Source organism: Nocardioides silvaticus (assembly GCF_003160695.1).
Classification (GTDB): domain Bacteria; phylum Actinomycetota; class Actinomycetes; order Propionibacteriales; family Nocardioidaceae; genus Nocardioides; species Nocardioides silvaticus.
The window spans coordinates 219,483-276,387 of sequence record NZ_QGDD01000006.1 but is presented as its reverse complement, the minus strand read 5'-3'; the positions used below and the strand labels follow the sequence as shown (position 1 = coordinate 276,387).

General features: G+C 71.7%; 54 protein-coding genes (2 of these 54 only partly in view). 15 read left to right on the top strand and 39 right to left on the bottom strand.

Going from position 1 to position 56,905, the window contains the following annotated elements; all coding sequences use genetic code 11:
* The 11 genes from DJ010_RS14805 to mfd all read right to left on the bottom strand — a co-directional run.
* A protein-coding gene (locus tag DJ010_RS14805) for a type II secretion system F family protein (RefSeq protein ID WP_109695068.1) crosses the window boundary here: on the bottom strand, positions 1-306 show its 5' portion. Its footprint begins 549 nt before the window's first position; the window shows 306 of its 855 coding nt (coding positions 1-306); the start codon lies at positions 304-306; its stop codon lies beyond the left edge, outside the window.
* 1 nt (position 307) lies between these two features.
* The gene (locus tag DJ010_RS14800; protein WP_245927576.1) at positions 308-1,549 is read right to left on the bottom strand and encodes a TadA family conjugal transfer-associated ATPase; all 1,242 of its coding nucleotides are present in this window, start codon (positions 1,547-1,549) and stop codon (positions 308-310) included.
* 102 nt (positions 1,550-1,651) lie between these two features.
* On the bottom strand, positions 1,652-3,907 hold the full coding sequence (locus DJ010_RS14795) for a putative bifunctional diguanylate cyclase/phosphodiesterase (RefSeq protein WP_109695064.1): 2,256 nt from the start codon (positions 3,905-3,907) through the stop codon (positions 1,652-1,654).
* Positions 3,908-3,998: 91 nt separating this feature from the next.
* Entirely contained in the window at positions 3,999-4,610 is a 612-nt protein-coding gene (locus DJ010_RS14790; RefSeq protein WP_109695062.1) for a response regulator, read from the bottom strand.
* Positions 4,607-5,887 (bottom strand): sensor histidine kinase, encoded by a 1,281-nt coding sequence (locus DJ010_RS14785; protein WP_109695061.1) that lies wholly within the window; start codon positions 5,885-5,887, stop codon positions 4,607-4,609. The genes DJ010_RS14790 and DJ010_RS14785 overlap by 4 nt, the downstream gene beginning before the upstream one ends.
* Before the next feature lie 18 nt (positions 5,888-5,905).
* A complete protein-coding gene (locus DJ010_RS14780) occupies positions 5,906-6,295 on the bottom strand; it encodes a hypothetical protein (RefSeq protein WP_109695059.1) in 390 nt (129 codons plus the stop codon).
* A 95-nt stretch (positions 6,296-6,390) separates the two neighbouring features.
* Positions 6,391-6,813 carry a hypothetical protein gene (locus tag DJ010_RS14775; RefSeq protein ID WP_109695057.1) on the bottom strand — a complete coding sequence of 141 codons (423 nt, stop codon included), beginning with the start codon at positions 6,811-6,813 and terminating at the stop codon, positions 6,391-6,393.
* Positions 6,814-6,986: 173 nt separating this feature from the next.
* Positions 6,987-7,592, bottom strand: coding sequence for a TetR/AcrR family transcriptional regulator (locus DJ010_RS14770; protein ID WP_109695055.1), 606 nt, complete (start codon positions 7,590-7,592; stop codon positions 6,987-6,989).
* Positions 7,593-7,653: 61 nt separating this feature from the next.
* A complete protein-coding gene (locus DJ010_RS14765; protein ID WP_109695053.1) occupies positions 7,654-8,277 on the bottom strand; it encodes a nucleoside triphosphate pyrophosphohydrolase in 624 nt (207 codons plus the stop codon).
* Positions 8,278-8,295: 18 nt separating this feature from the next.
* Positions 8,296-8,958 carry a hypothetical protein gene (locus tag DJ010_RS14760; RefSeq protein ID WP_109695050.1) on the bottom strand — a complete coding sequence of 221 codons (663 nt, stop codon included), beginning with the start codon at positions 8,956-8,958 and terminating at the stop codon, positions 8,296-8,298.
* Positions 8,959-8,960: 2 nt separating this feature from the next.
* Positions 8,961-12,551: a transcription-repair coupling factor gene (gene mfd, locus DJ010_RS14755; RefSeq protein ID WP_109695048.1), complete on the bottom strand. Its 3,591-nt coding sequence runs from the start codon at positions 12,549-12,551 to the stop codon at positions 8,961-8,963.
* A gap of 148 nt (positions 12,552-12,699) precedes the next feature.
* Here mfd and DJ010_RS14750 point away from each other — a divergent pair, with 148 nt between their 5' ends.
* Both DJ010_RS14750 and DJ010_RS14745 read left to right on the top strand, forming a co-directional pair.
* The gene (locus DJ010_RS14750) at positions 12,700-16,518 is read left to right on the top strand and encodes a choice-of-anchor D domain-containing protein (RefSeq protein ID WP_109695046.1); all 3,819 of its coding nucleotides are present in this window, start codon (positions 12,700-12,702) and stop codon (positions 16,516-16,518) included.
* Between the two features lie 192 nt (positions 16,519-16,710).
* Positions 16,711-19,575: a M36 family metallopeptidase gene (locus DJ010_RS14745; protein ID WP_146207362.1), complete on the top strand. Its 2,865-nt coding sequence runs from the start codon at positions 16,711-16,713 to the stop codon at positions 19,573-19,575.
* Positions 19,576-19,592: 17 nt separating this feature from the next.
* Here DJ010_RS14745 and DJ010_RS14740 read toward each other — a convergent pair whose 3' ends face one another.
* Both DJ010_RS14740 and DJ010_RS14735 read right to left on the bottom strand, forming a co-directional pair.
* Positions 19,593-20,357: a siderophore-interacting protein gene (locus DJ010_RS14740; RefSeq protein WP_109695042.1), complete on the bottom strand. Its 765-nt coding sequence runs from the start codon at positions 20,355-20,357 to the stop codon at positions 19,593-19,595.
* Between the two features lie 24 nt (positions 20,358-20,381).
* On the bottom strand, positions 20,382-21,155 hold the full coding sequence (locus tag DJ010_RS14735; RefSeq protein ID WP_109695040.1) for an isoprenyl transferase: 774 nt from the start codon (positions 21,153-21,155) through the stop codon (positions 20,382-20,384).
* A 122-nt stretch (positions 21,156-21,277) separates the two neighbouring features.
* On the opposite strand from DJ010_RS14735, the gene DJ010_RS14730 reads away from it, so the two are divergent.
* Both DJ010_RS14730 and trhA read left to right on the top strand, forming a co-directional pair.
* The gene (locus DJ010_RS14730; protein WP_109695038.1) at positions 21,278-22,498 is read left to right on the top strand and encodes an AIM24 family protein; all 1,221 of its coding nucleotides are present in this window, start codon (positions 21,278-21,280) and stop codon (positions 22,496-22,498) included.
* 83 nt (positions 22,499-22,581) lie between these two features.
* Positions 22,582-23,322 carry a PAQR family membrane homeostasis protein TrhA gene (gene trhA, locus DJ010_RS14725; RefSeq protein ID WP_109695036.1) on the top strand — a complete coding sequence of 247 codons (741 nt, stop codon included), beginning with the start codon at positions 22,582-22,584 and terminating at the stop codon, positions 23,320-23,322.
* Here trhA and DJ010_RS14720 read toward each other — a convergent pair.
* From DJ010_RS14720 to DJ010_RS14700, 5 genes are all read right to left on the bottom strand, one after another.
* The gene (locus DJ010_RS14720; protein WP_109695034.1) at positions 23,307-23,582 is read right to left on the bottom strand and encodes a hypothetical protein; all 276 of its coding nucleotides are present in this window, start codon (positions 23,580-23,582) and stop codon (positions 23,307-23,309) included. The genes trhA and DJ010_RS14720 overlap by 16 nt on opposite strands.
* A gap of 31 nt (positions 23,583-23,613) precedes the next feature.
* A complete protein-coding gene (locus DJ010_RS14715) occupies positions 23,614-24,144 on the bottom strand; it encodes a GNAT family N-acetyltransferase (protein ID WP_109695032.1) in 531 nt (176 codons plus the stop codon).
* A gap of 104 nt (positions 24,145-24,248) precedes the next feature.
* Positions 24,249-25,628: an HNH endonuclease gene (locus DJ010_RS14710; RefSeq protein ID WP_109695031.1), complete on the bottom strand. Its 1,380-nt coding sequence runs from the start codon at positions 25,626-25,628 to the stop codon at positions 24,249-24,251.
* Positions 25,629-26,219: 591 nt separating this feature from the next.
* Positions 26,220-27,392: a methyltransferase domain-containing protein gene (locus DJ010_RS14705; protein ID WP_211318806.1), complete on the bottom strand. Its 1,173-nt coding sequence runs from the start codon at positions 27,390-27,392 to the stop codon at positions 26,220-26,222.
* Positions 27,393-27,415: 23 nt separating this feature from the next.
* Positions 27,416-28,060 carry a UdgX family uracil-DNA binding protein gene (locus tag DJ010_RS14700; RefSeq protein ID WP_109695029.1) on the bottom strand — a complete coding sequence of 215 codons (645 nt, stop codon included), beginning with the start codon at positions 28,058-28,060 and terminating at the stop codon, positions 27,416-27,418.
* 58 nt (positions 28,061-28,118) lie between these two features.
* Between DJ010_RS14700 and DJ010_RS14695 the strand changes: the two genes are divergently transcribed.
* Positions 28,119-28,841, top strand: coding sequence for a hypothetical protein (locus DJ010_RS14695; RefSeq protein WP_109695177.1), 723 nt, complete (start codon positions 28,119-28,121; stop codon positions 28,839-28,841).
* 3 nt (positions 28,842-28,844) lie between these two features.
* On the opposite strand, the gene DJ010_RS14690 is transcribed toward DJ010_RS14695, so the two are convergent.
* A complete protein-coding gene (locus tag DJ010_RS14690; RefSeq protein WP_109695027.1) occupies positions 28,845-30,347 on the bottom strand; it encodes an aldehyde dehydrogenase family protein in 1,503 nt (500 codons plus the stop codon).
* 76 nt (positions 30,348-30,423) lie between these two features.
* Here DJ010_RS14690 and DJ010_RS22745 point away from each other — a divergent pair, with 76 nt between their 5' ends.
* The gene (locus DJ010_RS22745; protein ID WP_109695025.1) at positions 30,424-31,413 is read left to right on the top strand and encodes a GGDEF domain-containing protein; all 990 of its coding nucleotides are present in this window, start codon (positions 30,424-30,426) and stop codon (positions 31,411-31,413) included.
* A gap of 3 nt (positions 31,414-31,416) precedes the next feature.
* Here the strand turns inward: DJ010_RS22745 and DJ010_RS14680 are convergent, their stop codons facing one another.
* From DJ010_RS14680 to DJ010_RS22740, 3 genes are read right to left on the bottom strand one after another with little or no spacing between them, the layout of a single operon-like run.
* Complete coding sequence (locus tag DJ010_RS14680; protein ID WP_109695023.1) at positions 31,417-32,307, bottom strand: DUF1353 domain-containing protein; 891 nt, start codon at positions 32,305-32,307, stop codon at positions 31,417-31,419.
* A gap of 35 nt (positions 32,308-32,342) precedes the next feature.
* Entirely contained in the window at positions 32,343-33,110 is a 768-nt protein-coding gene (locus DJ010_RS14675; protein WP_109695022.1) for a matrixin family metalloprotease, read from the bottom strand.
* 7 nt (positions 33,111-33,117) lie between these two features.
* Positions 33,118-35,244, bottom strand: a complete 2,127-nt coding sequence (locus tag DJ010_RS22740; protein WP_245927574.1) for a thioredoxin domain-containing protein — start codon at positions 35,242-35,244, stop codon at positions 33,118-33,120.
* Between the two features lie 82 nt (positions 35,245-35,326).
* Here DJ010_RS22740 and DJ010_RS14660 point away from each other — a divergent pair, with 82 nt between their 5' ends.
* Positions 35,327-36,454 (top strand): DUF7802 domain-containing protein, encoded by a 1,128-nt coding sequence (locus DJ010_RS14660; RefSeq protein ID WP_109695175.1) that lies wholly within the window; start codon positions 35,327-35,329, stop codon positions 36,452-36,454.
* A gap of 6 nt (positions 36,455-36,460) precedes the next feature.
* Here DJ010_RS14660 and fadD1 read toward each other — a convergent pair whose 3' ends face one another.
* Genes fadD1 through DJ010_RS14640 form a run of 4 tightly spaced genes read right to left on the bottom strand, consistent with a single transcriptional unit; the run spans position 36,461 to position 40,926 of the window.
* A complete protein-coding gene (fadD1, locus tag DJ010_RS14655) occupies positions 36,461-38,041 on the bottom strand; it encodes a fatty-acid--CoA ligase FadD1 (RefSeq protein WP_109695020.1) in 1,581 nt (526 codons plus the stop codon).
* Complete coding sequence (locus DJ010_RS14650; protein ID WP_211318804.1) at positions 38,034-38,957, bottom strand: alpha/beta hydrolase; 924 nt, start codon at positions 38,955-38,957, stop codon at positions 38,034-38,036. Before DJ010_RS14650 ends, fadD1 begins: the two co-directional genes overlap by 8 nt.
* Entirely contained in the window at positions 38,954-39,586 is a 633-nt protein-coding gene (locus tag DJ010_RS14645) for a TetR/AcrR family transcriptional regulator (protein WP_109695018.1), read from the bottom strand. Before DJ010_RS14645 ends, DJ010_RS14650 begins: the two co-directional genes overlap by 4 nt.
* A complete protein-coding gene (locus DJ010_RS14640; protein ID WP_109695016.1) occupies positions 39,583-40,926 on the bottom strand; it encodes a flavin-containing monooxygenase in 1,344 nt (447 codons plus the stop codon). Before DJ010_RS14640 ends, DJ010_RS14645 begins: the two co-directional genes overlap by 4 nt.
* Positions 40,927-40,956: 30 nt before the next feature.
* On the opposite strand from DJ010_RS14640, the gene DJ010_RS14635 reads away from it, so the two are divergent.
* Positions 40,957-41,712 carry an SDR family NAD(P)-dependent oxidoreductase gene (locus tag DJ010_RS14635; protein ID WP_245927573.1) on the top strand — a complete coding sequence of 252 codons (756 nt, stop codon included), beginning with the start codon at positions 40,957-40,959 and terminating at the stop codon, positions 41,710-41,712.
* Positions 41,709-42,536, top strand: coding sequence for an SDR family oxidoreductase (locus tag DJ010_RS14630; protein WP_211318803.1), 828 nt, complete (start codon positions 41,709-41,711; stop codon positions 42,534-42,536). Before DJ010_RS14635 ends, DJ010_RS14630 begins: the two co-directional genes overlap by 4 nt.
* Here DJ010_RS14630 and DJ010_RS14625 read toward each other — a convergent pair.
* The 8 genes from DJ010_RS14625 to paaA form a co-directional block, all read right to left on the bottom strand.
* Entirely contained in the window at positions 42,533-43,291 is a 759-nt protein-coding gene (locus DJ010_RS14625) for a hypothetical protein (RefSeq protein WP_109695014.1), read from the bottom strand. The genes DJ010_RS14630 and DJ010_RS14625 overlap by 4 nt on opposite strands.
* A gap of 112 nt (positions 43,292-43,403) precedes the next feature.
* The gene (locus DJ010_RS14620; RefSeq protein WP_146207361.1) at positions 43,404-43,832 is read right to left on the bottom strand and encodes a hypothetical protein; all 429 of its coding nucleotides are present in this window, start codon (positions 43,830-43,832) and stop codon (positions 43,404-43,406) included.
* 46 nt (positions 43,833-43,878) lie between these two features.
* Positions 43,879-44,721, bottom strand: coding sequence for an enoyl-CoA hydratase/isomerase family protein (locus tag DJ010_RS14615; protein WP_109695010.1), 843 nt, complete (start codon positions 44,719-44,721; stop codon positions 43,879-43,881).
* Between the two features lie 10 nt (positions 44,722-44,731).
* Complete coding sequence (gene paaE, locus DJ010_RS14610; protein ID WP_109695008.1) at positions 44,732-45,778, bottom strand: 1,2-phenylacetyl-CoA epoxidase subunit PaaE; 1,047 nt, start codon at positions 45,776-45,778, stop codon at positions 44,732-44,734.
* Between the two features lies 1 nt (position 45,779).
* Entirely contained in the window at positions 45,780-46,274 is a 495-nt protein-coding gene (gene paaD, locus DJ010_RS14605) for a 1,2-phenylacetyl-CoA epoxidase subunit PaaD (protein ID WP_245927572.1), read from the bottom strand.
* Positions 46,271-47,122 carry a 1,2-phenylacetyl-CoA epoxidase subunit PaaC gene (paaC, locus tag DJ010_RS14600; RefSeq protein WP_109695004.1) on the bottom strand — a complete coding sequence of 284 codons (852 nt, stop codon included), beginning with the start codon at positions 47,120-47,122 and terminating at the stop codon, positions 46,271-46,273. The genes paaD and paaC overlap by 4 nt, the downstream gene beginning before the upstream one ends.
* Before the next feature lie 29 nt (positions 47,123-47,151).
* Positions 47,152-47,445 carry a 1,2-phenylacetyl-CoA epoxidase subunit PaaB gene (gene paaB, locus DJ010_RS14595; protein WP_109695002.1) on the bottom strand — a complete coding sequence of 98 codons (294 nt, stop codon included), beginning with the start codon at positions 47,443-47,445 and terminating at the stop codon, positions 47,152-47,154.
* Positions 47,442-48,380, bottom strand: coding sequence for a 1,2-phenylacetyl-CoA epoxidase subunit PaaA (gene paaA, locus DJ010_RS14590; protein WP_109695000.1), 939 nt, complete (start codon positions 48,378-48,380; stop codon positions 47,442-47,444). The genes paaB and paaA overlap by 4 nt, the downstream gene beginning before the upstream one ends.
* A 62-nt stretch (positions 48,381-48,442) precedes the next feature.
* On the opposite strand from paaA, the gene paaZ reads away from it, so the two are divergent.
* From paaZ to DJ010_RS14575, 3 genes are read left to right on the top strand one after another with little or no spacing between them, the layout of a single operon-like run.
* Positions 48,443-50,497, top strand: a complete 2,055-nt coding sequence (gene paaZ / locus DJ010_RS14585; protein ID WP_109694998.1) for a phenylacetic acid degradation bifunctional protein PaaZ — start codon at positions 48,443-48,445, stop codon at positions 50,495-50,497.
* On the top strand, positions 50,494-51,108 hold the full coding sequence (locus DJ010_RS14580; RefSeq protein ID WP_109694996.1) for a TetR/AcrR family transcriptional regulator: 615 nt from the start codon (positions 50,494-50,496) through the stop codon (positions 51,106-51,108). The genes paaZ and DJ010_RS14580 overlap by 4 nt, the downstream gene beginning before the upstream one ends.
* A 31-nt stretch (positions 51,109-51,139) precedes the next feature.
* Complete coding sequence (locus DJ010_RS14575) at positions 51,140-51,985, top strand: 3-hydroxybutyryl-CoA dehydrogenase (protein WP_109694994.1); 846 nt, start codon at positions 51,140-51,142, stop codon at positions 51,983-51,985.
* A 13-nt stretch (positions 51,986-51,998) separates the two neighbouring features.
* Here the strand turns inward: DJ010_RS14575 and DJ010_RS14570 are convergent, their stop codons facing one another.
* Together DJ010_RS14570 and DJ010_RS14565 are read right to left on the bottom strand one after the other, a co-directional pair.
* A complete protein-coding gene (locus DJ010_RS14570; protein WP_211318801.1) occupies positions 51,999-52,370 on the bottom strand; it encodes an MmcQ/YjbR family DNA-binding protein in 372 nt (123 codons plus the stop codon).
* A 9-nt stretch (positions 52,371-52,379) separates the two neighbouring features.
* On the bottom strand, positions 52,380-53,639 hold the full coding sequence (locus DJ010_RS14565) for an oxygenase MpaB family protein (RefSeq protein ID WP_109694990.1): 1,260 nt from the start codon (positions 53,637-53,639) through the stop codon (positions 52,380-52,382).
* 44 nt (positions 53,640-53,683) lie between these two features.
* Between DJ010_RS14565 and DJ010_RS14560 the strand changes: the two genes are divergently transcribed.
* A complete protein-coding gene (locus DJ010_RS14560) occupies positions 53,684-54,271 on the top strand; it encodes a TetR/AcrR family transcriptional regulator (protein WP_211318800.1) in 588 nt (195 codons plus the stop codon).
* Here the strand turns inward: DJ010_RS14560 and DJ010_RS14555 are convergent.
* Genes DJ010_RS14555 through mca form a run of 3 tightly spaced genes read right to left on the bottom strand, consistent with a single transcriptional unit; the run spans position 54,256 to position 56,002 of the window.
* Positions 54,256-54,897 carry a LysE family translocator gene (locus DJ010_RS14555; RefSeq protein WP_109694986.1) on the bottom strand — a complete coding sequence of 214 codons (642 nt, stop codon included), beginning with the start codon at positions 54,895-54,897 and terminating at the stop codon, positions 54,256-54,258. The genes DJ010_RS14560 and DJ010_RS14555 overlap by 16 nt on opposite strands.
* 6 nt (positions 54,898-54,903) lie before the next feature.
* Positions 54,904-55,140 (bottom strand): hypothetical protein, encoded by a 237-nt coding sequence (locus tag DJ010_RS14550; RefSeq protein WP_146207360.1) that lies wholly within the window; start codon positions 55,138-55,140, stop codon positions 54,904-54,906.
* A gap of 16 nt (positions 55,141-55,156) precedes the next feature.
* Entirely contained in the window at positions 55,157-56,002 is an 846-nt protein-coding gene (gene mca / locus DJ010_RS14545; protein WP_245927571.1) for a mycothiol conjugate amidase Mca, read from the bottom strand.
* Positions 56,003-56,097: 95 nt separating this feature from the next.
* On the opposite strand from mca, the gene DJ010_RS14540 reads away from it, so the two are divergent.
* The gene (locus DJ010_RS14540) at positions 56,098-56,508 is read left to right on the top strand and encodes a DUF4307 domain-containing protein (RefSeq protein WP_109694980.1); all 411 of its coding nucleotides are present in this window, start codon (positions 56,098-56,100) and stop codon (positions 56,506-56,508) included.
* A 197-nt stretch (positions 56,509-56,705) separates the two neighbouring features.
* Positions 56,706-56,905 carry the 5' portion of a transcription elongation factor GreA gene (gene greA / locus DJ010_RS14535; RefSeq protein WP_109694979.1) on the top strand. It continues 298 nt past the right edge of the window, so 200 of the gene's 498 nt are visible here — the first part of the coding sequence; its start codon is at positions 56,706-56,708; its stop codon lies off the right edge, out of view.

Genomic DNA, 56,905 nt, shown 5'->3' with positions numbered 1-56,905 from the left:
CCGGTGCCTGCGGCGCGCCCGCCCCGACACCACCGCCACCGGGAGGTAGGCCGTGAGCGCACCGACCACGATCGCGAGCGGTGCCGTCCGCGACATCGCCAGCACCACCAGCGCCACGACCAGCCCGGTCGCGACGCAGAGCAGCACCATCGAGCGCGGCGTGACGCCGGCCATCCCGGCCTCGGCCAGCAGCCGCTCGATCCGGCCGGACCTCGGTTGCTCGGGCCGAGGCGGGCGGGGGGTCGCGAACGCCGACCAGATCAGCAGGACACCGAGCCCGAACCCCAAGCCGACGAGCGCGCCCATGTCACTCGGCTTCGTGGAGGAGACGTCGTACGTCGACGCCGATCCGCTCGTAGTTCCCGACCCGCGGCGGCATCCCGAGACTCCGGCGCAGCCGGCCTTCACGCAGCTCGAAGAGCGGCTCGGTCTCGATGATGTCCTGCTCGATCCGACCCGGCACGCCGACGATCTCGGTGACGCGACGGGTCCCGCGGTGGTCGACCTCGAGGTGCACGACGAGGTCGACCGCCGACGCGACCGTCGGCACCACGAAGCGGGCCGAGATGTTCTCGCCCGCCAGCAGCGGCAACGTGCAGGCCTTGGTCAGCGCCTCGCGAGCACTGTTGGCGTGGATCGTGCACAGGCCCGGCAGCCCGCTGTTGAGGGCGAGCAGCAGGTCGAGCGCCTCCTCTGCCCGCACCTCGCCGACGATGATCCGGCTCGGTCGCATCCGCAGCGACTCCTTGATGAGGTCGCGAAGCCGGATCTCGCCGGTCCCCTCGAGCCCTTCCTGCCGGGTCTGGAGGGCGACCCAGTCGGGGTGCGGGAAGCGGATCTCGAAGACCTCCTCGACCGAGATCACCCGCTCCCCGCCGGGGATCGCTGCCGCCAAGCAGTTCAACATCGTCGTCTTCCCTGCCTGCGTCCCGCCGCTGACCAGGATGTTGAGGCCGGCCCGGACCGAGGCTTCCAGGAAGAGCGCCGCGGACGGGGTGAGGCTCTGCAGGCCGACCAGCTCGGAGAGTCGCGAGGCACGCACGACGAACTTGCGGATGTTCACCGCGGAGAAGCCCCGGCTGATCCCCTGCAGGACCACGTGCAGCCGGTGCCCCTGCGGGAGCATGGCGTCGACGAACGGCCGACTGAGGTCGACCCGTCGCCCGGTGGTCTTGAGCATCCGCTCGACCAGCTCCGACACCTGCGCCTCGTCGAGCACCAGGTTGGTCAGCTCGTGGCGACCGTTCCTCGCGACGAACACCCGGTCGGGGCTGTTGATCCAGACCTCCTCGACCGTCGGGTCGTCCAGCATCGGCTGGAGCGGACCGAAGCCCGCCACCCGCGCTACCAGTTCCGCCACTACCCCGTCGGGATCGGCCACGGGCTCGACCATCCCGGTCAGGCTGCGGTCGTCGTGGTCGCGCACCAGCGTCTGCGCGATCCGCCGGACCGCGGCCACCTCTCGCTGCGGGTCGAGCCCGTCGCGTCGTACGGCGGCGCGCAGTGCCTCGTCGAGGACACCGACGACGGCGGCCTGGGTCACGGTCACACGACCCCCCGAGATAGGAATCTGTTCCGCTTCCGAACAGTAGGGGAACCGGCGCCGACTGGCGAGAGGCAGTTCTCCAGCCCTGTGGAGAAGCGTCGGACGTCAGCGGGCGGCGTGCAGCGCTTCGTCCAGCGCCACCGGCCAGGTCCACAGATATCCCTGGCCTGACTCGCACCCGAGCTCCCGCAGCGCTTCGAGCTGGTCGGGCGTCTCGATGCCCTCCGCGACCGTCCGCAGGTCCAGCCGGTTCGCGATCTCGATGACGCCGCGCACGATCGCCCGGTCCTCCTCGCTGTGCTCGACGTTGCGCACGAACGTGCGGTCGATCTTGAGGATGTCCACGGGCAGGCTGCGCACGTGCGTCAAGGGCGAGTAGCCGGTGCCGAAGTCGTCGAGGGCGATCCGGACCCCCAGCTCCTTCAGCTCTCCGAGGCGTGCGACCGCGTTGTCGAGGTCGGCCACGATCGCGGTCTCGGTGACCTCGAGGACCAGACGCTCGGCCGGCAGCCCCGAGGCGTCGAGGGCGTCGGCGACCATCGCCGCGAGACCGCGGAGACCCAGCTGGCGACCGGAGATGTTGACGCTCGTGTAGGTGTCCGGTGCCAACCGCGCGGTGGCGTCGCACGCGGACCTCAGCGCCCACTCCCCGATCGGCAGGATCTGGCCGCTGACCTCGGCCGGGCCGATGAAGTCCGCCGGGTTGAGCAGACCGCGAGCGGGATGCATCCAGCGGATCAGAGCCTCCACGCCGAGCCGCTGCTCGGAGGCCAGGTCGACGATCGGCTGGTAGACGAGCCAGAACTGTTGCTGGTCCAGAGCGGCGTCGAGGTCCTCGACGAGCCGTGCGGGCGGTGCGCCGGGCGCAGAGACCGGGACCCCGGCGGTCTCCGGCTGGTCGTCCGCGCGCGACTTCGAGGCGTACATCGCCTCGTCCGCCCGGCGCAGCAGCGTGTCGGGCGAGCCGGCGCGGTCGGCCGTGGCGAAGCCGACGCTGGCGCTCACGCGCACCCGCTGACCGTCGATCACGGCGACGTAGCTCAGCTCCTCCTCGATCCGCGCCGCCGTCTCGGCCACTGCGTCCAGGTCGGTCGCCTCGCAGAGGACCGCGAACTCGTCACCTCCGAGGCGCGCGATCGTGTCGCCCTGTCGGACCGAGCTGCGGAGCCGTCGTGCGACGTCCGTGAGCACCGCGTCGCCCGCGGCGTGGCCGTGGGTGTCGTTGACGACCTTGAAGCCGTCGAGGTCGATGAAGAGCACCGCGCACACCCGGCCGGCGCTGCTGGCGCGGACCACCGCCTCGTCGAGCCGGTCGGAGAAGACCCGCCGGTTGGCGAGCCCGGTCAGCGGGTCCTCCAACGCCATCCGGGTGATCGCATCCTCCAGCTTCTTGCGGTCGGTCACGTCGTGGCAGGTGCCGCGCATGCCGGTGTGGCCCCCGCGGAGGTCCACGGCCACCTCACCCAAGGCGTGGATCGTCCGGATCTCCCCGTCGGGACGCAGCAACCGGCACTCGTAGTCGAGCGAGCCCGATCCGTCCGCCACCTTCCGCAGGAGGCCGGCGACCCGCTCCCGGTCCTCGGGGTGGACGAGCTCGAGGAAGCCCTCGATCGTCGGGGTGAAGAAGTCCGGGTCCACGCCGGCGAGTGCGTAGAGCTGCTCGGACCAGGTCACGGCCTGCGTGACCTGGTCCCACTCCCAGCTCCCGACGCCCGAGAGCGCCTGCGCGTCGGCGAGCTCGCGGTGCGCCGTCTCCGCCTCCACGCGGGCTGCCCGCTCGCGGTCGACGGCCGCCTCGCTGGCGCGCCAGTAGACGAGGCAGGCGGCACTCTCCGCCAGCACGAACGCTCCGTGGATGAGTCCCCACAGCCAGGGGTTGTCCGCTGCTGCCGCGTGGTTGTAGACGGCGTGCGGCGCGATCGTCCCGACGACGCTGTGGTGCGCGACGACGAACGCCAACCCCAGCAGGTAAGGCAGCCATGCCTGGTAGAGCGCGACGACGGCCACCATCACGAAGAAGTGGAAGTGTGCTTCGATCAGGCCACCCGTCAGGTGGACGACGAGTGCGGAGCTCGTCATCAGTCCGAGCGTGGCGGAGGCCGAACGGAGCCGTCTGCCGAACCTCGGCGTCGTCGCAGCAAGGGCCAGCCAGCCCACCGCCGAGGCGTCCGCGGCGCCGTGAGCCAGGGACTGCTGCGACAGCACGGACGCTACTGACAGCACGATCGCATGCAGCCACAGCAGGACGCAGATGCCGCGGTGGCGTGCCCTCCAGGCGCCGTCGCTCAGGACGCCGCCGCGCGGCAGCCACTCGGCGGCGCGCCCACGCCACGCCTGGCGACCGGTCTCCCCTTCCCCCATGAGGACATCCTCGCCCCGCGCCGCTCCGCGCCCGACGGAACGACGAAGCCGATCGGACCGACTTGCATGGCCCGATCTGACTAGTTCGCGCTCAGAGGCCGTGGCGCTGGGCCCAGAGCGCGGCCTGGGTGCGGTCGGTGGCGCCGGTGCGCTGGAAGATCGAGGTGAGGTGGGCCTTGACGGTGCGCTCGCTGATGCCGAGGCGCTGGGCGATCTGCTTGTTGAGCAGGCCCTCGACGACGAGACGGAGCACCTCGATCTCGCGCGGGGACAGCTCGAGGTCGCGCTCGGCGCGGGCGGCGATGAGCTGGCGGGCGGCACGGGGGTCGAGCGGTGACTCGCCGCGGGCGACCGCGCGGATGCCGGCGATGAGGTCGGCGGGCTCGGCGTCCTTGAGGAGGTAGCCGACGGCGCCGGCGTCGATGGCGGCGTGGATGCGGGCCTGGTCGGAGAACGAGGTCAGGACCAGCACCTCGGCGCCGAGCCGTTCGGCGACGATGGCGCGGGTGGCCTCGACGCCGTCGGTGCCGGGCATCTGGAGGTCCATCAGCACCACGTCGGGACGGTGCTCGCGGACCAGCGCGATCGCCTCGCCGCCGTCGGCGGCTACCCCGACGACGGTGAGGCCGTCGGCGTCGTCGAGCAGGCCGGTGAGGCCCTGGCGGACGACCGCGTGGTCGTCGGCCACCACGATCCGGATCATGCCGGCACCTCGAGTCGCACCGTCGTACCGACGCCCACCGTCGACTCGACCTCCAGCCGGGCACCGGCGTCACGCGCCAGGCTCCGCAGGCCGCGCAGGCCGAACCCGCCGCCCGCGCGGGCAGAAGTGGTGTCGAAGCCGCGGCCGTCGTCGATGACCTCGAGCACCAGCAACCGCTCCTCGCGGTGGACGGTGACCGACATCCGCTGCGCGCCCGCGTGCGCGGCGACGTTGCGGACCGCCTCCTGCGCCACCCGCCACACCAGCGCCACCGCGTCGTCGCTCGACCCCGACTCCCCCGTGACGTCGACGTCGACGCTGACGCCGGCCGCGGCCAGCGGTGCGGTCAGGTCGTGGAGCGCCGCGGCAAGGCCCTCGACGTGCAGGTCCGGCGGGTAGATCTCGACCAGCAGCGAGCGCAGCGACCGCATGCTCGTGCGCAGGGTCCGGCTCACCTCCTCCAGCTCGCCGGCGACCTCGGGCTCGTCGTCGAGACGGCCGACCAGCGTCGAGATGGAGTACGACGAACCCGCCAGGTCCTGCACGACACCGTCATGCAGGTCGCGGGCGATGCGCACCCGCTCGGCGTCCGAGGCGCGCACGGCGGCGCGGAGCAGCCGCTCGCGCTCGCGGCCGTCCTTCGCGGCGCGGCGGGTGAGCAGCAGGATCAGCGGCGTGGCGACGACGGTCAGCGCGACCAGGGCGCCGATGCTGATCGGGAGGAAGCGCTGGAGCACCTCTTCGCGCCGGTCGGCGACCTGGTCGGCGGAGAAGTACGCCTCGAACAGCAGCGGCTGGCCCTCGGGCGAGGTGATCCGCGTGTAGACCTCGAGCAGGTCGCCGCCGAGGTCGCGCTCGAAGCGGTTCTGCGGACGGTCGAGGTCCGCGTGCTCGGCGTCGGCGCCGCCGTCCTCGAGGACGGCCCGCTCGTCGTCGTCGAGGGTGTAGACGCTGCCGATGAGGTCGGTCTTGTCGCTGTAGAGCACGGTGCCGTCGGCCGCCCAGATCTTGATCCTCAGCACGTCACCGACGAGCAGCCGGTCGAGGACCTGCCGATCGAGCTTGTCGATCGCGGCCGCGTCACCCTTGACCAGTCCCTTGGGCACGGCCGGCTCGGCGACCGAGCGGGCCAGCACCACGGTCAACGTCTGCGCCTCCTCGATCGCCTCGTCGTCGGCGGCTCCCGCGCTCAGGGCGCTGGTGGCGACGAGCACGACGACCAGTGTCACGAACCCGGCGGCCAGGAACTGCACCACGGGGTTCGTGTACCAGCGCATCCCGACCTCCTGTGAAGGTCAGTAGTTCACCACACCCCGACAGACCTGTCCGGCGTGCTTCGCGCGGAACAGGAGGTCGTCGATGCCTTGGATGTCGACCACCCGCCGGGTCACCCGGAACGTGCCGTTGGGCGGCACGGTCTTCTTGGTGCCGCGGGCGCTCACCGACCCGTTGTGCTTCATCACCCAGCGCCAGCGCTGGCCCCGCCGGTTGCTGTCGACGAAACCCTCGACCTCCAGCCGCTTGTCGACGAGCTGGACCCGCAACCTCCAGTCGGCACCGTCGCTGCAGGCGCCGCGTTGGATGATCGAGTCGGCGCCGCGGTCGGTCGCCGGTGCTGCCGCCCGGGCCGGGGTGACGGCGGTCAGGCTGAGGGCAACCACCGCGACGGTCACGCAGCGCTTCATGGGCCCATGCTCCTCTTCTCGCCGAACAGCGTCGCCGGTCGCGCCGGTGCCCGCGACCTGTCCGATGGTGCTAGTACCCCCAGGATGCCGCTCGTTCAGCGAACCAGGGCGGCCTGCCACTGCTCCGGGCTGTCGACCGTCACGCCGACCTCGCCGCGGTCGGTCGCGAGGACGAGCACCGGCCGCCCGTTCCAGTGGCCGCGGAAGGACCGGTCGACGCGGGTGGCGGTGATGTCCGTGAGCGGCAGCGTGATCGCGCTGCCCAGCAGCGGGCGTACGACGACGCTGGTCGGCGTCAGGACGATCCAACCGGTGTTCCGGGTGCGGGGAAACGAGCCGGTGCCCCCGCGGTACTGGCCGAGCTCGGGGCCGAGCTCAGCGTCCGGGTAGGACTGCCGCAGCTCCGCGCCGCGGTCGCGGGCGGCGCGGCGCAGGACGACGATCAGCACCACGATCGCCGAGCCCAGGACCGCGAGGGCCACGAGCACGATCAGGACGGCCACGCCGACGTCGCTCACCGGCGCATCATTGCAGCATCAGCCCGGGTCACACAGGATCGAGGGAGGGGCCACGCGTCTGTGGGGGAAGCGCGACCCCTCCCAGCTCTGGGGCCCGAGGCTTGCCTGAATCGTCCATGCCCCGCACGGGCGGCGCAGGCAATTGCAAGTTCCTCTGGGAAAACTTTCAGGAACTAGGCCACCGGCGCGGGCTCTGCCTGCGCGAGCAGGTGCCGCATGCCGAGCTCCAACGCCGCCCAGGCCGTCTCGGCGTCGCCCTCGTTGAGGTAGAGCAGCGTCATCCCGTCGATCATCGCGGCCATCGATCGCGCCAGCACCGGCACCGGCGCCGACCAGGCGATGCCCGTGCTCGCCGCGACGGTGTCGAGGATCGTCGTGTTCGCCTCGAGGTAGATCTCGTACTGCTTGCGGGCGACGTCGGCGAGGTCCGGCTCGCGGACGGCGTACTGGGTGAGCTCGTAGGTGACCCGGTGCTCCTCGGGGTACTTCACGACGTGGTCCCAGTAGCCACGCAGCCCGCCGAGCAGCCGCTCCTCGAGGGTGCCGTCCTTCCCCAGCGCCACCAGCGCCGGCTCGAGGGTGTGGGTCGTGATCGCCCGGATCACCTGCTCGAGCAGCTCGGCCTTCGAGCGGAAGCAGTAGTGGAAGGCGCCGAGCCGCATGTCGGCCTCACCGACGATCGCGCGCGTCGTCGTCCGCGCCACACCGTCCCGGGCCATCACCCGGATCGCAGCCTCGATCAGCAGCTCGCGTCGTACGTCCGCGGACACCCTCGCCATGTCGACCTCCCGCCGCTCAGGATAAGTATCGTCCAAGACGCCCGACCCAGAACCGGGAAGTTCAGGGCAGCCGGCGTACGGCGTCGCGCAGCGCCTGCTCCGGGTCGATGCCCGTCCGGCGGCCCTCGGCGACGAGGGCGAGCAGCCGGTCGCCGAGGTCGTCGCCCGCGGTCGGCGGTGCTGCGCCTGCTCGCTCCAGCCGATTCAGCACCTTGTCCGCGTAGAGCAGGGCCGGCAGCGTCGGCGGGAGGTCGAGGACGGCATCGGGGTGGTCGCGCCTGCCGCGACCCTTCTCGGTGGCCTTGATCGACTCCCAGACCTCGGTGACGGTCGCGGCGTCGGGGGCGTCGGCCGACCCGGCCGCTCCCCCGTCCGGGCCGTAGACGTGGGGGTTGCGGCGGATCATCTTGGCGGTGATGTCGCGGGCGACGTCGTCGAGGTCGAACTCCCCCGCCTGCTCCGCGATCACCGCGTGGAAGACGACCTGGAGCAGCAGGTCGCCGAGCTCCTCGCGCAGGTGCGCGACGTCGCCGGTGTCGATCGCCTCGAGGGTCTCGTGGGTCTCCTCGAGCAGGTAGCGCGCCAGCGACCGGTGGGTCTGCTCCTTCTTCCACGGACACTCCGCCCGCAGCCGGCGCATGACCGCGACGAACTCCGCGAGCGGGTCCTCGGTCGTCGGCTCCATCGCGGGACCCAGGACGGCTCAGCCCAGCGGGATCGCCGGCGCCTCCGGCTCCGGCGCGGGACGCTTGCCGCAGAGCTCCTCCTCGGGGAGCTCCTGGAGCTGCTCAGGGGTCGGGGCCGCGTTGTCGATCTCGGCGTCCTCGCTCACCGGCACCGACAGCTGTGTGCCCGCGGGCACGAAGGCGCCCTCCTCGAGCTTCACGTCGAAGCGCGGGTTGATCGAGACGTCGTAGCCGCTGAGGTCGGGGAGCTCCTCGGCCTCCTGCTGGATCGCGGAGGAGAGGACGAACGCGTCGACGTAGGAGCGCAGCGACTCGGCGTCGTCCTCGTCGACGTCGTCCCACCCGGGCGAGAGCTCGAGGCCGGAGTCGGGCGCCGAGACCTCGATGCCCTCGTCCTCGGCGTACTCGATGGCGACCAGCGCACCGACCCATGCCTGGAGGACCTGCGCCTGGGCGTAGGCGCGGCTGGTGGTGGCGGCCGAGGGGTCGGCCTCCTGGAGCGTGCAGAGACCGTCGACGACCTCGGTCAGCTCGTCGAGCGAGATCTCGGTGCTCTCGACCTGCGCCGCGACGCCGGGCTGCGGGCCGTCGGCGCCGATGACGTTGCTCGAGCAGCCCGTGACGACCAGGGCCAGTCCGACCGTCGCCGCGGACGCCAGGGTCCGTCCGACCTTCTTCACGCTCAACTCCCCACTTTCGCTTCAGCCGGGTCGATCACCGTGTCGATGACAACGCGGGCCCATTCAAGCAGGGCGATCCCCTCGAGCGGGCGGCCGGTCGCCCCCGGCGTGCCCGGGCGCGGCACCAGCACCGACTCGACCTGCGCCTTGACGATCGACTTCGGATACATCCGCTGCAGCCGTACGACGCGCGAGTCCGGCAGCACCACGGGAGCGAACCGCAGGTTCTTGCCCATCACGGTGATCTCCCGGAGCCCCGCCTGGCGCGCCCGCGCCCGGAACCGCGCGACCAGCATCAGCGCCACGACCGGGGTCGGCGGCTCGCCGTACCGGTCGTCGAGCTCCTCGGCGATCTCGTCGACGTCGGCGTCGGAGCGGACCTCGGCCAGCCGCTTGTACATCTCCAGCCGCAGCCGCTCGCTCGGGATGTAGTCGTGCGGCAGGTGGGCGTCGACCGGAAGCTCGATGCGGACCTCGTCGAGCTGCTCGGGGGCGTCGTCGCGGAAGTCGCGCACCGCCTCGCCGACCAGCCGGACGTAGAGGTCGAAGCCGACGTCGGCGATGTGGCCGGACTGCTCGCCGCCGAGCAGGTTGCCGGCGCCGCGAATCTCGAGGTCCTTCATCGCGATCGCCATGCCGCCGCCGAGGTCGGAGTGCTGGGCCAGCGTCGCGAGCCGCTCGTGCGCGGTCTCGGTCAGCGGCTTCTCGGTCGGGTAGAGGAAGTAGGCGTAGGCGCGCTCCCGGCTCCGGCCGACCCGTCCGCGCAGCTGGTGCAGCTGGCTGAGGCCGAGGGTGTCCGCCCGCTCGATGATCATCGTGTTGGCGTTCGACACGTCGAGTCCGGACTCCACGATCGTGGTGCAGACGAGCACGTCGAAGCGCTTCTCCCAGAAGTCGAGCATCACCTGCTCGAGCTGGTGCTCTCCCATCTGCCCGTGCGCCGTGGCGACGCGCGCCTCCGGCACCAGCTCCCGCAGCTTGGCGGCGGCCTTCTCGATCGACTGCACCCGGTTGTGGATGTAGAAGACCTGACCGTCGCGCAGCAGCTCACGTCGTACGGCGGCGACGACCTGCCGGTCCTCGTAGCCGCCCACGTAGGTGAGCACCGGGTGCCGCTCCTCCGGCGGCGTGGTGATCGTCGACATCTCCCGGATCCCGGTGATCGCCATCTCCAGCGTCCGCGGGATCGGCGTGGCACTCATGCTCAGCACGTCGACGCTGGTGCGGAGCCGCTTCATCTGCTCCTTGTGCTCCACGCCGAACCGCTGCTCCTCGTCGACGATGATGAGGCCGAGGTCCTTGAACCTCACGTCCGGGTTGAGCAGCCGGTGGGTGCCGACGACGACGTCGACGGTGCCGTCGGCGAGGCCGGCCATCACCTCGGCGGCCTCCTTGTCGGTCTGGAACCGGCTGAGGCCCTTGACCACGACGGGGAAGCCGCTCATTCGCTCGGTGAAGGTCGACAGGTGCTGGCTCACCAGCAGGGTGGTCGGCACCAGTACCGCGACCTGCTTGCCGTCCTGCACCGCCTTGAACGCCGCCCGCACCGCGATCTCGGTCTTGCCGTAGCCGACGTCGCCGCACACCAGGCGGTCCATCGGCATCGTGCGCTCCATGTCGCCCTTCACCTCGTCGACGGTCGTCAGCTGGTCGGGCGTCTCGTGGAACGGGAACGCGTCCTCGAGCTCGCGCTGCCACGGGCTGTCCGGCCCGAACGCATGGCCCTGGGTGGCCTGCCGCGCGGCGTACAGCTTGATCAGCTCGGCCGCGATCTCGCGGACCGCCTTCTTCGCCCGGTTCTTGCGCTTGGTCCAGTCGCCGCCGCCGAGCCGGTCGAGGCTGGGCTGCTCGCCGCCGACGTAGCGGGTGACCTGGTCGAGGCTGTCGGCGGGCACCATCAGCTGGTCCGGCGGGCCGCCGCGCTTGCTGGGGCCGTACTCGAGGATGAGGTACTCGCGGGTCACGCCCTTGACCTCGCGCTGCCGCATCTCCTTGAAGCGGCCGACGCCGTGCTGCTCGTGCACGACGTAGTCGCCGGGCTTCAGCTCGAGCGGGTCGATCTGCCGCTTGCGACGCACCGGCATCGACCGCATGTCGCGGGTGGACGCCTTCTGGCCGACGATGTCCTCACCGGTCAGCACCGCCAGCCGCAGCTGGTCGTCGACGAGGCCGTGGGCGAGGTTGCCGCAGGTCACGGTGACCACGTCGGCGCCGGGCGGGCTGCCGGCCGGGAGGTCCTCCACGAGGCGGGCCGGCAGGTCCCGCTCCCCCAGCGCCTCGACCATCCGCTGCGCGGGCCCGTGCCCGCTGTGCACCACCACGACCGTGTAGCCGCCAGCCCGCCACCCCGCGATGTCGGCGAACGCGCGCTCCATGTCGCCGCGGTAGAGCGGTGCCGGCTCTGCGGATAGTCCCTGACGAAAAGCACCGGGATCCCCGTCCTCGAGGTGCTTTTCGTCAGGGACTATCGCCTCGTCGAGGCCGAACGGGGAGTAGGTCCACCACGACTGGCCGCGACCGAGGGCGTGCTGGCGGACGTCGGCGAGCTCGCGGTACGACGCCGCCTGCAGGTCGATCGGGGCCTGGCCGCCACCAGCCGCAGCTGCCCAGGACGCACCGAGGAACTCCTCGCTCGTCGCCACCAGGTCGTGGGCGCGGGCCCGGGCCCGCTCGGGGTCGAGCACGAGCACCTGGGTGTTCGTGGAGAACAGGTCGACGAGCAGCTCGAGCTCGTCGACGAGCGCCGGGATCAGCGCCTCCATGCCCTCCACGGCGATGCCCTGCGCCAGCTTGTCGGTGAACTCGCGCAGCTCGGGGTGCTCGCGGCCGAGGTCGGCGGCGCGGGCGCGCACCTCGTCGGTCAGCAGCAGCTCGCGACACGGCGGCGCCCACAGGCGCTCCTGGGTGGCGATGGTGCGTTGGTCGGCGACCGCGAACGAACGGATCTCCTCGACCTCGTCGCCCCAGAACTCCACCCGCAGCGGGTGCTCCTCGGTCGGCGGGAACACGTCGACGATGCCGCCGCGGACGGCGAACTCGCCGCGCCGCTCGACCAGGTCGACGCGGGAGTACGCCGCGCCGACCAGTCCGGTGACGACCTCGTCGATCTCCGCGGACTCACCGACGGCGAGCTCGACGGGCGTCAGGTCGCCCAACCCCTTGACCTGCGGCTGCAGGATCGACCGCACCGGCGCGACCACGATCGACAACGGTCCGGTCTGGACCCCGGTGGCCGAGCCTGTCGAGACCCCCGGGTGGCAGAGCCGCCGCAGGATCGCGAGCCGCCGGCCCACGGTGTCACTGCGGGGGCTCAACCGCTCGTGCGGCAGCGTCTCCCAGCTCGGGTAGTAGCCGACGGTCGCGGGGTCGACCAGGTCGCCGAGCTCGCTGACCAGCTGCTCGGCGTCCCGCGTGGTGGCGGTGACCGCGAGCACCGGCCGTCCGGCGCGCGCCAGGCCGGCCACGAGGAAGGGACGCAGCGGCTCGGGGCCGGTGACCTCGTGAGCGGGCAACCGGCCTTCCGCCGCATCGGACAGTGCGGCCGCGAGGGCGGGGTCGGCGAGGACGGCGTCGGCAAGGCCGGCGAGGGTCACAACAGCTCACTTCCCAGGGGTCGAACAGCACGATCGCCCCCGGTGCAGGAAGCACCGGGGGTACGACGTCGAGGCTACCCGCTGCCACCGACGCCCCATTTCCTGCAATCGACCCACCGCGGCCACGACGCTGCCCTACGTTCGGGCCATGCGTGCTCCCGCTGTGCCTGCCCGCCTGCTCTCGCTCCTCCTCGCCGTGGGCGTCCTGGTCCTCGCCCCGACGCCCGCCCGAGCGGCTGCGGAGGTCGAGGTGTCGACCCCGACGCTTTCCTTCGGGCCCGCCACGCCCGGCCCGGGCCAGGAGACCAAGAGCGTCGACGTCACCAACACCGGCACCGAGGACGTGGTCGTCGGCTCGCCGCGGGTCACCGGCGCCGACCGGACCAGCTTCTGGGCGAGCGAGACGTGCGGCGGCGGCGCCGGCGGGTCGGTCGAGCTCAGCCCCGACGAGAACTGCACGATCGAGGTCACCTTCGCCGCGGCCGCGGCCGGCCCGCGGACGGCGACCCTGGTGGTGCCCACCACCGCCGGCCCTGACCTGACCGTCGCGCTCTCGGCGACGACGAGCACTGCCGGCATCGCCCTGAGCGACCCCGGCGCCTTCGGCCCCACGACGGTCGGCGAGCCGACGACCCGCGTGGTCACCGTCACCAGCACCGGCGAGCTGCCGCTCGAGGTCAGCGGCGTCACGTTCTCGGGCACCAACGCCAACCAGTTCTCGCTCGTCGGCAACGACTGCGCGGTCGCCGCCACGACCTCGGGCGGCACCTGCGACATCACCGTACGGTTCCTGCCGACGACCGCCGGCGCCAAGACGGCGACCCTGAACGTCGCGAGCAACGCCGGCTCACCTGCTTCCGTGCAGCTCGCCGGGGCGACCGGCACGCCGACGCTCACCGCGCCCGCCAGCGTCAGCATCCCCAGCACCCCCGTCGGGGCCATCGGTGCCGCCGACGTCGCGGTGTCCAGCTCCGGGGCCGGCGCGCTGGAGTGGAACGGCGCCGCGCTGAGCGGCGCGAACGCCAACCAGTTCGAGCTCCGTGACGGCTGCGCGGTCGCCGAGCTCGTGGGGCCGGAGCCGTGCACCGTCGAGGTCCTCTTCAAGCCCACCAACACCGGCAACAAGACCGCGACGCTGACCCTCAAGACGGTCGGCCAGCCCGACAAGGCGGTGGCGGTGAGCGGCACCGCGGTCGCCGCCACCAGGGTCACGTCCACCTCGCCCGCGTCGCTCTCCTTCGACCCGCAGACGATCGCCACCTCGAGCGCCCCGCAGCCGGTGACGATCACCAACACCGGCAACTCCCAGCTCATCGTCTCGATGGACACCTTCTCGGTCTCCCCCTCCGGCGAGTTCAGCGTCGCCTACGACTGCCCCTCGCCGCTCGCCCCCGGCGAGGAGTGCGCGATCGACGTGCTGTTCCGACCGACGGCCGTCGGCACCCGCAACGCGACCCTGTCCATCGTCAGCAACGGCCTCACCAAGACGGTCCCCCTGACCGGCACCGGCACCGCGGCCTCCCCCATCACCGTCAACCCGGGCGTGCGGCAGTTCGCCCCCACGGCGGTCGGCAACACCACGGGCACCGTCAACCACACCGTGACCAACAACGGGGCCGCCCCGATCTCCCTCGACCCGATCACCCTCGGCGGCCCCGCGGCCGACCAGTTCACGATCCCGTCGACCACCTGCGGGCCGACCCTCAACGCTGGCGCGTCCTGCGCGATCGGGGTCCGTTTCGCCCCGACGTCGATGGGCCTGAAGGCGGCGACCATCGTCGTACCCACCTCTGTGGCCGGCTCCCCTCACTCGGTCGCCCTCACCGGCATCGCGACGCGCGGCTACCCGAACCCGACCCCCTCGTCGGTCGACCTCGGCCCCGCCGGCGTCGGTACGACGACCGCGAGCCGGACCGTCACCGTGACCAACACCGGGAACGGGGCGATGACCGTCAACGCGGTCAGCGTGACCGGAGCCGACGCCGACGACTTCCAGATCGCCGGCAACACCTGCGACGGCGCCGCCCTCGCCAAGGACGCGACCTGCACCGTGGACGTCCGCTTCGCTCCCGACGCCCGCGGCGACGCGTCGGCGAGCCTCTCGATCACCCACAACGCCGGCGTCGCCCGGACCGTCGGGCTCTCCGGCAGCGGGCTGGGCGCCGAGGCGAGCATCGACACCGCGAGCCTGGACTTCGGCTCGGTCCGGGTCAACGCGACGTCCGCGCCGCTGGCCGCGACCGTGACCAACACCGGCGAGACCGCCCTCATCGTCGGCGCGGCCAACCTGTCCGGCGTCGACGCGGGGCAGTTCGCCGTGTCCGCCAACGACTGCTCCGGCGAGGCGCTCGCACCCGGCGCCTCCTGCGTGCTGTCCGTCCGGGTCACGCCGACCTCACGCGAGACCAAGGCGGCCACGCTGACCGTGGCGCACGACGCCGGCGCGTCCGCCATCGTGGACCTGACTGCCACCGGCACCCGGGCGACGGCAGCCGTCAGCCCGGCGTCGAAGAACTTCGGGACCCAGGCGGTCGGCACCCCGTCGTCCGCCCAGCCGCTCACCGTCACCAACACCGGTCCCGACCCGCTCGAGCTGACCGGCTTCGGGCTCGTCGGCGGCGACCCCGGCAGCTTCGACCTGACCGGCAGCACCTGCCACGGCGCGACCCTCCCCACCGGCGCGACCTGCACGCTGTCGGTCCGGTTCAACCCGGGCTCGGCCGGCGCGAAGGCGGCCCTGCTGACGCTGACGCACGACGGCACCGGCACCAGCGCCGTCGCCCTCAGCGGCACCGGCGCCGCTCCGGTCGTGAGCCCGTCGACGACCGAGCTCGCCTTCGGCGAGGTGGGGATGGGCAGCACGAGCGCCCCGAAGACGGTGACCCTGACCAACACCGGCAGCGCCGACCTGGTCGTCGGCGCGACGTCGGTGACCGGAGCCGACGCCGACTCCTTCGAGGTGTCGGCCAACACCTGCACCGGAGTCCCCGTGGCGCCGAACGCGTCCTGCGCCGTCTCGGTCCGGTTCACGGCCGGCGACGCCGGCCCGGCCACGGCGTCGCTCTCGATCGCGCACAACGCCGGCGACACCTCGCCGACCGTCATCGCCCTGACCGGCATCAGCACGACCACCGCCGACATCAAGATCCTCGGCATCGGGTCGGTCTACACCGGTCACGACCACCTGGTGACGCGGACCGTGAAGGCCAGCGGCACGCAGATGAAGTACAAGCTCGGCATCGTCAACGAGGACACCGTCGCCCACGCCTACAAGTTCCGGCTGACGTCCTCGAAGGCCGCCGCCACCGCCCAGGTCTGGGCCACCGGCTTCCCGGCCCAGGTGCTCCCGACCGACGGCGCCGGCAACTTCGTGACCGGCACCGTCGCACCCGGCAAGACCGTGCTGTTCGAGCTCCGCGTGACGCCGACGGCTCCGGGCCAAGTGACCTCGCGGGTCGCTGTGGACCTCCTCTCGTCCGAGGGCGACCTCATCGAGTCGGTGACCACGGAGACCAACACCGCCGCGCCCACCAACGGCACGAGCGGCTACGAGCTGTTCGTCAAGCAGGGCTCGCAGCCGATGACCGGCGGGCCGGTCGACGAGCAGACGGCGACCGCGCCGGCGCTCAAGGTCGGCCAGTCGACGTCGTTCAAGCTGCGGCTGAAGAACAACAGCACCACGTCGACGCAGATCGGTCTGCGCCTGACCCGGACCGACGGCTGCGCCGGCTCGTTCACGGTCACCGTCAAGGCCGGGTCGACCGTGATCACGCTGCCCGCCGCCACCGGGAGCTACCTGACCCCGACGCTCCAGTCCGGCAGGTACAAGGACATCACCGTGAGCATCAAGCGGACGGCAGCAGGCTGCCGGGCGGTGCACCTGCGGGCGCAGTCGCTCGACGACGGGACCGTCGTGCGCACCTCGAACCTGGTCACCAACACCGCGTACGACGCCACCGTCGACTGATCCTTCGAGAGTCTTCCAGGAGATTCTCCGGACCCTCGCCCCTGGGCGCTCCCTGCGCTTAGGGTGCGAGGGTCGGCGTCGCCGACGATCTCGGGCAGAGCCAGAAGAAGGTCGGGAGGACGCACGATGAACTTGTCGGCAACGCGATCCAGATGGCGCCGTACGTGGCTGGCGGCTGGTGCCGTGGTCGCGATGGCGGTCACGTCACTGGGGGTCACGGTCCCCTCGGACGGTGCGCCGTCCGACCTGGCCGGCCGGACCGCCCCGGCCCCGGCCAAGGCGACGGACCACTCCGGAGACCACGACCCGCTCGGCAGCTACGACGTCCGGATGCTCGGCGGCGACCTGCGAGCCAAGGCCGACAGGAAGCAGCTGAAGGCCAACGGCAAGGCGATCACCCGCCTGAGCCGCGCCCTCGGCCCCGACGCCGCCATCGCGATCGACCCGCTGACGGGCACCCCTGACCAGATCGCGTCGAGCAAGCCGTTGACCGGCCCCAGCGGCGCGTCGGCCGCTCGCGTCGCCCTCGGCTACGTGCGCGGCCAGCTCGCGGCGTTCGGCCTCGAGCAGGCCGACCTCGCCACGCTGGTGAAGGTCCGGCAGTACACCGATATCAACGGCATCACCCACGTCTTCTGGGAGCAGGAGGTCGCCGGCCTGCGGGTGTTCGGCAACGGCCTGCGGGCCCACGTGGACAAGGAGGGTCGACTGATCTCGGTGCAGGGCGCCCCGGTCTCCGGCCTCCGCGCCCTCGCCCGGCGGGCGCCGGCCGACAAGGTCGGTCGCACTGCCGCCATCACCAAGGCCGTCGCCGACGTCCGCTCCTCGCGTAGCGAGCTGCGGCCGGGCGCGACCGCCGAACGGGTCTGGTTCCTGACCCCTCGCGGTCTCCGCGCCGGCTGGCTGACCTACACCGAGACCGGCGCCGTGTCGGCGTACGAGCACGTCATCGACGCCGCGAGCGGAGCGACGCTCTACCGCCGGTCCACCGTGAACTTCGACGGCCGCGGCGACGCGTTCGTCCACGAGAACTACCCCGGTGCCAGCGGCAAGTACTCCGGCGGCAAGGCCCACCGCGTCAACCTGATCAAGCGCGGCTACCTGCTGCGCAAGGCGAGCTTCCCGAAGGGCAAGTACGTCACCGCCTGGCCGGACATCAACGACGACAACAAGCGGCAGAAGGCCGAGACCACGCCGATCCCGAAGACGACCAAGCAGGCGCGACGGCTGAAGATCAAGCCGTTCAAGACGGCCCCGGACGAGCTCAAGTGCACCAAGGCCTACATCTGCTCGTGGGACCCCAGTACGCCGCGCTCGTGGCGCAAGAACATGGCGCACGACGCGCTCCAGGGTCTCTACCTCACCAGCCGGTTCGCCGAGTACCTCGAGAAGAAGCCGTTCGGGTTCAACCGGGCCAGCGGCAACTTCACCCGCTCTGACGGCGACCCCGTCGACCTCAACGGCATCGACGGCGCCGGCACCGCGCAGGGGCTGCCCGACGGCGACCACGTCAACAACGCGAACTTCAACACCCCGCCCGACGGCAAGCGTCCTCGGATGCAGATGTACCTGAACTACGCGCCGTACCTCGCCGCGAGCTCGTCGGACGACTTCCCGACCCTCGCTCACGAGTTCACCCACGGGTTGTCGAACCGACTCGTCGTCAACATCAACAACCACTCGACGCTGAACAGCTACCAGGCCGGCGGGATGGGTGAGGGCTGGAGCGACTTCTACGCGCTCGAGTACCTGGTGCACCACGGGTACGTGAAGGACACCTCCGCCCCGGGCGAGCTGACCCTCGACCTCTACCTGGCGAAGAACGCCACCGTCACCCGCACCGAGGCGATCGACTGCGGCGTGGGCGAGACGGCCCCCAAGTGCGTCCAGTGGCAGACCCAGGCCGACGGCGGCTACACCTACGACGACGTGGGTGACGGCCAGATGGGCACCCAGGTGCACGACGTGGGCGAGGTCTGGTCGCAGACGCTGTGGGACATCCGCGAGGAGCTCGGCCACCGGGTGACGATGGGGATCGTGACCGAGGGCATGCGGCTCTCGGCGGACGACCCGTCACTGCTCGACATGCGCGACGCGATCATCCTCGCCGACGCGTCGATGTACGACGGCGAGCACTACAACGAGCTCTGGTCGGCGTTCGCGACCCGCGGCATGGGCTTCTACGCCGGCTCCGACGACGGCGCCGACGCCGCGCCGGCGGCGGACTTCAACGTGCCGCCGCCCCCGGGTACGGCGACCGGCGCGATCTCGGGCACGGTGACCGACACCGAGGGCAACCCGCTCGCGAACGCGGTCGTCCGGATCACCGGTCACAGCGAGTTCTCGGACACGACCGACGCCAACGGCACCTACGAGATCGCCGACGTGCCGTCCGGCACCTGGCCGAAGGTCATCGCGACGGCACCGGGCTACGAGTCCGAGTCGGATGCCGTGACCGTCGCACCCGACGCCACCGCGACGTTCGACGCCGAGCTCCGGCGCGACTGGGCCGCGTCGAGTGGTGGCGCCAGCATCGCCTCGTTCACCGGCCCGGACTACACCGACTTCGGGTGCGGTCCCGGCGCCGCGATCGACCTGTCGGCCGGCAGTGGCTGGGGCAGCTCGACGACCGCCGTCGACGGCGAGCCCGCGGACAGCCTGGACGACATCGACCCGAAGGAGATCGTGATCGATCTCCCCGAGACGATCGCCGTCACCGGCTTCGGGGTGAACCCGTCGAACACCTGCGGTGACCCGGGCAGCTCGTCGACGGGCGGCTACGAGATCTACGTGGCGGCGACGCCCGCGGGACCGTGGGGTGACCCGGTGGAGTCCGGCGTGTTCGACGCGGAGGACCGCAACCAGCTGGTCGACCTGCCGCTGAACGCGCCCATCCCGGACGTCGGCGCGATCAGGTACGTCATGCTCAGCCCGCAGGTGCCCGAGTGCGCCTTCACCGGGACCTGCGACGACGGCAGCAGCTGCCCGTTCGACTACGGCGGCTGCACCTACATGGACACCACAGAGGTGGCCGTCTACAACGACGGCACCGACTGACCAGGGACGGGAGCTCGTCAGCCCGCTTCGGCGGCGGCGAGCTCCCGTTTCCATGCGCGGAACTCCTCGTCGACGAGCCCGCGCTTCCAGTACCCCGAGATCGACGCCGCGCGGCAGTCGACGCCCTGGGCCGCCAGGTAGGGCCGGATCTCCTGCATCACGGTCTGCGCCTCGCCGTGGACGAAGACGTCGACCCGGCCCTCCCGCCACGCCAGGGCCCGTACGGCGTCGGCCAGGCTCGGCGAGTCGTCGTCGCGGTGCAGCCAGTGCACCTCGACCCCGCGCGGCGCCGGGAGCGGCAGCCGCTCGGCCTCGCGGCCGACCTGCACGACGGCGTACCCCTGCGCGTCCGGGGGCAGGGCCGCGAGCGACTGCCGGACGGCCGGCAGCGCGGCGTCGTCGCCGACGAGGAGGTACCAGTCCGCCGTCGGGTCCGGCGTGTAGCCCGACCCGGGCCCCTGGACTGAGATCTCGGCACCCGCCCGGACCTCGCGCGCCCACCGCATCGCGAACCCGCTGCCGTGCAGGGCGAAGTCGATGGCGAAGGTGCCGGCGACGACGTCGAGGTCGAGCACCGTGTAGCTGCGGACCGCGGGCCGCTCCCCGTCCGCCATCCGAGTGAGGTCCGGTGACCCGTCGGGCGTGAACAGCAGCTTCACGTAGCGATCGGTGTCGTCGTAACCCTCGAATGCGGCCAGGTCGCCGGCGAAGGAGACCCGCATCATCGCCGGACCGAGCAGCTCGGCGGCGGTGACGGTCAGCGGCGTGATCGGTTTCGGCACGCGGCCGAGGCTACTGCCCAGCTCCTAGGCCCCGAACCGGCGTTCCCGCAGCGCGTAGGCGCGGATCGCGCGGAGGAAGTCGACCCGCCGGAAGTCGGGCCAGTAGGCCTCGCAGAAGTAGAACTCCGACTTCGCGCTCTGCCAGAGCAGGAACCCGCCGAGCCGCTGCTCGCCGGAGGTCCGGATCACCAGGTCGGGGTCGGGCTGGCCCTTGGTGTAGAGGTGGTCGGCGATGTGCTCGACGTCGATGATCTGGGCCAGCTCCTCGAGCGAGGTGCCCTTGCCGGCGTGCTCGTGGAGCAGGGAGCGCACGGCGTCCGCGATCTCGCGGCGCCCGCCGTACCCGACGGCGACGTTGACGATCATCCCGTCGACGTCCACCGTGCGCTCGGCCGCGGCCTTCAGGCGGGCAGCCGTCCGGTCGGGCAGCAGGTCGAGGGCGCCCACCGGGTTGAGCCGCCAGCGGCGCTGGTCGGCGAGGCTGTCGACGGCGTCCTCGATGATCTCGAGCAGCTGCTGGAGCTCGGCCGGCGGCCGGTTGAGGTTGTCGGTCGACAGCAGCCACAGGGTGACCACCTCGATGCCGATCTCCTCGCACCAGGTGAGGAGCGGCTCGATGTTCGCGGCGCCCGCGCGGTGCCCGTGGGCGGTGTCGCGACCGACGGCCTTGGCCCACCGGCGGTTGCCGTCGAGCATGACGCCGACGTGCTTGGGCAGGTTGTCGGGCATCCTGCGCAGGACGCGGCGCTCGTAAGCGGGGTAGAGCACCCGGCGCAGACCCCGCTTCCAGTCGACCACCCGATGATCGTAACCATTCGACGCATTCCGACGAGGTTCTTCCGGCCGGGTTGCGAGGACTGACACGATGGCCCCCGAGGCCGACCAGAAACTCGCGCCCTGAACTTGGAAGGAACCGACGTATGACCGCCGCAGCCTGGCACCCGGACCCCACCGGCCGACACGAGCTCCGCTACTGGGACGGCTCCCAGTGGACCGAGCACGTCTCCGACGGCGGCGTGCAGTCGGTGTCCCCCCTCACCCCGCCCGAGGAGCCGACGGCGGAGTCCTCACAGGGCGCGCAGACCTACGAGACGTCCGGCACCTCCGGCTCCTCCGAGGTCGACCCGTCGGCCGCCTGGTCCGGCGGCGCCGCGACGGACGACGCCTCGACCGGCATGGACCGACCCGACGGCGCCATGGACCAGTCCCCCACCGAGGACGCGTTCATGATGGAGACCCGGGTCGTCGGCTCGCCGCCGGCCGAGGCCCCCTCGGCCGAGCCTGCTCCCCTGGCAGAGGAGCCCGCCCCCGCTGCTGAGCCGCCGGCTGAGGCGCCGACGCCCCTGGCGGCCGAGCCGGCCCCGATGGCCGCCGAGGCCTACCCGGCCCAGCCCTACGCCGCTGCCCCGGCCGCTGCCCCGGCCGCTGCCCCGGCCCCCGGCGGCCAGCCGGGCTACTCGCAGATGCCCGGCATCAGCGGTGACCTGGTCGACGGCCGCTTCTCGGAGAAGGAGACCAGCGTCGGTCCGTCGCTGCAGAACGGCAAGCTGCTGCGCGTCCGCATCGTCGAGCCGTTCATGGCCCGCCAGGGCTCGATGGTCGCCTTCCAGGGCCAGGTGAACTTCGCCTACCAGGGCGGCGGCGCCGGCAAGTTCCTGAAGAAGGCGCTCACCGGCGAGGGGCTCTCCCTGATGCGGGTCGAGGGACAGGGCGACGTGTTCCTCGCCAACGCCGCCGAGCACGTGCACATCCTCCACCTCAACAACAGCGGGATCTCGATCAACGGTGCCCACGTGCTGGCGTTCTCGGCGAACCTCGACTGGAACGTCGAGCGGGTGAAGGGCGGCAGCATCGCCGCGGGCGGGCTGTTCAACACCACCCTGCGCGGCACCGGCTGGGTTGCGATCACGACCGACGGCGAGCCCGTCGTACTGAATGCCGCCGAGGCGCAGACGTTCGCCGACACCGACGCGATCGTCGCCTGGTCGATCGAGCTGCAGACCTCGATCGTGAAGTCGTTCACCGCCGGCTCGCTGATCGGCCGCGGCTCGGGCGAGGCGTTCCAGGTCGCTTTCGCCGGCCAGGGCTTCGTGATCGTGCAGCCCTCCGAGGGTGCGATCGTCCCGCCGCACACGCACTGATTCGTGACCTGCGCCCGGGGTGTGTCCCGTCTCGCGACGGGTACTCACCCCGGGCGATGCCCCGTCCCGATAACCTCCCCGACATGAACCACGCCCTGCATCACGCCAACGAGCGTGTCCGTGCGGGACTGGACCAGGTCGCCGACAAGGTCGCCGACACGGTCGCCGAGGTCAAGCCGAAGCTGCGGGGCTGGCTGCACGCCGGCTCGACGCCGCTGATCCTGGCGGCCGGCATCGTGCTGATCTGCCTCTCGCCGACTGCCACCACCCGCATCGGCTCCGCGCTCTTCGCCTTCACAGCGCTGCTGCTCTTCGGGACGTCCGCCGTCTACCACCGCGGCACCTGGTCACCGAAGGTGTGGAGGTTCCTCAACCGGTTCGACCACTCCAACATCTTCTTGCTGATCGCCGGCTCCTACACGCCGTTCAGCATCATCCTGCTCGACGGGACCGCGCAGGTGCTGCTGCTGTCGGTGGTGTGGACCGCCGCCGTGCTCGGCATCGCCTTCAAGGTGTTCTGGCCGAACGCGCCGCGATGGCTGTCAGCACCGATCTACATCGCCATGGGCTGGGCCGCCATCTTCTTCATCCCCGCGTTCTACGACGGCGCCCTCGCCCTCGGCCTCGGCATCGGCATCGCCGTGTTCGTGCTCATCGCCGTCGGCGGTGCGCTCTACACGGTCGGCGGGCTGGTCTACGGGTTCCAGTGGCCCGACCCCTCGCCGCGCTGGTTCGGCTTCCACGAGGTCTTCCACACGTTCACGATCGTCGCCTTCGCGGCTCACTACGTCGGCGTCTCGCTGGCGACCTACTCGCTGCGCTGACCGGCCCCGGGCGGCCTCTCCTCGGCCCGGGCACGAAGGCCGAGGAGCACGCCGAAGCCGACGACCGCAACCAGTGACATCGCGCCTCCGAGACCGAAGACGAGCAGCCCGACCAGCATCATGTCGCGGTTGCCGTGGATGACCAGGTCGTCGCGGACCACCTCGAACCGGGGCGCGCCCAGGCCCGTGGTGAGGAAGCCGACCACCTGCAACGCCAAGCCGATCAACAGCAACCCCGCCAGCTGGTTCTTCGCACCCATGCGAGGACGATAGATGTCCGCGGGCTCGAGCTCACAGCCGCTTCATCGTGACCCGGTTCGTTCCGTGGACCGGATGCTGCTCACTGCGCACCTCGGCGAAGCCGAGCTTCGCCAGCACCCGGAGGGACTCGACGTTCCAGGCCCAGACCGTGGCCCACAGGCGTCGATGTCCGGACGACCTCGCCCAGTCGATCACCGCCCATGAGGCCTCGGTAGCGTATCCGAGTCCCCAGAACCGACGCAGCAGCTCGTACGCCAGCTCCGGCTCGCCCTCGGTCTCCGGGCCGCCCTCGACCAGCCCGCAGTAGCCGACGACGGCAGCATCCGCCTTCAGCTCAACAGCCAGCAGCCCGGTCGACGACGGCACCGCGGCAGCGCTGATCGCCTCCTCGAAGTCAGCGACCGTCGGCCGTCCGTCCGCGTCGATCCGGCGGCGAGCAGGCACTCTCGGGTCACGCTCGGTCCACAGCTCGCGCTGGATCGCTGCCTCCGACACGCGCCAAGGCCTGAGCAGGAGACGATCGGTCTCCAGCGGGAGACCTGTACTGGCACCTGCCGGCATGCGGACAACACTGCCATGCCGACTGCCCTGGTAACCCTCGCGTGCGCGGGCATGTCGATGGCCCCGCCGGTGGTGCTGTGGTGGCGGGGTTCGGGGCTCGGTGGCTAGTGATCAGGTGGTGAGGTGTCGGTGAGCGGGTGGGTGCCGGTGGGGTCGACGAGGTAGGTGCCGGAGTCGAGGGTCCAGGTGTAGGTGCCGGGGTGGAGCATCCGGTAGGTGGCTCGGTTGGCGGTCTTCATTCGGTGGTGGCCTCGACACAAGGGGGCGAGGTTGCACGGACAGGTGGTCCCGCCGTCGGCGTGGGGTTCGACGTGGTCGAGGTCGCAGCGTCCTGGTCTGATGGTCGAGCCTGTCGAGACCGTGCAGTGGGGGAAGGCGCAGTGGTGGTCGCGTTCGGTGACCTGACGCCGGAGGCGGTCGGGGGTCTCGTAGGAGTCGACCGGCTGGTGCCCGGCGAGGTCCACGACTGGCCTGACGAGGACCGCCGTGCCGGAGAGGCCGAGCCAGGTCTTGACCTGCTCCGGTGAGATCGGAGTCTTCGTGTTGCCGAACCGACCCACGGTCATCTCGTCGGGGTTGAGGTGCAGGACCAGCTCGGTCTTCCGGCCGGGCACCGTGCGGGTGATCTCCCCGCTCTCGGGGTCGACCACGTGCAGGTCGAGGGTGAGGTCCTCGCGAGCTATTTCGCCGAGGGCCTTGGAGCGGCAGACGTCGAGGTTGTCTTCGTCGCCGAGCTGACCGAGCAGCTTGGCGCGGCGAGCGATGGCGTTCTCCAGGTCGAGGGCGTCGGCAGCGTCCAGGGTGGCGGAGACGTTGGCGGTGCCGTTGAACCCGACCGCGTTCAGGCCGGTGTTCACGTGGCGGTGTTCCTGCGCCTGGCGGCGGCGTTCCTCGGCGGCGTCGGGGTCGTATCGGACGAGTGCTTCTTCGACGAGCCGGTCGACCTGGGGCCAGGTGCAGCCCTGAGCACTGATGGCGAGCTGCCGGTCGACGTACGCGGCGGCGTCCTCACACAGTGACCTGGTGAGATCGGCGATGCGTAGTGCTTTCCAGACCGGCACCTGCCCGTCGAGGGTCCGCTGCCACAGCTGGGGGAGGCGGTGGGAGAGCTCGACGACCTGGCCGACGTAGTTGCGGCCGGAGTCCAGCGATCGGCCGAGGAGGGCGTTGAGCTCCATGACCGCGAAGTCGCTGATCAGCGGGGCGCCGGGGCCGGCCAGCGGGAGGCCGGTGTCCAGACCACGCTCGGTGAGGGTGGCGGCGTCGGCCTCGTCGTCCACGACGTGCTCGAGGGCCCACTCGGCGATCGTACGGACGGTGGCGATCTCCCGCTCGGCGACGACCGCGCGGTGGTCGCGGATCTCGGCGAGCAGCTCCTGGGACCGGGTCAGCGGCACGGGTTCTGCTGCGGGCGCGACCGGCTCGACGGCCTCGACGCCCAGCGGGGCGGGGAGGTCGAAGAGCGGGGCGGTCCCGAGATCCATGAGGCTTATTCAACATGGGACCGCCGACAGTTCGAAGCGGCCGGGAGTCGCCTGTGAACAGGGGACGCGGTGCGGTCGGGTTGTGGACGACAGGTGGCTCGAACCGCTTCTGCAACGACCCACGGCCCGACGGCCGCGGGCAGCTTGCGGCGTCTCGATACGCGCCTCGCGCAGAGCGCTCGGCGCTACTCGACGACCGAAGGCGAGAGCTACTCGACGACCGAAGGCGAAGGCGTCTCGATACGCGCCTCGCGCAGAGCGCTCGGCGCTACTCGACGACCAACGCGGGCTATTCGACGACCGACGGCCGCGCGCCGACCGTGACCACCCGCCTTCCCTGTCGCGGCCGCAACCACAGCGAGTACCTCCGGCCTCCCGTCACCGGCGCAGGGCTAGGGGGAACGGTCACGCAACCAACGACGGCGTCCAGCCATGTAACTCGTCTGTAGCGCTACCACCTACGGTCGCGAGGCCGCGGGCATCGAACGGCGTCTCGATACGCGCCTCGCGCAGAGCGCTCGGCGCTACTCGACGACCGGACGGCTGGTGCTACTCGACGACCGACGTGGGCTACCCGACGACCGACGTGGGCTAATCGAACACCGGGAGTCGCTGGAGCAGGACCAGCACCTCGAGGTGGGCCGTCTGGGGGAACATGTCGAGCACCTGGGCGCGGAGCGGGGCGTAGGAGCGCATCACCTCGAGGTCGCGGGCGAGGGTCTGCGGGTTGCAGCTGGAGTACAGGATCCACCGACCGCCCGACTCCTCCAGACGTCCGGCCAGCTCGGTGCCCAGCCCGCGCCGGGGCGGGTTGACGACGACGAGGTCGGCCGGCTCGTCGAGGAGGTACGACGTCGCGTCGGCTGCGACGAACCGCACCGCGTCCGGGGAGAGCCCGGCGTCTTCCCGGCCGCGCTCGGCCGCGGCGACGGCGTCGGGGCTGATCTCGATGCCGGTGACGCGGCGACCAGGGGCGGCGAGGTGGAGGGCGAAGCCGCCGACGCCGCAGTAGAGGTCGTGCACGGTGGCCGGCGCGATCTCGGCGACCCAGTCCTGCGCGGTGCGGTAGAGCGCGGCCGCGACGGCGGTGTTGGTCTGGAAGAAGCTGCGGGGGCCGAGGTGCAGCGTCAGGTCGTTGACCCGCATCGGCAGCGAGGCCTGCTCGGTCAGCACCAGCTCGCGCGCGCCCTCGAGCAGCGCGGCGTGCACCGGCTGGATGTTGAGGGTCACGACCCGCAGCGACGGGAGCGCGTCGAGCAACCACGGCAGGTGCTTGCGGATCCGGGTGGCGGCCTCCGTCGACCGCAGCACCCACCGCACCATCAGCTGGCCGTCGGGCGACTCGGTGACGAGCACGTGCTTGAGCTCGCCGCTCCGCGTCGGCACGTCGTACGGCGCCAGCGCGGCGCGGGTCACGAACGCAGCGAGGACCGGGAGCGCGGCGACGATGCCGGCCGAGTGGAGCGCGCAGTCGCGCAGGTCCACTGCTCCCCGTTCCGGGTCCCAGAGCCCGAGGCTCGGCGCGGCAGCGGTGCCGCCGACGACCATCTTCGCCTTGGTGCGGAATCCCGCCGGAGCGCTGGCGACCGGTGGGAGCCAGCTCGGCGCCCGCCGGTCGCCGAGGGCGGCACCGATCAGGGACCGGGTGGTGTCGTCCTTGGCGGCGAGCTGCGCGTCGTACGGCCGCTCGAGCCACGTGCAGGACCGGCACTCGAACCGGTCGTAGTGCGCGCACTCCAGCACCACGCCGACCGGTCCGGACATGCCGTCATCGTAGGCGGGCTCCGTCAGAGCAGCTCCGCCGCCACGGCCAGGTCGGCGACCAGCTCGTCGTAGGCCGCGTCGCGGTCGTCGGTGCGCAGGACAGCCGAGGGGTGGGTCGTCGGCAGCACCCACCTCGGCGGTCTGGCCAGGGGGAACGAGTCCGGCCAGTCCGTCGTGCGACCTCGCGCCTCCCCCACCCGGAACGACGACCCGAAGACCGCCTTGCCCGCGGTGCCGCCGAGCACGACGACCCCGTCCGGGCGGACCAGCGCGAGCTCGGCCTCCAACCAGGGCCGGCAGGCCTCGACGTGACCGCGGGTGGGCGACTTGTGGATGCGCTGCTTGCCGCGGGTGCCGGACCAGCGGAAGTGCTTGACGACGTTGGTGCGGAAGACCCGGTCGGGGTCGATGCCGGCGTCGGCGAGCGCGCGGTCGAGCAGCTTGCCGGCCGGGCCGACGAAGGGCTCACCGGCGCGGTCCTCCTGGTCCCCCGGCTGCTCACCGAGCAGCACCAGCGGCGCGCGGGTGCTGCCTTCGCCCATCACGCCCTGGGTGGCCTCGCGGAAGAGGTCGCAGCCCTCGCAGGCCTGCACTGCCTCGCGCAGGGCCGGGAGCGTCGGGTCGTCCGGGACCCAGGGGCCGGCACCGTCGTACGTCCGAGCAGGCATGCCGACGCGGTACCCGAACGTCCCGCGTCCACCGGTGCCGTCCCTCTACGCTGCCGCCGTGGGCACCTCGCTCGAGAAGCTGCGCGCGGAGCCGATCCTCGCGACGGCCAGGCGGCTGCAGGAACGGATCGGCGCCCGGTTCCCCGACCGCGGGCTCTACCGCGTCGCGAGCGAGCTCGTCGAGCTCATCGAGGAGGTCGAGGCGAGCCCGGTGACCGCGCACGGGCGGCTCCGGATGGTGCGGTTCTGGTCGCGGGTCCTGATGGCAGCGATCGTGGCCGCCACCGTCGTGCTCATCGTGCTGGCGATCAAGGACTCGGCGATGGACGCGCCGGACGAGACCGCCGAGTGGCTGCCGCTCATCGAGTCCGGCATCAACGACCTCGTGTTCGCGGCGATCGCGGTGTGGTTCCTGTGGTCGGTGCCCGAGCGGCTGCAGCGGCAGGCAGCGCTGGAGCTGCTGTTCCGCACCCGGTCACTGGCCCACATCGTCGACATGCACCACCTGACGAAGGATCCCGAGCGGCTGCGGAGCACGTTCCGCCGCACCGGCGCGAGCGCGGACCCGCTGGAGCTGACGCCGGACCAGCTCGAGCACTACCTCGACTACTGCTCGGAGCTGCTGAGCCTCGTCGCCAAGGCGGCAGCCCTGTGTGCCGAGGAGTCACAGGACTCCGTGGTCCTCGACACCGTGAGCACGATCGAGACGCTCACCGTCGGGATGTCGCGCGAGATCTGGCAGAAGATCTCGATCCTCAACGAGGCGCGGAAGGAGTACTGAGCCTCAGCGCCCCTTGCGCCGGCCCTCCCGGCCCTCCCTGCCGTAGAGGGCGGCGACCAGCTTGCCGGCGCGCTCCTCGTCCTTCGCCGTACGACGGAACGTGGTCAGCGCCAGCGCCGGCTTGAACCGCTGCCGGGCGATCGCGTGGGTGTAGGTGAACTCCTTGAGCCCGTCGGGCCCATGGATCCGCCCGAAGCCGGACTCGCCGATGCCTCCGAAGGGCAGCGAGGGCACGCCGGCGAACGACAGCACGCCGTTGATCGCCGTCATCCCCGCTCGCAGCTGCTGGGCCGTCTCAACAGCACGCGCCTTGCCGAAGACCGTCGAGCCGAGGCCGTACGTCGTGCCGTTGGCCTTCGCGACCGCCTCCTGCATGTCGCGCACCTTCGTCACGGTGACCGTCGGGCCGAAGGTCTCCTCGGTGACCGCGGGACAGCTGTCGGGCACGTCGACCAGCACGGTCGGCTGCACGAAGCGGTCGCCGACCGCATCGGGGCCGCCGACGACGGCTCGGCCACCGCAGGCGATGGCGTGGTCGATGTGGCGGCGGATGATGTCGATCTGGGAGGGCATGGTGATCGGCCCGAGCTGGCCGCCCGGTTCGGCGGCGAGGCCCTTGGCCTGCTCGGTGAGCTCGTCGAGGAACCGGTCGTAGACGCGCTCGTGCACGTAGACCCGCTCGACGCCCGCGCAGGTCTGGCCGGCGTTGGCGGCCGCGCCCCAGATCGTGGCGTCGGCGGCCGCGGTCAGGTCGGCGTCCTCGTCGACGATCATCGCGTCCTTGCCGCCGGCCTCCATCAGCACGGGCGTCAGCGTCTCCGCGCAGGCGGCCATCACGCGCCGGGCGGTGCCCGGGGAGCCGGTGAACGCGATCTTGCCGACCCCGGAGGCGCACAGCGCGCCGCCGGTCTCGCCGAAGCCGGTGACGACCTGGAGGACCGGGCGGCCGACCGCCTCGAGGAACGAGCGAGCCAGCCACTCGCCGATGCCGGGGGTGTACTCGCTCGGCTTGAAGACCACCGCGTTGCCCGCGGCCAGCGCGTAGGCGATCGAGCCCATCGGGGTGAAGACAGGGTAGTTCCACGGCCCGATCACGCCGACGACGCCGAACGGACGGTAGGCGACGCTGGCCGACTGGTTGGCCATGAGCAGGCCCGAGGAGACGCGTCGCCGACGGAGCACCTTCTCCGCATGGCCGGCCGCCCAGTGCAGGTGGTCGATCGCGAGGGTGACCTCGAGCGCCGCGTCGCCGTACGGCTTGCCGTTCTCGCGGTGCATCAGCGCGACCAGCTCGTCCATGTGCTGGACGAGGTGCTTCTGCCAGGCGATCAGCCGCTCCTTGCGCCCGTCGAAGCCGATGCCCTCCCACCAGCTCGCCTCGATCCGCGCGCGGTCGACGACCCCGGCGACGTGGGCGGCGTCGTGGACCGGGTGGGTCCCCACGACCTCGCCGGTGGCAGGGTCGAGCGAGTCGAAGGTGGCGGTCGTGGGTGCTGCAGCGGTCATGCATCGAACGTACCCGTCACCCTGATCTCGAGCATCCGACCGTGGTCGGAGCCCGCGACACACTACGCTTCGACCCATGACTGGGGGTCGTGGCACCAGCCCTGCTGACGGAACTGCCGAGGCGTACGGCATCGAGCGGTTGCTGCGCGCCGTGCAGGAGCTGTCGATGGCCACCCGCCTGAGCGAGGTGCAGCAGGTGGTGCGGTCGGCGGCACGCGACCTCGCCGGCTGCGACGGAGCCACCTTCGTGCTGCGCGACGGGGACCTCTGCTACTACGCCGACGAGGACGCGATCGCGCCGCTGTGGAAGGGCATGCGCTTCCCGATGGAGTCGTGCATCAGCGGCTGGGCGATGCTCAACCGCCAGCACGCGGTGATCGCCGACATCTACGAGGATCCACGGATCCCGCACGAGGCCTACCGACCGACCTTCGTGAAGAGCCTGGTGATGACGCCGGTGCGGACGATGTCACCCATCGGCGCGATCGGCGCCTACTGGGCCGACCCGCACGACGCGACCGAGCAGGAGGTCGCCCTGCTGCGCGCCCTCGCCGACGCGACGTCGCTGGCGCTGGAGAAGGTCTCCATCCACCGCGAGCTAGAGCAGGAGGTCGCGCTCGCGCAGGAGGCGCACCGGCTCTCGCTGACCGACCCGCTGACCGGGCTGCTCAACCGCCGGGGCTTCACCGAGGAGGTGGACCGCGTGGTGGCTGACCCGAGCGGTGCAGGCGGCGCCGTGGCCTTCGTCGACGTCGACGGGCTGAAGGCGATCAACGACACCCACGGACACTCCGCGGGCGACCGGCTCATCGCCGCGGTCGCCCACTCCATCCGCGGAGCGGTGCGAGCCGACGACGTCGTGGGCCGGCTCGGTGGCGACGAGTTCGCCGTGTTCGCGTCCCACCTCGACCCGGACCTCCTGGAGGAACGGCTCGTCACCGCGCTGGGCACGCTGGCCAGCGTCGGAACGGCTCCGTTGAGGTCCCCGGGCGAACTGCCCGACGCGCTGCTCGCCGCGGACGTGGAGATGTACGCCGCCAAGCGGAAGCGGATGCTCTACTCCTGAGCCTCAGCCCATGTCGGCGGTGCCGACGAGGAGCAGTGTCAGCACCACGCTGGCGGCCAGGACGACGCCGGTCGCGACCAGGCCGAAGAGCGGCGTACGACGCGCCACCCGCTCGGCGAGCTGGTAGGCGCCGGTGACCGCGAGCAGCAGCGCGGTGACGTGCAGCAGCACGGCCAGGGCGATGCCGGTGATCGCGCCGGCGATCGCGAACCGCCCCCACGTGAGACCGAGGACCAGCGGGACCACGACCGCTCCGGCCAGTCCGCCGACGAGCTCGAGCAGGAAGCCGCGGTCGGCACCCATCCACGGCAGCCAGGCGACGACGTCGACCAGGTCGAGCGTCGCGATCACGCCGAGCGCGGCGACGACCAGCAGGCTCCCGAACGCCGCGACGCGGTAGCGCAGCCGTTGCGCACCCGACCAGCTCGCCGAGCCGGACCAGATGGTGCCGAGCGAGACCGCGGACCACACCAGCCACCGCCGGATCAGCGGGATCCCGCTGTCCCGCATCGCCCGCCGGAAGACGAGGTCGGCCTCGACGCGTTCGATCTCCTGGGAGGCGAGGTAGTCCTGGTTGCCCACGAGGCCGTCGTGGACGAGCGCCGCAGGGAGGTGGGCGCCGGTCCGCGGCACCAGCCAGGTCAGGAGTGTCGGCACCGACGCGAAGTCGGTCGCGAACGCAGCCGGGTCCGCCGGCACCAGGATCTCGCCGTACCGCTCGTCGTCGTACGCGATCCGCCGCAGCATCCGGAACGACTCCCGCGGCCGCCCGTCGACCGCCTCCTCGATCCGTTCCAGCATGATCTTGGCCGGCAGGTCCCGGCGCGGTCCTCCCGGCGGCAGGCCGCCGTCGTAGAACGCCGTCGGCTGCGGAGTGGTGGGCCCGAGCTCCATGAGGCGATTGTGGCGCGAACCGGGCTCCGGATGGGTCAGGCGCACCTGCCCTTGCCGAGGGCGACCAGTCCGTTGAGGTCGCCGGTGCCGAAGTCGCTCCTGCCGATGTTGTCGGAGAACATCAGCTCGTCGGAGGAGCTGACGTGGTCGAGCCCGACGAGGTGCCCGAGCTCGTGCAGCAGGATCGCCCGGCCCTCGTCGCTCTCGCCGAAGATCGGGTCGAGGTCCTCGAAGGCCTCGCTGTCGAGGGTCACGCCTCCGGTCACGTATCGGTACCAGCCGTCGGGCTGGACCTCGACCGCGACCGCACCGCCGATGCCGGCGACGTCGTCCTCGAGCTGGTGCACCTCGTCCTCGGTCGCCCAGGCGATGAGCACCGGCTCGTGCCGCCCGATGGACGGCACGAACTGGCGGTCCCACTCCGGACGGCGGTCGGTCGTCCCGTCGTACTCGAACTGTAGGCCGGTCCAGTGCGACACCACGTCGATCGCTTCGGCGACGAACTCCTCGGTCTCCTCGGTGTCGTCGGGCGACCCGTCAGGGTTGATCTCGTAGTGGATCTCGCGGCACGGGTCCCACGCGACCGGTTCGCGCGGGTCCCCTGGCTGGTGCTGGAGGAACGCGTGCACGCCGCCGGGTGGCACGTCCGCCGGGTCGCCGAGCGGGCCGTCGCCGATCCCCAGCAGCCGCCGGAAAGCGGCCGGTCCGTCGGCGGGCGCGAACAGCACGATCGCGGCGAGCACCACGAAGCTGATCAGGAGCGCCAGCCCGGATCGCCAGCGCTCGCTGAGCGGTCTGCTCACCGAGGTCTCACCCGAGGTCGTCCGGCGAGGTCACCGGCCGCTCGCACACGAAGCCACGGCAGACGTACGCCGCAGCGCGGCCGGCCACGTCGGTGCGTCCCACGAGCAGGGGCACGTCGTCCCGCGGCCCGTCGGACACCACCACGACCGCTCCGGGGAGCCGCCGGGCGCGGGCCTCGAGCGCATCGCGGTCCGCTCCGGCCGGACCGACGACCGCGACCTCGAGCGGGCCGTCGAGCATCGTGTGCGCGGCGGCCAGCGACCAGCCGGCGAAGCGGGGCGCGCGCTCGGCGAGCTGGGCGACCGTGGCCAGGGCCTGCTCCGCCGCGTCGCGGTAGCGGCCCTCGCCGGTGAGCGCGTGCGCGGTCACCAGCGCGTGCACCATGCTGCTGAAGCCGCTCGGCGAGGCGTTGTCGCCGGGATCGCGCGGGCGGGCTACCAGGGCTTCGGCGTCGGCGTGGGTGTCGAAGAAACCGCCGTCCGGCGCCCGGAAGCCCGCCAGTGCGTGGTCGAGCAGGTCGGTCGCGAGCGACAGCCAGTGCGCGTCCCCCGTCGCCTGCACCAGCGACAGGAAGCCGGTCGCCACGCACCCGTAGTCCTCGAGCACGCCCGCGTGCGGGCCGGCCACGCCGTCCCGGGAGACCCGCAGCAGAGCCGACCCGCTGGTCGAGCTTGTCGAGACCACATGGATGCGTTCGATCAGCTCGGCCGCGACGCGCGCGGCGTCGACGTACTCCGGGCGACCGAGGAGGAGCCCGGCGTCGACCAGGCCGCTGATCGCCAGGCCGTTCCACGCCGCGACGACCTTGTCGTCGAGCCCGGGCCGGGGGCGGGCGTCGCGGGCGGCGAGCAGGCGGGCGCGGACGTCGGCCAACCGCGCCCGTGCGTCCGGGTCGGCCGGGTAGTGGCGCAGCTGGAGCGTGGAGGTGCCGTGCTCGAACGTGCCGGCCTCGGTGACCGCGAGCTGTTCGGCGGCCCAGCGGCCGTCCTCCTCCCCCAGCACCTCGACGAGCTGGGCGGGGGTCCAGGCGTAGAACGCGCCCTCGACGCTCTTCCCGGTCACCGGGTCAGGGCTGTCCGCGTCGAGCGCCGAGGCAAAGCCACCCTCCGGCGTCCGCAGCTCGCGCAGCATGAATTCAGCGGTCTCGTGGGCGATCCGGTCGCCGGCCTCGGTGCCGAGCCGGGCGTAGAGCCCCACCAGCTGCGCGTTGTCGTAGAGCATCTTCTCGAAGTGCGGCACCACCCAGCCGCGGTCGACGGCGTACCGCGCGAAACCGCCGCCGAGCTGGTCGTACATCCCGCCCCCGGCCATCGCCGCGGTCGTCCGCGCCAGCATGTGCCGCGCTCTTTCGGTGGTCGAGTAGTCCGAGCCGGTCTCGGTGGTCGAGTAGTCCGAGCCGGTCTCGGTGGTCGAGTAGTCCGAGCCGGTCTCGGTGGTCGAGTAGTCCGAGCCGCTAGGCGAGGACGTATCGAGACCCGGTGACGTCCCCACCCGCCGCAGGAACTCCAGCACCATCGTCGGCGGGAACTTCGGCGCGTTCCCGAACCCGCCGGACATCGGGTCGAACTCGTCGGCCAGCGTCGCAACCGCACCGTCGAGCAGCTCGCGCCCGACCGCGCCGGACGGCAGGTCGCCGGACATGGACAGGTGCTCGCGCAGCTGGTCGGCGACCCGTCGTACCTCGTCGCCGCGGTCGCTCCACGCCTCGGACAGCGCGGCCAGCACCTGCCGGAACGACGGCATTCCCTGGCGCGGCTGGTCCGGGAAGTAGGTGCCGGCGAAGAACGGTGCGCCCTCGTGGTCGAGCACGACCGTCATCGGCCAGCCCCCGTGGCCGGTCATCGCCGTCGTGGCCTGCATGTAGACCGCGTCGACGTCCGGCCGCTCCTCGCGGTCGACCTTGACGTTCACGAAGTGCTCGTTCATGTAGGCCGCGGTCGCGTCGTCCTCGAAGGACTCGTGCGCCATCACGTGGCACCAGTGGCAGGCGGCGTAGCCGACGCTCAGCAGGACCGGGACGTTGCGCTCGCGCGCGGCGGAGAAGGCGTCGGGCCCCCACTCCCACCAGTCGACCGGGTTGTCCTTGTGCTGGAGCAGGTAGGGGCTCGTCGCGGTCGCGAGTCGGTTGGCCACACCTTCACGCTAGCCGCGGCTTCCGAATCGGAGGTCGCGAAATCCCAGCAGGCAGGCGCGCGGGTGTGGGTGAATGCGGGTCGTGAGCGTCATCTGTCAGGAGGAGGCCGAGCAGGTCACCCGCGAGCTGGGCTTCGACTGCCACGACGTCAGCCCGGTCGCGTCGCTGAACAACCCGTTCGACCTGGCGAACGGCACACTGCCGGTGCTCGAGCTCGTCATCGTCGCGGGCGCGGTGTGGGCCCTCGTCCACGCCGTACGACGGCTGCGCGCGGGCGATCCGGTGAACCTCACGATCTGGTGTGCGTCGCTGGTCTACCTGTTCGTGACCGAGCCGCCGCTGTACTTCCCCGAGTGGTTCGGGCTGGACGACCGGTACGGCTTCATCTTCGCCCACAACATCTTCACCGTGCAGTTCATGTGGGACCGTCTGCCGCTCTACATCGTGGCGATCTACCCGGCGATGAGCCAGCTGGCCTACGAGGTCGTACGGGTGCTCGGCGTGTTCAAGCACCGCGGACCGCTCGTGGGGTCGGTGCTGGTGGCCTTCGTGTGCCAGGTGTTCTACGAGGTCTTCGACATGCTCGGCCCGCAGCTGAAGTGGTGGGCTTGGCACGACGACAACCGGATCGTCAACCATCCCGCTCTCGCTGCGGTGCCGATGAACAGCATGCTGCTCTTCGCCTCGGTCTCGTTCGGGGTGCTGACCTATCTGTGCGTCCGGCTCGCCGGCGCGCCGGCACCGGACGGCGGGCCGAGGCGCGGGTGGTCGCTGTGCTGGCGGATCGTCGTCGCCGGCATGCTGACACCGCCGTCGATGGCGCTGTTCGGCATCCCGTCCGGGTTGTTCGGCGGCGACACCCCGAACGTCACCGCCCAGGCCTGGGTGCTCGGCATCGAGCTCGGGCTGGTGTGGCTGGCCGGCGCATGGATCCTCGTCGACCACCTCCGCCGGCGCGCCGTCGAGGAGCCCGAGCCGATGACCGCGTTCGCGCGGATCTATCCCGTGGTCTACCTGGTCGCGATGGCGGCGCTCTGGGCAGTGGCGCTGCCGGACTTCCTCGACGCGGAGGACGGCATCACCAGCGACGGCACTCCGATCGGGAGCGGCTGGTACACGCTCGCGTGCTTCGCCGGCGCGATCGCGGTGCTGGGTGTGCTGCACACCGCGCGTCGCCGTACGCCGGTCGCCCGGGTCCAGGTCGGCTGACCGGTCCTACCCCGCGGCGGCGTAGGCGTGTCCCCGCTCCTCGCGCTCCCAGAGCGGGTCGGTGGTGGCCGTGCCCTCGGCGCGGAGCTGGCGCTTGAGCACCTTGTTGGTCGCGGTCGTGGGAACGGACTCGGCGAGGCGGACGTAGCGCGGCCACGCCTTGGGCGACAGGTCGGGCTGCTCGGCGAGGAACGCCTCGAACCCCTGCGGGTCGAGGTCCGCGCCGTCGCGCAGCACCAGCGTCGCCATCAGCTGGTCGCCGACGAGGGGGTCGGGCACGGCGTACACGCAGGCCTGGCTGATCGCCGGGTGCCGCAGCAGCAGCGCCTCGACCGGGGCGGCGGCGAGGTTCTCGCCGTCGACCCGGAGCCAGTCGTCGGTGCGGCCGGCGAGGTAGACGAACCCGGCGTCGTCGCGGTAGGCGAGGTCGCCGGACCAGTACATGCCGCCGTCGAGGCGCGCGGCGGTGGCCGCCTCGTCGTTGTAGTAGCCGGCGAAGAACCCGGCGCCGGTCGTGTTGACCAGCTCTCCGACGCACTCGTCGAGGTTGGTGACCGCCCCGGTGTCGTCGAAGACCGCCCGCGGGCACTCCGTGCGGGTCGCGCGGTCGTAGACGGCGACGCCGTCGAACGGCTGCCCGATCGACCCGAGCGGGGTGTCGTCGGTGCGGGTGATGATGACGGCGGTCTCGGTAGACCCGAACCCGTCCCAGACCGTGCACCCGAACCGGCGGCCGAACTCGGCGATGTCGCGGTCGGACGCCTCGTTGCCGAACGCCACCCGCAGCGGGTTGTCGGCGTCATCGGGCTGCTCGGGGGTGGCCAGCACGTAGGCGAGCGGCTTGCCGACGTAGTTCATGTAGGTCGCGCCGAACCGTCGTACGTCGGGCAGGAACCGGGTGGCGCTGAACTTCCGCGCCAGCGCGATCGTCGCTCCCCCGCACAGCGCGGGGGCCAGCGAGGACATGATCGCGTTGGAGTGGAACAGCGGCATCGCGCAGTAGCAGACGTCGTCCGGCGTCAGTGCGTACTTGTCCGCCAGCACGCTGCCGGCCATCACCACCATGAAGTTGCTGACCTGGACCGCCTTCGGGTCGCCGCTGGTGCCCGAGGTGAAGATCAGCATGAACGTGTCCATCGCGCCGACCTCATCGAAACCGACGGTGGTCCGCGGCGCGGCAGCGGTCAGCGCCGCCCACTCCTCGCCGTCGGTGTCGACGACCCGGGCGCCGCCGAGGTCGAGGCCGTCGAGGAGCGGCAGGTGCTCGGCGTCGGTGAGGACGACCTGGCAGTCGGCACGTCGTACGTCGGCCGCCAGTGCCGCGCCGCGGCGGGTCGTGTTGATGCCCGCCGTGACGTGCGCGCCGACCGCGCCGGCGAGCAGCGCCCGCACCATCTCCGGGGTGTTCTCCATCAGCACGCCGACGTGCAGCGGCCGGTCGGGGTCGGCCCACTCCCGCAGCACCCGGGCCCGCGCGGCGGCATCGCCGACGGTCTCGGCCCAGCTCCAGCGGGAGTCCTCGAACGCGAGCCCGACGGTGTCGCTGTCGGCGAGCGCGCGGACCAGCTGCTGCACGGTCTCAGGCATCGGCGGTGACCTTCGTGGAGGCGAGGTGGCGGACGAGGAAGGCGACGGCGTGGTCGCGCGCGGCGTCGTGCCACGGCTTGCCGGGGAACAGGTCGAAGTGGTCGCAGGGGTAGTGGCGGACCTCGGCCCTGCCCTTGAACGCCGCCTTCGCGGCCGCCTGCGGCGGGGCGCTCTGGTCGAAGTCGGCGATCTGCACGAGCAGCGGCGCGTCGACCCGCGCCGCCGCGGCCGCCGGCTTGCGGGTGCCGAGCTCGAGGGTGACCTCGGCGGCGATCTCGTTGCGCCAGGTGGGCCCGGCGATCGAGAGGTAGTCCTCCAGCGCACCGGGCAGGGTGAGCGCGCCGACCTCGCCTGGCCGCGCGACGACCGGCATCATCACCGGCGCCCGGCCCGATCGCGACACCAGCCGCCCCCGGATCCCGCGGGCGGTCGAGCGCAGCAGCTCGCCGGGCGTGTGGCTCGCCGTGGCGTGCAGCGCGGCGGCGAGGCCGTCGACCATGGGCACCACCGAGACCACGGCGGCGATGTCGTCGCGGTCGGCCGCCGCCCGGAGCACGTGGCCCCCGGCCAGCGAGATCCCCCACAGGACGAGCCGCGACGGGTCCACGCCCGGCAGGTCGGCGGCGGCCTGCAGTGCCGCCTCGTAGTCCTCGAGCTGGCCGTCGAGGCTGACGACCTGACGCGGTTCGCCGCCGCTGCCGCCGAACCCGCGGTAGTCGAACAGGAGCACCTCCAACCCGGCCGCGGCGAACGCGCGCGCGAACGGCTCCAGGCCGGAGTCCTTGGTGCCGCCGAGGCCGTGGGCCATCACCACGACCGGCCGCCCGACCTCGGACGCCAGCCCGTCGTGCTCGGCGGCGAAGTGCCACGCCTCGCACGTCGTACCGGCCGCGTCGAAGGTGACCGTCTCCCTCACTGCCTGCCTCCTGTGCCGTAGATGGTGCGCAGCCAGATGCTGACCAAGGCGTCGACGTGCTGCTCGCGCGGCGGGCCCGAGCCCAGCGCGTGCCGTTCGAGCGCGTGGTTGTTGAGGTCGAGGAGGACCGCGGCGACGGCATCGGCGTCCGGGTCCTCGACCGCGCGGCCGGCGGCCCTCTCGGTCTCGATCATCCCCGCGATGGAGCCGGCGAAGTCCGCCAGGCCGGCGTCCCACATTTGCCGTACGTCCGGGTTGGAGCCCCGGGCGTCCAGCAGTGCGCGATAGGTGTGCGGGCTGCTGTCGACGGAGTCGAACAACGAGACGATCGCGGTGCGGATCCGCTGCTCCGGCTCGCCCTCCGCCTTGACCAGCAGCTCGTTGGCATCGGCCGCGGCGTCGTACAGCTCCTGCATGAGGGCCATCACCGCGAGGGCCTTGCTCTCGAAGTAGAAGTAGAAGGCCGACCGGGTCACCCCGGCCCGGTGGGAGATCTCGGCGACGTTGATCTCCTCCAGCGACTGCTCGCGCAGCAGCTCGTCGAAGGCCGTCAGCAGCGCATCGCGGCGGGCGTCGCCCTTGGTGGTGCCGCGCCGGTCGACGAGCCGGTTCCAGGCGCCGCCGCTCATCGTCGACCCGCCATCACGCCCGCACGCTTCCGCCCGGCCGGGATCTCGCGGGCGCGGATGTCGTGCTCGTAGATGAAGTAGTCGACCTGCTGGGTGTGCCGGGGTGTCTTGAGGACGTGGCCGATGTACTTCGCCTCGTCCTCCTTGATCACCCGCTCCATCTCTGCGACGTCGGGCAGCGCGTAGGCGCCGACCAGGTGCGCGGCCGCCAGCCGGGCCTGGCACTCGACGAACGGGAACAGCGTCGGCGTCGCCTGGGCGAAGCCGATGAAGGTGAGGTCGTGGATGCCGGGCTTGAACATCCGCTTGTAGAGCGGGAAGTGGTTGCCGGGCGCGCTGAGGAACGCGGGGTCGAAGAACGGGAACGTGATGTTGTAGCCCGTCGCCCACACGATGATGTCGAAGTCGTCGCTGGTGCCGTCGACGAAGTGGACGGTGTCACCGTCGAGCCGCGCGACGTCGGGCTTGGGCACGACGTCGCCCGATCCGAGTCGCAGCGGCAGCTCCACCGACTGGGTCGGGTGCGCCTCGAAGAACTTGTGGTTGGGCTCGGGCAGGCCGTAGAGGGCCCCGTTGGAGCCGTTCATCGGCTGCGCCAGCTGCATGATCTTCCGCTGCCAGGAGAGCGGGAGGTACGGCGTGGTGCGGTACATCGTGTCCGCCGGCCGGCCGTAGACGTACTTCGGCACGATCCAGGCGCCCGACCGGGTCGAGAGCGTCACCTGGGTCTGCAGCGACTTCGACGACAGCTCGACGGCGATGTCGGCGGCGCTGTTGCCGAGGCCGACGACGAGGATCCGCTTGCCTGCGAAGTCGTACGGCGTCCGCGGGTCGACGTAGTGGTGCGAGTGCAGCGTCTGTCCGGCGAACTCGCCGGGGAAGTCCGGGTAGCGCGGGTCCCAGTGGTGGCCGTTGGCGACCACGAGGTGGTCGAAGCGTCGTACGGCGCCGGCCTGGTCGGTGATCTCCCAGCCGCCCTTGGTGGTCGAACCTGTCGAGACCCGGTGAGCGTGCTGCACGCCGTTCTCGAACTCGATGCGCTCCTTGAGGCCGAACGCCTCGGCGTAGGACTCCAGGTAGGCCTTGATCTGGGTGTGGTGCGGGAAGTCCGGGAAGTCGTCTGGCATCGGGAAGTCCCGGAACGACAGCCGGTCCTTGGACGTGTCGATGTGGAGCGACCGGTAGGCGCTGCTGTGCCCGTTGGGGTTGCCGAACGCCCAGTTGCCACCGATCCGGTCGGAGGACTCGAAGCACGTGTAGGGCACGCCGTAGTCGCCCAGCATCTTGCCGGTCGTCAGGCCGCTGATGCCGGCTCCGATGATCGCCGTCGAGGGGTTCACACCAGTCACCGTAGGGACTACGTTTGACACGTGTCAATAAAATCGGACGAGCGTCAAAATGCCGTCACGGTCGTCATCGGTGGCGCTTCCGGCATCGGCGCCGCGACGGTCGCCGACCTCCGGGCCCACGGTCACGAGGTGGTCGTCGCCGACCTCGCTCCTCCCGCCGACGGCATCGCGGTCGACGTCGCCGACGAGCCCTCGGTGGCAGCGCTCTTCGAAGCCGTGGTCGAACAGCACGGCGGCTTCACCGGCGTCGTCAACTGCGCCGGCGTCAGCACCCTGAGCGCGATCGTCGACCACGACGCGGCGGAGTTCCGGCGGGTCGTCGACGTATGCCTCACCGGTGCCTTCCTCGTGCTCAAGCACGGCGGCGCACGGGTCACCGACGGCGGCGCGATCGTCTCGCTGTCCTCGCTCAACGCACGGCAGCCGGGCACCGGGATGGCGGCCTACTGCTCGGCGAAGGCCGGGCTGGTGATGCTCACCCAGGTCGCCGCGCTCGAGCTCGCGCCCCGCGGTGTGCGGGTCAACGCCGTCTCCCCCGGTCTCGTCGTCACCCCGCTGACGGCACCGGCGATGGACATCCCCGGCGTGCGCGACGGCTACCTCGACAACACTCCGCTCGGGCGCAGCGGCGAGCCCGGCGAGATCGCTGCGCTGCTGCGGTTCCTGCTCTCCGAGGACGCCGCCTGGATCACCGGCGAGAACATCGACGTCAACGGCGGCGCCCACCTGCAGCGCTACCCCGACCTGCACGGGCTCGTCATGAAGGCGTTCTCGTGAGCCGGTTGGGGCGTCGGTCGCGGCACCCCGACGGGTGGTACGACGGCAAGGTCGCGATCGTCACCGGCGGCGGGTCGGGCATCGGGGCGGCCCTGGTGCGGGCGCTGCGTGCCGCCGGCGCCATCGCGGTCGCCGCCGACCTCGAGCCGCCGCCCGGCGACGTCGACGGCGTGAAGCTCGACGTGACCGACGCGGCGGCCGTGCAGACGGTCGTCGACGAGACCGTCGCCGAGCACGGGCGGCTCGACCTGATGGTCAACAACGCCGGCATCAGCCTCATCGGCGAGACCCAGGACCTGACGCTCGAGCAGTGGGACTCGATCATCGACGTCAACATCCGCGGGGTCGTGCACGGCGTCGCCGCGGCCTACCCGCAGCTGATCCGCCAGGGCAGCGGGCACATCGTCAACACCGCCTCGATGGGCGGGCTGATGGCGGCGGGCATGCTGACGTCGTACGTCATGACGAAGCACGCCGTCGTGGGCCTCTCGCTCGCGCTGCGCTCGGAGGCCGCCGCGCACGGCATCGGCGTCATCGCGATCTGCCCGGCGGCGGTGGACACGCCGATCCTCGACAAGGGCGAGTTCGGGAAGGTGCGGGGCCGCGACTACTTCCTCAAGGGCCAGGGCGTGCGCCGGCCGGTCGATCCCGACGCGCTGGCGCAGCGGGTGCTGGCGGCCGTCGCCGCCGACGAGGCGCTGGTGATCGAGCCGGTGCAGGCGCGGATCGCCCACCGCCTGCAACGGTTCGCGCCCGGCTTCACGCAGCGGGCGTCGGTGCGGTTCGTCGCGAAGCAGCGGCGGCTGGCGGAGCAGCGCTCCTAGAAGATGCTGAACGTGACGCCGAAGGCGGCACTGACGAGGACCGCGACCAGGAAGGCCCATCCGCCGGTCAGCCGACGGGCTCCCCTGGCCGGCGGCCGTCCGAGCGGCGTCGGGCCGCCGACGACAAGGTAGGCCAGCTGGCCGAGCGGCGGCGCCAGCCCGGACAGCCAGAACCACGCCCACTTGGTCGCGCGCCAGGGCTGCGGTCCCGCGATGAGCAGCAGCAGGGTGCCGAGGGTGAGCACGAGTCCCACCCCCGCGGTCCAACCCGGCAGCCGCCAGCCCAACAGCTCGCTCTCGACGGTGGGCAGCGCGGGGTCACCGACCTTCGCGACCCGGAGGTCGGGGTAGGCCTGCTGAAGCCGCTCGACGAGCCCTGCGCGGACCCGGGGCGGTTGCCCGGGTCGGGACCGCGCGATCACGTAGTCGTTCTGGCGCATCGGTCGCATCTCGCGGACCTCGGCGTAGTAGCGGTGGATGCCGTCGCGCCAGCGCAGCTCGAGCATCGCGGTGCCGCTGGCGCGGCCCAGCCCGCCGGCAGCCTCGATGTCCTGGACATTGCCGGAAGCGATGGCGTGCTCGAGGCTGTCGGGTGACGCCTCCCGCTCCCCGACGAGGAGGGTCGAGGCGAGCAGCATCACCCAACCGACGAGGAGTGCTGTCCCGATGCGTCGCGACCAGCCGGACCAGGCCGCCTCCGCCTGCTCCGGGTGATCCGGCTGATCCGCCTGCTGATCGACCGCTGGTGCCGTCATCGCTGCTCCCTCCGAGTCGGGGGCAGCAAGCCTAGGACCCGTCGCACGTCAGCCGCTGTATTGCGGAGGATTGCATCAACCTGGTTGATGGGATCCTCCGCAATATCGAACGTCAGCCGCGCTTCAGAGCGCCGGGGAGGCGCCGGGCAGCGGTCCGCGCGGCAGCTTTCTCACTGCGCCCGACGGGCAGGATGATCGCGCCGTGCCCGCTCGCCCACCAGTAGCGGCGCGGGCCGAAGTCCATGTCGCGGAGGAACCGGCGCTGCTGGGCGGCATTCTTGAACGTCAGGATGTTGACGCGTTCGTGGCGGATGGTGCACTTCCCGCCGTCGTAGTAGCCCATGAGCGCACCTAGAGCGAAGTAGTCGACGCAGTCGATCTCGCGCGCCACCCGGCGAGCCAGCTCGTGGTAGTGCTGCGAGTGTCCGGCTCGCTCCGACACGGCCGCGCTCGGGAGCTCACGAGCGGAGGCGGGCGACGCTCCGAGAGAGGCGACGAGCGCGGACAGGATGAGGGCGACCACCCCGAGACGAAGGTTCACTGCTTCAGTTTCGCGGCGCCTTTCCGGCCACCAAAATCGGCGGTGATCAGCTCCCGTTGAAGGTCGGCTTCTCGCGGTTGAGGAAGGCAGTCACCGCGCCGGCGTGGTCACGGGTGCGCCCGCAGCGTGCCTGGCCGACGGCCTCCTCACCGAGCACGTCGACCAGCGGCCGGTCCATGCCGAGGGCGAGCAGCCGCTTGGACTCGGCATAGGCGACGGTCGGGCCGGCAGCCAGCTGGGCGGCGATCCTCGCGGCCGCAGTGGCGACCTCCTCCGGCGGCACGACCTCGCCGGCGATCCCCCAGCCCGTGGCCTCCTCGGGCGTGAAGTTGCGGGCGAGGAGCACCAGCTCGCGAGCACGGGCCTCGCCGACCGCGCGGGGCAGGGTCGCGGCCAACCCCGAGTCGCAGGTGAGCCCGATGCCGGAGAACGCCGTGCCGAGCGTGGCGCCGGCCGCGAACACCCGGAGGTCGCAGGCCAGCGCGAAGCCAAAGCCGGCGCCCACGCAGGCGCCGTTGACCGCCGCGACGACCGGCTTCGGCATCGTCGCGAGCGCGGTCACGATCGGCGAGTAGTGCAGGGCAACGGTGTCGAACGCGTGGTCCGGGTCGGCCTCGAGCGCCTCGGCGTGCTCGCCGAGGGCTTGGCCCACGCAGAACGCGCGGCCGGCGCCGGTGAGCACGACCGCGCGGACGTCGGTGTCCTCCGCGACCGTCTCGAGCGCAGTGACCAGCGCCTTCTTCAGCTCCAGCGACAGCGCGTTGTAGCTGTCGGGCCGGTTGAGGGTCACGGTGGCCACCGCTCCCTCGCGATCGACGAGGACCGGGGCAGTGTCGTCGGTGCTGTCGGTGCTGTCGGTGCTGTCGGTGCTGGCGGTGCTGGCGGGCATGCGTTCTCTCCTAGGCGTCGTAGTCGACGGTGACATCGGGGCTGACCGGGAAGGTCTGGCAGGTCAGGACGAAGCCGCGGTCGACCTCGTCGGGCTCGAGGGCGTAGTTGCGGACCATCTCGACCTCGCCGGAGCGCACCTTCGCGCGACAGGTGCCGCACACGCCACCCTTGCAGGCGAACGGCAGGTCGCTGCGCACCTCCTGGGCGCCGTCGAGGATGGTCCGGCCGCGCTCCATCGGCGTGGTCGTCGTACGTCCGTCGATGGTGACGGTCACCTCGCTGGTGACGCCGTCGACCACGCGGTCGGGGTGGCGCAGCTGCGGCGGCGGCTCGTCGACGTGGAACAGCTCGAAGTGGATGCGCTCGTCGGGCACGCCGAGCTCCGCCAGCACCGCGCGGGCGTCGGCGAGCATGCCGAACGGTCCGCACAGCCAGACGTGGTCGACCTGGCCGACCGGCACCAGCAGGGTGAGCAGACGGCGCAGCCGGGCGGCGTCGAGCCGTCCGGAGAACAGGTCGACGTCGCGGGGCTCGCGCGACAGCACGTGCATGAGGTCCAGCTGCCCGTGGTGGGCGTCCTTGAGGTCCGCGAGCTCCTCGGCGAACATCACCGACGTCGTCGTGCGGTTGCCGTAGATCAGCGTCAGTGCGGTGTCGGGGTTGCCGAGCAGCGACGAGGCGATCGACAGCATCGGCGTGATGCCCGAGCCTGCGGCGATGCAGAGGTGCCGGCCGCCCGCGGCCGGGTCGGCGCGGAAGCTCCCGGACGGCGGCTGCACCTCGACCCGGTCCCCCGGCCGCACCTGGTGGACCAGCCAGCCCGAGAACAGGCCGCCCGGGATCTCCCGGACGCCGATGCGGGGTCGGGCGCCGACGGGCGCGCAGATGGAGTAGGTACGACGGTGCTCGGCGCCGTCGACCACGCGCCGCAGGGTCAGCGACTGGCCGGCCTGGAAGTCGAAGACGTCGCGCAGGTCGTCGGGCACGTCGAAGGTCACCGCCACCGCGTCGTCGGTCAGCCGCTCGACGTCCGCGACGGCGAGCTCGTGGAACACCTCAGATCTCCTTCACGTGGTCGAAGGGCTCGAGGCAGGCCCGGCAGCGGTACATCGCCTTGCACGCGGTGGACCCGAACTCGCTGACCAGCGCGACGTCGCCCGACGTGCACCGGGGGCACGACACCGCCCGCCGGGTGGGCGAGAGCCGGATCGGCACGGGTCCCCTCCTGTCGGTCGCGCCGGTCGAGACCGCCGGAGGCGAGATCCCGTGCTCGGCCAGCGCCCGGCGTCCCTCCGGTGTGATCCAGTCCGTCGTCCACGGCGGGTCGAGGGCGACCCGGACCTGCACGTCGTCGTACCCCTCCTCCTGCAGGCGCCGGACCAGGTCGTCACGCATCGTCGCCATCGCCGGGCAGCCGGAGTAGGTCGGCGTGATCGCGACGACCACCGCGCCGCCGTCCTCCTCGACCTCGCGCAGCACGCCGAGGTCGGCCAGGGTCAGCATCGGCAGCTCCGGGTCGACGACCGTGGCCGCGACCTCCCACGCCGTCACCACAGCCCCCTCGGGTGAGCCCGGGCGACGCTCTGCATCTCGGCGAGCATCCGGCCCAGGTGCTCGGTGTGGCCGCCGTCGGTCACGACCGGCCGGACGTCGGGCTCGGCGACCCCGGCGGTCGCGAGCACGTGCGCCAGCACCCCGTCGGCCTCGGCGTCCACGCCCAGCTCGTGCCGGTGCGCCCACACCCGCGCGAGCCCGGCCTCGAGCCGCCGACGCGACTCCTCGGTGCCACCGGCCAGCACGACGAACCACCGACCGGCGAAGTCGCGGTGGTAGGTCAGCTCCTTCACGCCCTTCGCAGCCACGGCGCTCAGCACCGCGTCCGGGTGCGCCGCGAGCCGCTCGAACAGGGCGAGCCGGTGGGTCGCGAAGACCAGGACCCGGCAGACGGTCTCGGCGAAGTCGCCGTTGGGCAGCTCGACGAGCGGCACGTTGCGGAACGCGCGGTCGTCGCGAAAGAACGCGAGCGCGTCCTCGGGGGGCACCGGCGAGCCCTCGGGCAACGTCGGCACGACCGACGGGTCGGCGGCAGCGGCGCGGGCGAGCAGCAGCCGCGCCTGCCCGAGGAGGTCCAGCGCGATGTTGGCGAGCGCGATGTCCTCCTCGAGGTCGGGCGCGCGGCTGCACCACTCCGAGAGCCGGTGCGACAGGACGAGGGCGTCGTCCCCGAGCGCGAGGCAGTACGACGCGAGCTCGGCCGCGTCGATCCCGTCGGGGACCGTGGTGTCCACGCCGGCGAGCGGGTCTTCGAAGTCTGTGCCGAAGGCCCAATGGGCGTCGTTGACGAGCAGGCCGTCGTAGGCGCTCTCGTGCTCGCCGGGCTGGTGGGTGTGGATGGTCATGGTTCCTTGGTGGTCGAGCTTGTCGAGACCTACATGTGGGGGACGTCGTGGGGGATGTCGTAGAACGTCGGGTGCCGGTAGACCTTGTCGCCGCTCGGGGCGAACAGCGGGTCCTTCTCGTCCGGGCTGGAGGCGGTGATCGCGTCGGACCGCACCACCCAGATCGAGACGCCCTCGTTGCGGCGGGTGTAGACGTCGCGCGCGTGCCGCACCGCCATCTGGTCGTCCGGCGCGTGCAGCGACCCGACGTGCACGTGGTTGAGCCCGCGCTTCCCGCGCACGAACACCTCGTAGAGCGGCCACTCGGCCCGGACCCCGGTCATGACTGCCTCCCGGTGATCGAGTAGTCCGAGCCCCTGGGCGAGGACGTATCGAGACCCGCGAACGCCGCGGCCGCCTCCCGCACCCAGGCACCGTCGTCCCAGGCCTGCTTGCGATGCGCGATCCGCTGCTCGTTGCAGGGCCCGCCGCCCTTCACCACCGTCCAGAACTCGTCCCAGTCGAGCTCGTTGTCCGGCAACGTGACGCCGAGCGCCTCGGCCTGCGGCGCGGTCATCTCGATGAACCGGGCCCGCAGCTCGTCGTTGGTGTGCGTCTTGATGCCCCACGCCATCGACTGCTCGGTGTTGGCGGACTCGGCGTCGGGCGGGCCGAACATCATCAGCGCGGGCTTCCAGAACCGGTTCACCGACTCCTGCACCATCGCCCGCTGCTCGTCGGTGCCGCGCATCATCGTCATCAGCAGCTCATAGCCCTGCCGCTGGTGGAAGGACTCCTCCTTGCAGATCCGGATCATCGCCCGGCCGTAGGGACCGAAGGACGTGCGGCACAGCGGCACCTGGTTGCAGATCGCGGCGCCGTCGACGAGCCAGCCGATGGTGCCGACGTCGGCGTACGACAGCGCGGGGTAGTTGAAGATCGAGGAGTACTTCTGCCGCCCGGAGATGAGCATCTCGGTCAGCTCGTCCCGGGAGACCCCGAGCGTCTCGGTGGCGGAGTAGAGGTAGAGCCCGTGGCCGGCCTCGTCCTGCACCTTCGCCAGCAAGATCGCCTTGCGCCGCAGCGACGGCGCCCGGCCGATCCAGCTGCCCTCCGGCTGCATCCCGATGATCTCCGAGTGGGCGTGCTGGGCGACCTGCCGGACCAACGTCCTGCGGTAGGCGTCCGGCATCCAGTCGCGCGGTTCGATGCGGTCCTTGCGGTCGATCGTCGCCTGGAAGCCGGCTTCGAGCTGCGCCTCGTCGACGGCGGATGTCATGGGACCTCCCGGGCACTCAGCGTCATTTACTGACCGAACGGTCTGTAATACTCTAGCGCACCATGAGCGCACTGCTGGAGAGCTACGTCTCGGGAGCCTGGTTCACTCCGCAGATCGGCGCCGACGGGGGTCGACCCGTCCTCGACGCCGTTACCGGCGAGGAGGTGGCGCGGGTCTCCAGCCAGGGCATCGACCTCGCCGCGGCGGTCGCCCACGCGCGCGAGGTGGGCGGTCCCGCCGTACGCCGGCTGACGTTCCACGAGCGGGCCGCGCAGCTGAAGGCGCTGGCCCGGCACCTCGGCGACCTCAAGGACGACTTCTACGCCCTCTCGCGCCGCACCGGGGCCACGAAGCGCGACTCGATGGTCGACATCGACGGCGGCATCGGCACTGTCTTCTCCTACGCGAGCAAGGCCACCCGCGAGCTGCCCGACGATGTCGTGGTCCTGGACGGCGCGACGGAACCGCTCGGTCGCGGCGGCACCTTCGTCGGCCAGCACGTGTGGACCTCCCGCACCGGCGTCGCGGTGCAGATCAACGCGTTCAACTTCCCGGTCTGGGGCATGCTCGAGAAGCTCGCCCCCACCTACCTGGCCGGGCTGCCGAGCATCGTGAAGCCCGCCAGCCAGACGGCCTACCTGACCAAGGCCGTCGTCCGCCGCATCGTCGAGTCGGGGATCCTCCCCGAGGGCTCGGTCCAGCTGGTCTGCGGCAGCGCCGGCGACCTGCTCGACCACCTCGGCGAGCAGGACTCGGTCGCGTTCACCGGGTCGGCGCACACTGCGGAGATCCTGCGCAACCACCCGTCGGTGCTGAGGAACGGCGTCCGCCTCGGCGTCGAGGCGGACTCGTTGAACTGCTCGATCCTCGGGCCCGACGTCACCGCGGACGACCCCGAGCTCGACCTGTTCGTCGAGGCCGTCGTCACCGAGATGACGGTCAAGGCCGGCCAGAAGTGCACGGCGATCCGGCGCGCGATCGTGCCCGAGGCGATGGCCGACACCGTCGTCGAGGCGATCAGCGCCCGGCTCGCGCAGGTCACCGTCGGCGACCCGGCCGACGAGTCGGTGCGGATGGGGGCGCTGGCCAGCCTCGGCCAGCGCGAGGAGGTGCGCAAGGCGATCGAGGCGCTGCGGGCCGGCGCCGACATCGTGTACGGCGACCCGGACCGGGTCGACGTCGTCGGGGCCGGTGCCGAGCGGGGCGCGTTCATGGGCCCGGTGCTGTTACGGGCCCGCCCCGGCGCGCCCGAGCCGCACGACGTCGAGCCGTTCGGGCCGGTCTCCACCGTGCTCACCTACGGCTCCGCCGCCGAGGCCATCGAGCTCGCCGCCCGCGGCCGGGGCAGCCTGGTCGCCTCGGTCGTGACCCACGATCCGCAGTTCGCTCGCGCCGTCACCCTCGGTCTCGCGCCGTGGCACGGCCGGGTGCTCGTGCTCGACCGCGACGACGCCGCCGAGGCCGGGCAGGCCGGTGGTCACGGCAGCCCGCTGCCGGTGCTGGTCCACGGCGGCCCGGGACGTGCCGGCGGCGGCGAGGAGCTCGGTGGCATCCGCGGCGTCCTGCACCACATGCAGCGCACGGCGGTCCAGGCCTCCCCGGACATGCTCACCGCCATCACCGGCCGCTGGGCGACCGGCGCGCAGCGGCGCGCCGAGGAGGTGCACCCGTTCCGCAAGAGCCTCGCCGAGCTGGGCATCGGCGACAGCATCACCTCCGCGACCCGCACGGTCACCCGAGCAGACATCGATCAGTTCGCCGAGCTCACCGGCGACACGTTCTACGCGCACACCGACCCCGAGGCGGCCGCCGCCAACCCGCTGTTCGGCGGGATCGTCGCGCACGGCTACCTGGTCGTCTCGCTCGCCGCCGGCCTGTTCGTCGAGCCGAACCCGGGTCCGGTGCTCGCCAACTTCGGCGTCGACAACCTCCGGTTCCTCACGCCGGTGAAGGTCGACGACACGATCCAGGTGACGCTGACCGTCAAGCAGGTCACCCCGCGGAGGTCGGCCGACTACGGCGAGGTCAGGTGGGACGCGGTGGTGTCCAACCAGGACGGCAAGCCGGTCGCGACGTACGACGTGCTCACCCTGGTCGCCAAGACCTGGCCGCAGTGACGACCGCCGACGCCCCTCGGCGTCCCCGCGGGCGTCCCGGCAACGACAAGGAGACCGTGCTGCGGCGGGCGATCGACCTGTTCAACCGGCAGGGCTACGACGCCACGTCGATCACCGACCTGGCGAGCGACCTCGGGCTCACGAAGTCCGCGATCTACCACCACTTCCCGAGCAAGGAGGCGATCCTCGCCGCGGCCCTCGACGAGGCCCTCGACGGGCTCGCGGCCGCAGTGGCCTCGGCCGCCGACGCGACCCGCGGCGACCGCGCCTACGACCGGTTGCGCGCGACCATCGAAGCGTCGGTGGCGATCCTCGCCTCGCACCTGCCGGCGGTCACCCTGCTGCTGCGGGTGCGCGGCAACAGCCCGCTCGAGCAGTCCGCGCTCGAGCGCCGGCGGCGCATCGACGACCAGCTGGCCGGCCTCGTCGGACGAGCCGTGGCCGAGGGCGACCTGCGCGCCGACGTACCCCCTGACGTGATCAGCCGCCTCGTCTTCGGCACGGTGAACTCGCTGGTCGACTGGTACCACCCGGACGGCCCGATCCCGCCCGAGCGGCTGGCGGCGCTGGTGTCCGGCGTCCTCTTCGACGGCCTGCACGCGCGGTTTTGAGGACCGACCGGTAACAAATAGCGTGACGGCCATGACGCAACGAGTGGGCGTGGTGGGCGGCGGACTGATGGGCTCCGGCATCGCGGAGGTGTGTGCGCGGTCCGGACGCGACGTGATCGTCGTCGAGGCGGACGCGCCGGCCGCCGAGTCGGCACAGGCCCGCATCGAGAAGTCCGTACGACGCGCGGCCGAGCGCGGCAAGATCGACGACCCGGACGGCGTCCTCGCACGGATCCGGTTCGCCACCGACCTGGACGAGCTCGCCGACCGCGACCTCGTGATCGAGGCGATCGTCGAGAACGAGGACGCCAAGGTCGACCTGTTCACCAGGCTCGACAAGATCGTCCAGCCCGACGCGATCCTGGCGTCCAACACCTCCTCGATCCCGATCATGAAGCTCGCCGTCGTCACCCAGCGGCCCCAGCAGGTGCTCGGCATCCACTTCTTCAACCCGGTGCCCGTGCTCAAGCTGGTCGAGCTGGTGCCGAGCCTGATGACCTCCGAGGAGACCACCGCCACGGCACGGACGTTCGTCGAGGACGGTCTCGGCAAGCAGGCGATCCTCTGCCAGGACCGCGCCGGCTTCGTCGTCAACGCGCTGCTGATCCCGTTCATCCTCTCCGCGATCCGGATGTACGAGTCCGGCTTCGCCTCCGCCGAGGACATCGACCACGGACTGGTGCTCGGCGCCGCCCACCCGCAGGGCCCGCTCGCCCTCGCCGACCTGATCGGCCTCGACACCACCAAGGCCGTGGCGGAGTCGCTCTACGAGGAGTTCAAGGAGCCGCTCTACGCCCCGCCGCCGCTGCTCCAGCGGATGGTGTCGGCGGGCCTGCTCGGCCGCAAGACCGGCCGCGGGTTCTACACCTACGGCTGACGCCGGCCGCGGGTCAGGCGCTCGGTCGCGCGACCAGCGCGGCCAGCCGCTGCGGCGCCTGCAGGCAGAACGAGTCGGTCAGCAGCTCGGCCAGCTCGTCCCAGTCGGTGGCCTCCTCGACGAACATGCCGACCACGTTGCCGCCCCACTCGCCCTTGAAGTACGGCGCGCCCAGGTGCTCGAACGCCAGCACCTCGTCGGGCTCCGCCCGGAACGTGATCCGGTAGAGCTGGTCCTCCCCGCCGAACAGGTGGCAGACGGTCGCCTGCCCGACCCGCCACCGGACCCCCACCCACGCCGTCTCCTCGTAGCACTCGGGGAACACCTCCATCACCGATCGGAGGCGGTCCACCCACGCGAGGGGCACTTCGGGGCGCTCGGGCACCCCTGAAAACTAGGGCAGGTCGCCGACAGCCTGGTGCTCGTCGCGGAAGTAGCTGGCGAGGAGTCGGGTGCTGACACGATCCCCCCAGGCGAGGAGGTGGGCGCGGCCCCACGTCGTGCGGGCGAGGAGGCGGTAGCGGACGGTGTTGAGGGCCCAGACGTAGGCGTGCGCCCAGGGCGGGCGGAGCGGCAGACCGAGCTCGCGCATGCTGATCGGTCCGAGGAACGTGGTGAGCATGCTGAGCAGGCGCTCCTGCTCGTAGCGGGCGCGAACGGCCTGGAGGGCGTCCGGCCAGCCCGGGTAGCGCCGCTCCCGCTGCGCGTCCACGATCGCCCTTGCCAGCTGCGGGCCGGCCTCGGAGATGTCGGCCTGGGCGAGCAGCACGTGGTAGGCCTGCCGGTGCCGCTCGCCCTCGGTGTCGACGAGGAAGGTGGGGTCGACGCCCATCAGCCACCCGACGTACTTCCACAGGTGCAGCAGCGCGCGCGACTCCCGCCGCGTGACCCGGACCCCGAGGCCGCGGGAGCCGACGATGAGCACGCCGTCGAAGAGCATCAGCGTCGAGGCCTGGTCGGCCTGGTTGATCGGGAGCCCCCAGCGCTCGGAGTCCCACTGGGGCTCGAAGGCGTGGTTGACCAGGGCGTGCATGACACGGACGTGGAGGGTCAGTCGCCAGGCCTCGCCGCCGGGCCCGCCGGCGACCGGCGGGCGCAGCGACCCGGGCTTGGTGAGCTCGACGACCCACTTCTGGGTCTCGCCGAGCCGGCGGCGGGTGCTGTCGCCGACCAGCCCACCGGTGGCGACCAGCAGGTCCGAGGGGCCGCCGAACCGGTAGCCGCCGATCAGCGACAGCTGCGTGAGCACGTCGGCGGCGTTCTGGCCGAGCCGGCGCGCGACCAGCGCGCCCTCGTCGAGCAGGTCCCAGTCGACCCAGTCGGGCGTCGCCGAGACCTCCGCGAAGAACGAGGCGAGCGCCTCCGGCGCGTCCGGTACGGCGTCGATGCCGCCGGCGAGCGCCGTACGCAGCTGCTCCATCGTCACCCGTCCCGGCTGCCCTGCTCGCGTCCGCATCGCTTCCGCGAGGGTCGCCGCGAGCTCGTCGCGTTCACCGAACGCGCGCCCGATGCGGTCCATCAGGTCTTCGTCGACGGCCTTGACGCGTCCCATCAGCCGCAGCGGCACGCCGAGGCGCCGGCTGCGGGCCTCCGCCTCGCGGAACCGGGTGGGGTAGGCGCCGCTGGCGCGGGACTCGGTCTGCTGGATCGCCATGCCGTCATTCTGACGCGAGCGATCACTCGCATACAATTCGCATCATGCGGAAGTCGCCGAGGCAGGCCCGGTCCCGGGAGATGGTCGAGCGGATCGTCGCGGCGGGCCGCGAGGTGCTCGTCACCGACGGCTACGACGCCTTCTCCACCAACCGGGTCGCGGCGGCCGCTGGCGTCAGCCCGGGCTCGCTCTACCAGTACTTCCCCGACAAGCTCGCGATCCTCGACGTGGTCGTCGACCGCTACACCGAGGAGACGTCCGAGCGGGTGGCGGCGGCGCTCGCGGACCGGATGGCCGGCGGGCCGCAGGTGGTCCGCGACGTCGTCGACGCCCTGCTCTCCGCGCTCGAGGCCGACCCCGCCCTGCTCCGGGTCGTCGCCGAGGAGCTGCCGCAGGTGCGCAGCCGTCCGCGCCGCGAGGCGCTCGAACGCCGGGTGAGCGAGCTCGTGTCGACGTACCTCCTCGCCCGGCCCGAGCACAGCCGCCGGCCGACGCCGACCGTGTCAGCCTGGGTGAGCGTGCTCGCGATCGAGAACCTCGCGGTCCGCTGGGTGCTCGACCAGCCGGCCATCACCCGCGACCAGCTGCTCGACGAGCTGGTCGCGCTGGTGGGTGGCTACCTGCTCTCGTGACCGGTCAGGGCCATCCCGATGCCGAGCCCGATCATCGAGGTGCCGCCGAGCGCGCCGAGGGCGCTGCCCCGCCGCGGTGACCCGGCGAACCAGTCCCGCGCCCGCCCGGCCGCGAGCGCCCAGACCGAGTCGCACACCAGCCCGAGCGCGACCGCGAGCGAGCCGAGCACGAACATCTGGACCGGCACCGCACCCCGGTCCGGGTCCACGAACGGTGGCAGCAGCGCCGCGAAGATGAGGAACCCCTTGGGGTTGCTGGCGCCGACCACGAAGCCCTGGCGTACGGCGGCGGCCCGGCTCAGCGGCGAGTGCGGCTCCCGGCCGTCGACCCGCAGCTCGTGCCGGTGCCGCAGCGCCTGCACGCCGAGCCAGACCAGGTAGGCCGCGCCGAGCAGCTTGATCACGGTGAAGACGACCACGGACTCCGCGACGACGGCGCCGAGGCCCGCCGCCACCAGGGTCATCACGAGGAACAGCCCCAGCGTGTTGCCGGCGACGCTGGCGAGCGCGACCCGCTGGCCGTAGGAGACGGCGCGGCCGACGACGAAGACGACGCTCGGGCCCGGGATGACGATCAGCACCAGCGCAGCGAGCCCGAAGCCGAGCAGCTGGTCGACGCCGATCACCGCCGGCTACTCGCCCTTCGGCGCTTCCCGCTCGGCCGGGTCGTCGGAAGCGGGGGCCACCGGGTCGCCGTAGACGCCCGCGTCGGCGGCGCGGTGGGCCTTCTTGAGCTGCCTGGTCAGGCTCCAGCCGAGGAGCGCCACCGCGATGACGAGCGCGACGAAGATGATGAAGCCCATCGGGCCGGCCACCACGTCCTCATCGTCCGGCGCGGCGGTAATGACCCCGATCAGAGCTGCATGCATGCATCCATTGTCCCACTCAGGGGCTGACACCCGCGAACAGGTCGTCCTCGGGCAGCTCGGTCTCCACGTGGCTGGTCACCAGCTCGTAGTCCTCGGTGGGCCACACCTTCTGCTGGAGCTCGCGCGGGATGGCGAACCAGAAGCCGTCCGGGTCGATCTGGGTCGCGTGCGCGAGCAGCGCCTGGTCGCGCACGCCGAAGTAGTCGCCGCACGGCACCCGGGTCGTCACCCGCTTGTCCCACTCGGGGTCGCGCTTCCACTCCTTCAGCCGCTCGGCGTACGGCGACTCGAGCCCGTGCTCCTCCATAGCCTCGTGCAGCGCGAGCATCTTGGGGTAGTTCCAGCCGTGGTGGTAGTAGAGCTTGCTGACCTGCCACGGCTCGCCCAGCTCGGGCGCGTAGTCGGGCTCGGCCGCCTTCTCGAACGCGAACACCGACACCAGGTGGCACATGATGTGGTCGGGGTGCGGGTAGCCGCCGTTCTCGTCGTACGTCGTCATCACCTGGGGCTTGAAGCTCCGCACCAGCCGGATCAGTGGCGCCGCCGCCTCCTCCACCGGCACCAGCGCGAAGCAGCCCTCCGGCAGCGGCGGCTTCGGGTCCCCCTCCGGCCAGCCCGAGTCGACGAAGCCGAGCCAGTCCTGGGTGACGCCGAGGATGTCGCGGGCCCGCTCCATCTCCTGACGTCGGATCTCGTGGATGTTCTCGAGGATCCCGGGCCGGTCCATCTTGGGGTTGAGGATCGAGCCGCGCTCGCCGCCGGTGCAGGTCACGACGTGCACGTCGACGCCCTCCGCGACGTACCGTGCCGTCGACGCCGCACCCTTGCTCGACTCGTCGTCGGGGTGCGCGTGCACGTGCATGAGACGGAGACCGGCTCTCTCCGGTGATCGAGCCTGTCGAGATCCGGTGGGCATGCGCCCGATCGTAGGAGTTCCGGCCATGCGAGCATGAACCGGTGACCGTGCACAGCCATTCCCTGCCACAACGGTACGGCGCTCCGCTGCGCTGGCGCCGCTACGTGCTGCTGGGGTTCGTGGTGCTCGTGGTCGGCGCGCTGGCCGGCTGGTTGGCGTGGGTCACGGTCGTGCAGTCCGACCCGCCGGTCTCCTCGGAGCTCATCTCGTCGGAGATCGTCGACGACCACACCGCGACCGCCGTGATCCGCGTGCAGTGGGGCGAGGACCCGGTCGAGGCGCAGTGCACCGTCCGGGCGCTGGCGCACGACAAGGCGGTCGTGGGGCAGGCCACGTTCCAGCCCGGCGCCGACGAGGGGTCCGACCACGAGGTCGAGATCGCCACCGAGCGCCGTGCGACCGCCGTGGAGAACATCGGCTGCACCGCCGAGGACCAGCCGCGGCCCCGCTGACGTCCGACTGACGAATGGGCGGCGGCCACCGGACTTGTTAGACTAATCCTTCTGTCCGGAGCCGATTCGGCGCCGCCCACGTGGCAGCGCCTCCCGTCGCACGGGCCCGCAGAGAGACGGGCGAGACGGACCGGACCACGCTCGACAAGATCCGCCTTTCCTCGCTCGACCAAGATTCGCCTATCCAGGAGTACCCGATGACGCAGACCGACCAGACGATCTGGCTGACCCAGGACGCCTACGACAAGCTCGTGGCGGAGCTGGAGGACCTCAAGGGCCCCCAGCGCCAGGAGATCGTCGCCCGGATCAGTGCGGCGCGCGACGAGGGTGACCTCAAGGAGAACGGTGGCTACCACGCCGCCAAGGACGAGCAGGGCCGCATCGAGGCGCGCATCCG

Coding starts and splice junctions, on each gene's coding strand:
- DJ010_RS14780 (WP_109695059.1), bottom strand. CDS start 6,295: ATGAAGCGCTGCGTGACCGTCGCGGTGGTTGCCCTCAGCCTGACCGCC.
- DJ010_RS14565 (WP_109694990.1), bottom strand. CDS start 53,639: ATGGCGATCCAGCAGACCGAGTCCCGCGCCAGCGGCGCCTACCCCACC.
- DJ010_RS14795 (WP_109695064.1), bottom strand. CDS start 3,907: ATGGGGGAAGGGGAGACCGGTCGCCAGGCGTGGCGTGGGCGCGCCGCC.
- DJ010_RS14710 (WP_109695031.1), bottom strand. CDS start 25,628: ATGGATCTCGGGACCGCCCCGCTCTTCGACCTCCCCGCCCCGCTGGGC.
- DJ010_RS14730 (WP_109695038.1), top strand. CDS start 21,278: ATGACCGCCGCAGCCTGGCACCCGGACCCCACCGGCCGACACGAGCTC.
- paaA (WP_109695000.1), bottom strand. CDS start 48,380: ATGACATCCGCCGTCGACGAGGCGCAGCTCGAAGCCGGCTTCCAGGCG.
- DJ010_RS14785 (WP_109695061.1), bottom strand. CDS start 5,887: ATGCGCTGGTACACGAACCCCGTGGTGCAGTTCCTGGCCGCCGGGTTC.
- paaB (WP_109695002.1), bottom strand. CDS start 47,445: ATGACCGGGGTCCGGGCCGAGTGGCCGCTCTACGAGGTGTTCGTGCGC.
- DJ010_RS14705 (WP_211318806.1), bottom strand. CDS start 27,392: ATGTCCGGACCGGTCGGCGTGGTGCTGGAGTGCGCGCACTACGACCGG.
- DJ010_RS14550 (WP_146207360.1), bottom strand. CDS start 55,140: ATGCATGCAGCTCTGATCGGGGTCATTACCGCCGCGCCGGACGATGAG.
- DJ010_RS14560 (WP_211318800.1), top strand. CDS start 53,684: ATGCGGAAGTCGCCGAGGCAGGCCCGGTCCCGGGAGATGGTCGAGCGG.
- DJ010_RS14745 (WP_146207362.1), top strand. CDS start 16,711: ATGGCGGTCACGTCACTGGGGGTCACGGTCCCCTCGGACGGTGCGCCG.
- DJ010_RS14690 (WP_109695027.1), bottom strand. CDS start 30,347: ATGACCGCTGCAGCACCCACGACCGCCACCTTCGACTCGCTCGACCCT.
- paaZ (WP_109694998.1), top strand. CDS start 48,443: ATGAGCGCACTGCTGGAGAGCTACGTCTCGGGAGCCTGGTTCACTCCG.
- mca (WP_245927571.1), bottom strand. CDS start 56,002: ATGCACGTGCACGCGCACCCCGACGACGAGTCGAGCAAGGGTGCGGCG.
- fadD1 (WP_109695020.1), bottom strand. CDS start 38,041: ATGCCTGAGACCGTGCAGCAGCTGGTCCGCGCGCTCGCCGACAGCGAC.
- DJ010_RS22745 (WP_109695025.1), top strand. CDS start 30,424: ATGACTGGGGGTCGTGGCACCAGCCCTGCTGACGGAACTGCCGAGGCG.
- DJ010_RS14715 (WP_109695032.1), bottom strand. CDS start 24,144: ATGCCGGCAGGTGCCAGTACAGGTCTCCCGCTGGAGACCGATCGTCTC.
- DJ010_RS14615 (WP_109695010.1), bottom strand. CDS start 44,721: ATGCCCGCCAGCACCGCCAGCACCGACAGCACCGACAGCACCGACAGC.
- DJ010_RS14770 (WP_109695055.1), bottom strand. CDS start 7,592: ATGGCGAGGGTGTCCGCGGACGTACGACGCGAGCTGCTGATCGAGGCT.
- DJ010_RS14765 (WP_109695053.1), bottom strand. CDS start 8,277: ATGGAGCCGACGACCGAGGACCCGCTCGCGGAGTTCGTCGCGGTCATG.
- DJ010_RS14790 (WP_109695062.1), bottom strand. CDS start 4,610: ATGATCCGGATCGTGGTGGCCGACGACCACGCGGTCGTCCGCCAGGGC.
- DJ010_RS14750 (WP_109695046.1), top strand. CDS start 12,700: ATGCGTGCTCCCGCTGTGCCTGCCCGCCTGCTCTCGCTCCTCCTCGCC.
- DJ010_RS14645 (WP_109695018.1), bottom strand. CDS start 39,586: ATGAGCGGCGGCGCCTGGAACCGGCTCGTCGACCGGCGCGGCACCACC.
- DJ010_RS14625 (WP_109695014.1), bottom strand. CDS start 43,291: ATGACGGCACCAGCGGTCGATCAGCAGGCGGATCAGCCGGATCACCCG.
- DJ010_RS14700 (WP_109695029.1), bottom strand. CDS start 28,060: ATGCCTGCTCGGACGTACGACGGTGCCGGCCCCTGGGTCCCGGACGAC.
- DJ010_RS14575 (WP_109694994.1), top strand. CDS start 51,140: ATGACGCAACGAGTGGGCGTGGTGGGCGGCGGACTGATGGGCTCCGGC.
- trhA (WP_109695036.1), top strand. CDS start 22,582: ATGAACCACGCCCTGCATCACGCCAACGAGCGTGTCCGTGCGGGACTG.
- DJ010_RS14720 (WP_109695034.1), bottom strand. CDS start 23,582: ATGGGTGCGAAGAACCAGCTGGCGGGGTTGCTGTTGATCGGCTTGGCG.
- DJ010_RS14680 (WP_109695023.1), bottom strand. CDS start 32,307: ATGGAGCTCGGGCCCACCACTCCGCAGCCGACGGCGTTCTACGACGGC.
- paaC (WP_109695004.1), bottom strand. CDS start 47,122: ATGACCATCCACACCCACCAGCCCGGCGAGCACGAGAGCGCCTACGAC.